This window comes from Galactobacter caseinivorans, assembly GCF_003640665.1.
In the GTDB taxonomy this organism is placed as follows: Bacteria; Actinomycetota; Actinomycetes; order Actinomycetales; family Micrococcaceae; genus Galactobacter; species Galactobacter caseinivorans.
The window spans coordinates 112,772-169,913 of the sequence record NZ_QQXL01000005.1 but is presented as its reverse complement, the minus strand read 5'-3'; the positions used below and the strand labels follow the sequence as shown (position 1 = coordinate 169,913).

General features: G+C 68.3%; 47 protein-coding genes and 3 tRNA genes (2 of these 50 cut by a window edge). 18 read left to right on the top strand and 32 right to left on the bottom strand.

What is annotated here, in order from left to right; all coding sequences use genetic code 11:
* Positions 1-268: the 5' portion of a proline dehydrogenase family protein gene (locus DWQ67_RS09465; RefSeq protein WP_121485351.1), read on the bottom strand. It extends 3,389 nt beyond the left edge of the window; the window shows 268 of its 3,657 coding nt (coding positions 1-268); it begins with the start codon at positions 266-268; its stop codon lies beyond the left edge, outside the window.
* 137 nt (positions 269-405) lie between these two features.
* Here DWQ67_RS09465 and DWQ67_RS09460 point away from each other — a divergent pair, with 137 nt between their 5' ends.
* From DWQ67_RS09460 to DWQ67_RS09450, 3 genes are all read left to right on the top strand, one after another.
* Positions 406-1,320 (top strand): LysR family transcriptional regulator, encoded by a 915-nt coding sequence (locus DWQ67_RS09460; protein WP_121485350.1) that lies wholly within the window; start codon positions 406-408, stop codon positions 1,318-1,320.
* A gap of 126 nt (positions 1,321-1,446) precedes the next feature.
* Entirely contained in the window at positions 1,447-2,973 is a 1,527-nt protein-coding gene (putP, locus tag DWQ67_RS09455) for a sodium/proline symporter PutP (RefSeq protein ID WP_233556026.1), read from the top strand.
* 181 nt (positions 2,974-3,154) lie between these two features.
* Positions 3,155-4,597: a DUF1731 domain-containing protein gene (locus DWQ67_RS09450; RefSeq protein WP_121485348.1), complete on the top strand. Its 1,443-nt coding sequence runs from the start codon at positions 3,155-3,157 to the stop codon at positions 4,595-4,597.
* Between the two features lie 166 nt (positions 4,598-4,763).
* On the opposite strand, the gene DWQ67_RS09445 is transcribed toward DWQ67_RS09450, so the two are convergent.
* Together DWQ67_RS09445 and DWQ67_RS09440 are read right to left on the bottom strand one after the other, a co-directional pair.
* Positions 4,764-5,258, bottom strand: coding sequence for a VOC family protein (locus DWQ67_RS09445; protein WP_158595424.1), 495 nt, complete (start codon positions 5,256-5,258; stop codon positions 4,764-4,766).
* A gap of 43 nt (positions 5,259-5,301) precedes the next feature.
* A complete protein-coding gene (locus DWQ67_RS09440) occupies positions 5,302-7,266 on the bottom strand; it encodes a cation:proton antiporter (protein WP_121485346.1) in 1,965 nt (654 codons plus the stop codon).
* A gap of 253 nt (positions 7,267-7,519) precedes the next feature.
* Here DWQ67_RS09440 and DWQ67_RS09435 point away from each other — a divergent pair, with 253 nt between their 5' ends.
* Complete coding sequence (locus DWQ67_RS09435; protein ID WP_121485345.1) at positions 7,520-9,034, top strand: aminotransferase class I/II-fold pyridoxal phosphate-dependent enzyme; 1,515 nt, start codon at positions 7,520-7,522, stop codon at positions 9,032-9,034.
* A 252-nt stretch (positions 9,035-9,286) separates the two neighbouring features.
* Positions 9,287-10,597 (top strand): DUF7507 domain-containing protein, encoded by a 1,311-nt coding sequence (locus tag DWQ67_RS09430; RefSeq protein ID WP_121485344.1) that lies wholly within the window; start codon positions 9,287-9,289, stop codon positions 10,595-10,597.
* Positions 10,598-10,730: 133 nt separating this feature from the next.
* Here DWQ67_RS09430 and DWQ67_RS09425 read toward each other — a convergent pair whose 3' ends face one another.
* From DWQ67_RS09425 to DWQ67_RS09405, 5 genes are all read right to left on the bottom strand, one after another.
* Positions 10,731-12,005: a cyclin family protein gene (locus tag DWQ67_RS09425; RefSeq protein WP_121485343.1), complete on the bottom strand. Its 1,275-nt coding sequence runs from the start codon at positions 12,003-12,005 to the stop codon at positions 10,731-10,733.
* A gap of 149 nt (positions 12,006-12,154) precedes the next feature.
* The gene (locus tag DWQ67_RS09420) at positions 12,155-12,703 is read right to left on the bottom strand and encodes a GNAT family N-acetyltransferase (protein ID WP_158595423.1); all 549 of its coding nucleotides are present in this window, start codon (positions 12,701-12,703) and stop codon (positions 12,155-12,157) included.
* Positions 12,704-12,745: 42 nt separating this feature from the next.
* Positions 12,746-13,129 carry a hypothetical protein gene (locus DWQ67_RS09415; RefSeq protein ID WP_121485341.1) on the bottom strand — a complete coding sequence of 128 codons (384 nt, stop codon included), beginning with the start codon at positions 13,127-13,129 and terminating at the stop codon, positions 12,746-12,748.
* Between the two features lie 247 nt (positions 13,130-13,376).
* Positions 13,377-13,452 (bottom strand) — tRNA-Ala (locus DWQ67_RS09410).
* Positions 13,453-13,683: 231 nt separating this feature from the next.
* Positions 13,684-13,759 (bottom strand) — tRNA-Ala (locus tag DWQ67_RS09405).
* Between the two features lie 131 nt (positions 13,760-13,890).
* Between DWQ67_RS09405 and DWQ67_RS09400 the strand changes: the two genes are divergently transcribed.
* Positions 13,891-15,348 carry an AI-2E family transporter gene (locus DWQ67_RS09400; protein WP_121485340.1) on the top strand — a complete coding sequence of 486 codons (1,458 nt, stop codon included), beginning with the start codon at positions 13,891-13,893 and terminating at the stop codon, positions 15,346-15,348.
* A gap of 53 nt (positions 15,349-15,401) precedes the next feature.
* On the opposite strand, the gene DWQ67_RS14230 is transcribed toward DWQ67_RS09400, so the two are convergent.
* Entirely contained in the window at positions 15,402-16,169 is a 768-nt protein-coding gene (locus DWQ67_RS14230; RefSeq protein ID WP_121485339.1) for a MerR family transcriptional regulator, read from the bottom strand.
* Between the two features lie 24 nt (positions 16,170-16,193).
* Entirely contained in the window at positions 16,194-17,102 is a 909-nt protein-coding gene (locus DWQ67_RS09390; protein WP_121485468.1) for a DUF2268 domain-containing protein, read from the bottom strand.
* A 133-nt stretch (positions 17,103-17,235) separates the two neighbouring features.
* Here DWQ67_RS09390 and DWQ67_RS09385 point away from each other — a divergent pair, with 133 nt between their 5' ends.
* Positions 17,236-17,739, top strand: coding sequence for a MarR family winged helix-turn-helix transcriptional regulator (locus DWQ67_RS09385; RefSeq protein WP_233556025.1), 504 nt, complete (start codon positions 17,236-17,238; stop codon positions 17,737-17,739).
* Between the two features lie 71 nt (positions 17,740-17,810).
* On the opposite strand, the gene DWQ67_RS14225 is transcribed toward DWQ67_RS09385, so the two are convergent.
* Complete coding sequence (locus tag DWQ67_RS14225; RefSeq protein ID WP_121485337.1) at positions 17,811-18,377, bottom strand: TetR/AcrR family transcriptional regulator; 567 nt, start codon at positions 18,375-18,377, stop codon at positions 17,811-17,813.
* Between the two features lie 190 nt (positions 18,378-18,567).
* Between DWQ67_RS14225 and DWQ67_RS09375 the strand changes: the two genes are divergently transcribed.
* Positions 18,568-20,232, top strand: a complete 1,665-nt coding sequence (locus DWQ67_RS09375) for an MFS transporter (protein ID WP_233556024.1) — start codon at positions 18,568-18,570, stop codon at positions 20,230-20,232.
* Between the two features lie 151 nt (positions 20,233-20,383).
* On the opposite strand, the gene DWQ67_RS09370 is transcribed toward DWQ67_RS09375, so the two are convergent.
* The 3 genes from DWQ67_RS09370 to DWQ67_RS09360 form a co-directional block, all read right to left on the bottom strand.
* Positions 20,384-21,592: an HTTM domain-containing protein gene (locus tag DWQ67_RS09370; protein WP_233556023.1), complete on the bottom strand. Its 1,209-nt coding sequence runs from the start codon at positions 21,590-21,592 to the stop codon at positions 20,384-20,386.
* Positions 21,589-22,518: a DUF5819 family protein gene (locus DWQ67_RS09365; protein ID WP_233556022.1), complete on the bottom strand. Its 930-nt coding sequence runs from the start codon at positions 22,516-22,518 to the stop codon at positions 21,589-21,591. The genes DWQ67_RS09370 and DWQ67_RS09365 overlap by 4 nt, the downstream gene beginning before the upstream one ends.
* A gap of 112 nt (positions 22,519-22,630) precedes the next feature.
* Positions 22,631-28,057 carry a choice-of-anchor G family protein gene (locus tag DWQ67_RS09360; RefSeq protein ID WP_121485336.1) on the bottom strand — a complete coding sequence of 1,809 codons (5,427 nt, stop codon included), beginning with the start codon at positions 28,055-28,057 and terminating at the stop codon, positions 22,631-22,633.
* A 324-nt stretch (positions 28,058-28,381) separates the two neighbouring features.
* On the opposite strand from DWQ67_RS09360, the gene DWQ67_RS09355 reads away from it, so the two are divergent.
* A complete protein-coding gene (locus DWQ67_RS09355; protein WP_147433659.1) occupies positions 28,382-30,991 on the top strand; it encodes a response regulator transcription factor in 2,610 nt (869 codons plus the stop codon).
* A gap of 104 nt (positions 30,992-31,095) precedes the next feature.
* On the opposite strand, the gene DWQ67_RS09350 is transcribed toward DWQ67_RS09355, so the two are convergent.
* Positions 31,096-32,607 (bottom strand): phytoene desaturase family protein, encoded by a 1,512-nt coding sequence (locus DWQ67_RS09350; RefSeq protein WP_121485334.1) that lies wholly within the window; start codon positions 32,605-32,607, stop codon positions 31,096-31,098.
* Positions 32,608-32,946: 339 nt separating this feature from the next.
* Here DWQ67_RS09350 and panB point away from each other — a divergent pair, with 339 nt between their 5' ends.
* Together panB and DWQ67_RS09340 are read left to right on the top strand one after the other, a co-directional pair.
* On the top strand, positions 32,947-33,798 hold the full coding sequence (gene panB / locus DWQ67_RS09345) for a 3-methyl-2-oxobutanoate hydroxymethyltransferase (RefSeq protein ID WP_121485333.1): 852 nt from the start codon (positions 32,947-32,949) through the stop codon (positions 33,796-33,798).
* The gene (locus DWQ67_RS09340; RefSeq protein WP_121485332.1) at positions 33,795-34,598 is read left to right on the top strand and encodes an SDR family NAD(P)-dependent oxidoreductase; all 804 of its coding nucleotides are present in this window, start codon (positions 33,795-33,797) and stop codon (positions 34,596-34,598) included. Before panB ends, DWQ67_RS09340 begins: the two co-directional genes overlap by 4 nt.
* A 130-nt stretch (positions 34,599-34,728) precedes the next feature.
* Here DWQ67_RS09340 and panC read toward each other — a convergent pair whose 3' ends face one another.
* The gene (gene panC, locus DWQ67_RS09335; protein ID WP_121485331.1) at positions 34,729-35,577 is read right to left on the bottom strand and encodes a pantoate--beta-alanine ligase; all 849 of its coding nucleotides are present in this window, start codon (positions 35,575-35,577) and stop codon (positions 34,729-34,731) included.
* Between the two features lie 185 nt (positions 35,578-35,762).
* Here panC and DWQ67_RS09330 point away from each other — a divergent pair, with 185 nt between their 5' ends.
* The gene (locus DWQ67_RS09330; RefSeq protein ID WP_121485330.1) at positions 35,763-36,395 is read left to right on the top strand and encodes a hypothetical protein; all 633 of its coding nucleotides are present in this window, start codon (positions 35,763-35,765) and stop codon (positions 36,393-36,395) included.
* A 72-nt stretch (positions 36,396-36,467) separates the two neighbouring features.
* Here the strand turns inward: DWQ67_RS09330 and DWQ67_RS09325 are convergent.
* From DWQ67_RS09325 to DWQ67_RS09315, 3 genes are all read right to left on the bottom strand, one after another.
* Positions 36,468-36,540: transfer RNA gene (locus tag DWQ67_RS09325), tRNA-Ala, on the bottom strand.
* A gap of 96 nt (positions 36,541-36,636) precedes the next feature.
* Positions 36,637-36,897, bottom strand: coding sequence for a helix-turn-helix domain-containing protein (locus tag DWQ67_RS09320; protein WP_233556021.1), 261 nt, complete (start codon positions 36,895-36,897; stop codon positions 36,637-36,639).
* Positions 36,898-37,080: 183 nt separating this feature from the next.
* Positions 37,081-37,575, bottom strand: coding sequence for an Lrp/AsnC family transcriptional regulator (locus DWQ67_RS09315; protein WP_233556020.1), 495 nt, complete (start codon positions 37,573-37,575; stop codon positions 37,081-37,083).
* A gap of 196 nt (positions 37,576-37,771) precedes the next feature.
* Here DWQ67_RS09315 and ald point away from each other — a divergent pair, with 196 nt between their 5' ends.
* Positions 37,772-38,890, top strand: a complete 1,119-nt coding sequence (ald, locus tag DWQ67_RS09310) for an alanine dehydrogenase (protein ID WP_121485329.1) — start codon at positions 37,772-37,774, stop codon at positions 38,888-38,890.
* 793 nt (positions 38,891-39,683) lie between these two features.
* Here the strand turns inward: ald and DWQ67_RS09305 are convergent.
* The 6 genes from DWQ67_RS09305 to DWQ67_RS09280 form a co-directional block, all read right to left on the bottom strand.
* Positions 39,684-40,727, bottom strand: a complete 1,044-nt coding sequence (locus tag DWQ67_RS09305) for a YeiH family protein (protein ID WP_121485328.1) — start codon at positions 40,725-40,727, stop codon at positions 39,684-39,686.
* A 56-nt stretch (positions 40,728-40,783) separates the two neighbouring features.
* Positions 40,784-42,079, bottom strand: a complete 1,296-nt coding sequence (locus tag DWQ67_RS09300) for an MFS transporter (protein WP_121485327.1) — start codon at positions 42,077-42,079, stop codon at positions 40,784-40,786.
* A gap of 188 nt (positions 42,080-42,267) precedes the next feature.
* Complete coding sequence (locus DWQ67_RS09295) at positions 42,268-43,536, bottom strand: MFS transporter (protein WP_121485326.1); 1,269 nt, start codon at positions 43,534-43,536, stop codon at positions 42,268-42,270.
* Positions 43,537-43,995 carry a MarR family winged helix-turn-helix transcriptional regulator gene (locus DWQ67_RS09290; protein ID WP_147433658.1) on the bottom strand — a complete coding sequence of 153 codons (459 nt, stop codon included), beginning with the start codon at positions 43,993-43,995 and terminating at the stop codon, positions 43,537-43,539.
* A gap of 164 nt (positions 43,996-44,159) precedes the next feature.
* Positions 44,160-45,599, bottom strand: coding sequence for an NAD(P)/FAD-dependent oxidoreductase (locus DWQ67_RS09285; protein ID WP_121485324.1), 1,440 nt, complete (start codon positions 45,597-45,599; stop codon positions 44,160-44,162).
* Entirely contained in the window at positions 45,596-45,949 is a 354-nt protein-coding gene (locus tag DWQ67_RS09280; RefSeq protein WP_121485323.1) for a bifunctional 3-phenylpropionate/cinnamic acid dioxygenase ferredoxin subunit, read from the bottom strand. The genes DWQ67_RS09285 and DWQ67_RS09280 overlap by 4 nt, the downstream gene beginning before the upstream one ends.
* A 111-nt stretch (positions 45,950-46,060) precedes the next feature.
* Here DWQ67_RS09280 and DWQ67_RS09275 point away from each other — a divergent pair, with 111 nt between their 5' ends.
* Positions 46,061-47,050: an NUDIX hydrolase gene (locus DWQ67_RS09275; RefSeq protein WP_121485322.1), complete on the top strand. Its 990-nt coding sequence runs from the start codon at positions 46,061-46,063 to the stop codon at positions 47,048-47,050.
* Positions 47,051-47,110: 60 nt separating this feature from the next.
* Here DWQ67_RS09275 and DWQ67_RS09270 read toward each other — a convergent pair whose 3' ends face one another.
* Both DWQ67_RS09270 and DWQ67_RS09265 read right to left on the bottom strand, forming a co-directional pair.
* Positions 47,111-47,905, bottom strand: a complete 795-nt coding sequence (locus DWQ67_RS09270) for a FadR/GntR family transcriptional regulator (RefSeq protein ID WP_233556019.1) — start codon at positions 47,903-47,905, stop codon at positions 47,111-47,113.
* 265 nt (positions 47,906-48,170) lie between these two features.
* Positions 48,171-48,818 carry a DUF2637 domain-containing protein gene (locus DWQ67_RS09265; protein WP_199712670.1) on the bottom strand — a complete coding sequence of 216 codons (648 nt, stop codon included), beginning with the start codon at positions 48,816-48,818 and terminating at the stop codon, positions 48,171-48,173.
* A 330-nt stretch (positions 48,819-49,148) separates the two neighbouring features.
* On the opposite strand from DWQ67_RS09265, the gene DWQ67_RS09260 reads away from it, so the two are divergent.
* Genes DWQ67_RS09260 through DWQ67_RS09250 form a run of 3 tightly spaced genes read left to right on the top strand, consistent with a single transcriptional unit; the run spans position 49,149 to position 52,298 of the window.
* Entirely contained in the window at positions 49,149-51,005 is a 1,857-nt protein-coding gene (locus tag DWQ67_RS09260; protein ID WP_233556018.1) for an MDR family MFS transporter, read from the top strand.
* A complete protein-coding gene (locus DWQ67_RS09255) occupies positions 50,989-51,666 on the top strand; it encodes a MarR family winged helix-turn-helix transcriptional regulator (RefSeq protein WP_233556042.1) in 678 nt (225 codons plus the stop codon). The genes DWQ67_RS09260 and DWQ67_RS09255 overlap by 17 nt, the downstream gene beginning before the upstream one ends.
* On the top strand, positions 51,663-52,298 hold the full coding sequence (locus DWQ67_RS09250) for a malonic semialdehyde reductase (RefSeq protein WP_233556017.1): 636 nt from the start codon (positions 51,663-51,665) through the stop codon (positions 52,296-52,298). The genes DWQ67_RS09255 and DWQ67_RS09250 overlap by 4 nt, the downstream gene beginning before the upstream one ends.
* A gap of 58 nt (positions 52,299-52,356) precedes the next feature.
* Here DWQ67_RS09250 and DWQ67_RS09245 read toward each other — a convergent pair whose 3' ends face one another.
* Positions 52,357-52,776, bottom strand: coding sequence for a VOC family protein (locus DWQ67_RS09245; RefSeq protein ID WP_233556016.1), 420 nt, complete (start codon positions 52,774-52,776; stop codon positions 52,357-52,359).
* Positions 52,777-52,955: 179 nt separating this feature from the next.
* On the opposite strand from DWQ67_RS09245, the gene DWQ67_RS09240 reads away from it, so the two are divergent.
* Positions 52,956-53,585, top strand: a complete 630-nt coding sequence (locus tag DWQ67_RS09240) for a DNA-3-methyladenine glycosylase I (protein WP_121485318.1) — start codon at positions 52,956-52,958, stop codon at positions 53,583-53,585.
* A gap of 40 nt (positions 53,586-53,625) precedes the next feature.
* Here the strand turns inward: DWQ67_RS09240 and DWQ67_RS09235 are convergent, their stop codons facing one another.
* The 4 genes from DWQ67_RS09235 to DWQ67_RS09220 form a co-directional block, all read right to left on the bottom strand.
* Complete coding sequence (locus DWQ67_RS09235; RefSeq protein WP_121485317.1) at positions 53,626-54,630, bottom strand: glycine betaine ABC transporter substrate-binding protein; 1,005 nt, start codon at positions 54,628-54,630, stop codon at positions 53,626-53,628.
* Between the two features lie 2 nt (positions 54,631-54,632).
* Positions 54,633-55,313 (bottom strand): ABC transporter permease, encoded by a 681-nt coding sequence (locus DWQ67_RS09230; protein ID WP_407645805.1) that lies wholly within the window; start codon positions 55,311-55,313, stop codon positions 54,633-54,635.
* Positions 55,314-55,423: 110 nt separating this feature from the next.
* Complete coding sequence (locus tag DWQ67_RS09225; RefSeq protein ID WP_233556040.1) at positions 55,424-56,680, bottom strand: ABC transporter ATP-binding protein; 1,257 nt, start codon at positions 56,678-56,680, stop codon at positions 55,424-55,426.
* A gap of 70 nt (positions 56,681-56,750) precedes the next feature.
* On the bottom strand, positions 56,751-57,142 hold the 3' portion of the coding sequence (locus DWQ67_RS09220) for an ABC transporter permease (RefSeq protein WP_121485314.1). 250 nt of this gene lie beyond the right edge of the window; 392 of the gene's 642 nt are visible here — the last part of the coding sequence; the start codon falls outside the window, past its right edge — the gene reads right to left on this strand; it ends in the stop codon at positions 56,751-56,753.

The following is a 57,142-nucleotide window of genomic DNA, read 5'->3' as shown; positions in this document are numbered from 1 at the left end:
CAAAGCCCACGGTGAAGTCCAGGCCCTTGGGGTCCTTCAGGACTCCGGCCAGGCGGGTGGCGGAGACGTCGGTGGGGATTTTTGCGGCGGCACTGAGCCAGGTGCGCACCTGCGCCACTGCGTCATCTGCCAGGTCCCACGGGCGGGCAGCGTCACGCTGCGCGGGTGCGGGAACGGTGGTGTGCGCCAGTCGGGGCGCAATGCTCGCGGCTGCGGCGACGGCTGCTGCTTGGGCCTGTCCGGCCTGCGAGATCGGGGGGGTCGTCATGAGTGGTTGCTCCTGGAACGGAACCAATGCCGGGCACTCCCCGGTAGGCCTATTTTCTGCTCTTGTGACGTTCGGAAACAGCGATAAGTTCCGAAGGGTATTGTTCGGATTCATCGAACTATCGAAAGGAGGGCCACATGCTGGACCTTCACCGCCTTCGCCTGCTGCGAGAACTGGCCCTTCGCGGCACCGTTGGTGCCGTCGCAGAGGCCCTGAACTACGCGCCGTCGACCGTCTCCGCTCAGCTCTCCCGTCTGGAAAAGGAGGCCGGAACGGAGCTCCTGGCGCACGCCGGCCGCGGGGTACGCCTGACCCCCGCTGCGCAGGTCCTGGTGGCCCATGCGGAGGAACTGCTCAACGGCATGGAGCGCGCGGAGGCCGCGCTGGCCGCCTCGCAAAGCGAGGTCACCGGGACGGTGCGCCTGTCCATGTTCCAGACCGCCGCGCTGGCGCTGCTGCCGGGCACGCTGCGTCGGCTCCGCGACGAGCACCCACAGCTGCGCGTGGAGATGACCCAGCGCGAACCGGAGCGGGCGCTGCGCGAGACCTGGGCGCGAGACTTTGACCTGGTCGTGGCGGAGCACTACCCGGAGCACGCGACGGAGATCCTGCCGGACATGGAGCACACCCCCCTGGTCCAGGACCCGCTGCGCCTGGCGGTGCCGCCGGATGAGGACGGCCCGTTTTCGCTGCTGCGTTCCCTGTCCGACGCCGCTTTGGTCCCCTGGGTGCTGGAGCCGGCCCCCGCGGCCAGCCGGCATTGGACCCTGCAGCAGTGCAGGCAGGCGGGCTTTGAGCCGGATGTTCGCTACGAGTCCGCGGACCTGCAGGCGCACCTGCAACTCATCGAGTCCGGGCTCGCCGTGGCGATTGTGCCCGGCATCCTTGGCGGGTACCGCGCGCCCAATGTGCGCTGGATTGACCTGGACCGCGGGCCGCACCGGCAGATCTTCACCGCGCTGCGCCTCTCCACCGTGCATCACCCCGCCGCGCAGGCCGTGCGCCGGGCGCTGCAAGATGAGGCGCGAAGGCTGCAGGGGCCGCGGGGGTGAGGGCCGCAGAAAGTCACAGTAAGGTCACGATTGACTCCGCAACTTGAACCTGCGACCGGCAAGGGGTTCACACGCGCCGTGATGTAGGGCACGCTACGGGCCATGTCATCCGCACAAACCTGGCAAATGGCCGCCATCATTATCTACCTCGCCGCCATGGTCGGCATCGGGCTCTACGCCTGGCGCAAGACCAAGACCGGCGAAGACTTCATGCTGGCCGGGCGCGACCTCAAGCCCGGCGTCGCCGCACTCTCCGCAGGCGCATCAGATATGTCCGGCTGGCTCCTCATGGGCCTGCCCGGCGCCCTCTACGTCTCCGGCCTCGTGGAGGCCTGGATCGCGATTGGCCTCACGGTCGGCGCGTGGCTGAACTGGTTCATCATTGCGCCGCGACTGCGCGCGTACACGGTGCTGGCCAGCAACTCCATCACCGTGCCCTCCTTCCTTGGGCACCGCTTCCGCGACAAGACCAACCTGCTGCGCATCGTCAGCTCCATCATCATCCTGGTGTTCTTCACCTTCTACGTGGCCAGCATGCTGGTCTCCGCAGGCAAGTTCTTCCAGTCCTCCTTCTCCTGGCCGTACCTGGTCGGCATGCTCGTAGTCGGCGCCATCACCGTGGGCTACACGCTCTTTGGCGGCTTCCTGGGTGTTTCTCTCACGGACGTGGCCCAGGGCCTGCTCATGTTCGCCGCCCTGATCGCCGTGCCGATCGTGGCCACCGTCCACCTGGGCGGCCCGGCACGCGTCATGGAGCTGATTGGCGACGCGCACAACAGCACCGGGACCAACTACCTCTCCCTCACCGGTGACGGACTCAGCGGCGCCACCTGGCTCGTGATCCTCTCCGGCCTTGGCTGGGGCCTTGGCTACTTTGGCCAGCCGCACATCCTGGCCCGCTTCATTGCCCTGCGCTCCCCGCAGGATGCGCCCACGGCCCGCCGCATCGGCATCGGCTGGATGGCGCTGTGCATGGTTGGCGCCATCACCACCGGCCTGATCGGCGTGGCCTGGTTCCAGAACCTTGGCACGCCCCTGGCAGAGGCGGACGCGGAAACCGTGTTCCTGCAGCTGAGCCAGATCCTGTTCCACCCGTTCATCGCCGGATTGGTCCTGGCGGCCGTGCTCGCGGCCATCATGTCCACCATGTCCTCGCAGCTGATCGTCTGCTCCTCCGCCCTGGTGGAGGACCTGTACGGCCTGCGCGCTCAGAAGGCCTCGCCCAAGACCAGCCTGTTGCTTGGCCGCTTTGGCGTGCTGCTCGTCGCGATTGTTGGCGCCGTGATTGCGCTGGATCCCGGCTCCAGCATCCTCTCCCTTGTCGGCTTTGCCTGGGCCGGTTTTGGCTCGGCCTTTGGCCCGCTGCTGATCCTGGGCCTGTTCTGGCGCAAGGTCAGCGCCATGGGCGCCCTGTCCGGCATGATCACCGGTGCCGTGGTGGCGTTTGTGTGGGGCATGTACCCGCCCATCAAGGAAGCCCTTGCCCTGTACGAGATCATCCCGGGCTTCATCGCCTGCCTCGTGGTCACCGTCGTGGTCTCGCAGTTCACGCGCCAGACCAACCCCGATGTGGACACCGAGTTCGCAGAGGTCAAGCGCCTCATCAAGCCGGGCGCACGCCCGGTCGTGGAGGCGCAGAGCGCCGACGCATAGTTCGCGGCGGACGCCGGGTGCCCTGGCGGGCGCCTGAACTGTTCGACGACGCGGGGCCGGGTTCTTCTGGAACCCGGCCCCGCGTCGTCGGGCAGGGTTTTCAGGCCCGTCCCCTCGTGGCCTCAGAGCGAGGTCTTGGCCGAGGCCGCGGGCGGCGCGGGCGGACGCGTAGGGTGGCGCTATGACCTGGTCCCGCACGCAGACCCGATTCCTGGCCGCCTCCCCCGAGAGTGTGTGGGACGTGCTCGCGACCCCCTCGCTCTGGGCGTCCTTTGACGCCGATGTGCAGTCATTCACCCCGGTGGATCGCCCAGCCCTGACCGGCCCGCACGGCCCCGAACAGCTTGAACTGGGCGACCGCGTCCGGGTTCTGCCCCACGCCCGCCTGCGTGGCGCGCTGCACGCGCTCACCGCGCCGCCCGCCCGGATCAGCTCGCTCGTGACGGACCAGGAGCTGGCGTGGACGCAGGATCAGCCCGGCGGCTCCACCACTCAAACGTGGCTGCTGACGCCCAGTGGCACCGGCACGCTCCTGACGCGCTCCATCACCGTGACCGGTTCCCTGGCCGGGGCGCTTGGCCCCACGATGGGCGGGGCCCTCTCGCATGATCTTGGCTCAGTGGCTGCGCGCCTGGTGCAACTGGCCGGCACCTCCGACCCGGAAGCGGCCAGGGCGCCGCAGGTGATCATCGCCGGCGGGTCCGGCCTGCTCGGCTCGCGACTGGCGCATGACCTGGTGGCGCGCGGGCGTGACGTGGTGGTGTTGACCCGCTCGCCGCACCCCGGGATGGCGTACCGCCAGGCCAGCTGGGACGGCGTGAGCCAGGGATCCTGGGCCGCACTCTTTGACGACGCCCGCGGCGTGGACGTGGTCAACCTGTCCGGGCACCGCATCGGTGACACCGGCGGGGCCGCGACCATGGCCAAGCTGACCACCTCCCGCGTGAACCCCACGCGCGCCTTGGTGGAGGCGGCGCGGGCCGCGTCCCGGCGGGCCGGGCACCCCGTGGTGAAGCACTGGGTGCAGGCCAGCGGGGTGTCGCTACGCTCCGATCCGGACGAGCCCGTGGTGCACGAGGACACGGTGGCCCGCTCCGAGGGCGAGGCACTGGAGGGCATGACGGAACTGATCCGCCGCTGGGAGGACTCCGTCGCAGACGCCCCGGCCCAGCTGCTGACCTTGGTGCGCACCGGCATTGTGCTGGACCGCGAGGCGGAGGTGCTCAAGTCGCTGCAGGCCGTGGTGACGCTGGGAGCCGGCGGGCCGCTGGCCGGTGGCAAGCAGTGGGTGCCGTGGATTCACGTGGACGATTGGCTGGCGATTGCCCGGGCCGGCTTGGGCTTGGAGGAGGGCGTGCGCCTGCCCGGCGGGCCCGTGATTGCGGCCGCCCCGCACCCGGCCACCAATGCCGAGGTCATGCAGGTGCTGCGCTCCCACGTTGCGCCGGCCGGGGTGGGCCTTCCGACGCCCAAGCCACTGCTCGCGCTGGGCACGCGGCTGCTCGGCAAGGATTCCGCGATGCTGACCGGCGGGGCCCGGGCCGTGAGCACGGTGCTGCCCGCGGCAGGCTTCCGCTTCCAGCACGAGCGGATCGGCGAGGCGGTCGCGGAGCTGCTGCGGTAACTGGCGCGCCTGCGCGGGGTGAGCGCGCCCGCGCGGGGTGAGCACCCGCCGTCGGGCACCCTCAAGACCACCCCACACAAGGTTTGCCCTCTCCCGGCGCACTTTGCCGTGGCAGTCACCACGGCAAAGAGCGCCCACACACGGCAAACCCCACCCGGCGGGCGCGCTACTCCCCGCGCAGCCCCTCGATATCCAACTTCTTCATGGGCAGCATGCGCAGATAAGCGCCCGGGATCCGCAGCAACTCGTTGATGTTCGCGGGGACAATTTCCCATCGCACGCCAAAGCGGTCGCGGCAGGATCCGCAGCCCTCCTCGTCGGGGACGGCGGACAACGCCGCCCAGTAGCGATCAATCTGGGCCTGATCCGCGCAGTCCACCTGCAACGAGATGGATTGGGCGCCGTTGGCTGCGGGGCCGCCGTTCACCGCGACCATGGGCTGGCCGCGCAACGTGAACTCGATGACCAGAGGCTGGCCGGCCAGCGGCTTTTGGAAGTCCAAGAGGCCATCCGCCTCGGTCTCCGGGTACGGCATCACGGTGCCCTTGGTGGAGTCCGGGAACAGGTCCACGTAGAAGTCGACCACCTCCTCGGCATTGCCGTTGAACCAGAGGTTGGGCACGAGGCCGTGGGGTTCCGTGGTTGAGGTGTGCGCAGACATGGGTCCTCCTGGGTTCCCGCGGGGCAGTTGCCGCTCGGGGACCTCAGCGTAGACCCGATCCCGGCCCTGGGGGTGGGGTGCCCTCCGCAGCGATGGCGCTGGCGACCTCATCGGCGCTGAGCAAGGCCATGTCGCCATCATCAGTGGCCGCCATCCGTGTTGCTTCCTCTGCCTGCGCCAGGACGGCGCGGCGCTCGGAGACCAACGGGATGGACGACGCCTGGTCGGCCTCCGCCTCCTCCGCGTTCTCCTCGCTGAGTTCCTGCGCCGGGCCCCTCCGGGCCTCCACAGCGTTGAAGTACGCCTGGCTCTGGCGCAGCCTCACGCCCAATTCCATGGCGTCCATGGAGGCCATAATCCCGCCGATGGATTCCTGGTCGTAGTACCCCTCGTCCTGCAGATCCAGCAGGATCTTGCGGCGGGCGGTGAGGACGCGCAACTTGGCGTCCATCATGCTTTCGCCGGGTTCCTGCTCCGAGGTGACCTCTGAGAGCGCATCCTCCAGCCCTTGAGCCTGGCGGCGCAACTCCACCGGGTCCGGTGTGGTGGGCTTGATCCAGCGCACCAGGGGCGCCAGCAGGCTGCCCTGGATGCCGAGCGAAAGCACCGCCACGGCGAAGGCAATCAGGATCAAAGTGGCGCGGTTGGGAGTGTCAAGCGGCAGGGTCTGGGCCGCCGCCAGCGTGACAGCGCCGCGCATGCCGGAGGCCACCATGACCAGGCCGTCGCGCACGGTGAGGGGCTGCTTGGTGTAGTAGTCAATATCGCTGCGCACCATGCGCGTGCGCCGATCAAGCTGGGCCCAGCGCTTCTCCTGGGCCTCCACGCTTGAGGCTTCGAGTCCGTGGCCGCCGTGCGGGTGCAGCCCCCGCTTTAGGCGCTTCTTGACGCGCTTTTCCACGCTCTGGGCCTCGATGCTGCACAGCTCGGCAACGCGGCGGAAGTCGCGGTCAGCGATGGCGGACTCCATGGCCTCCAATTGCGGCGCGCGCGTCTGCTGCGCCTTCTGCGCCCGCTTGCCCATCTTGCTCAGCAGCGGCAGCACAAAGGCGGTGCGGATGATGAGCATCAGGGCCAGGGCGGCCAGCGCCACCAACACAATTTGCCACAGCGTGCCGGTGTCCGCCTCCTCGCTGTGGTGGTTGATGAGCCCGCGCAGCTCCAGGCCCATCATCAAGAACACGCCTCCCTCAAGCACCAGCGTGATGGCCTGCCAAATGCTCCGGTCGGAGACGCGCTGCTCCGCGCGGAACACGCGGTCCTTCTTGCGCCCAATCACCACGCCGGCCACCACCGCGGCCACGAGCCCGGAGCCGTGCAGCAGGTCCGTCGGCACGGATGCCGCGAAGGGAATCACCAGGGAGAGGACGGTGGAGACCGTGGGATCTTGCACCACCTTGCGCGCCCACAGCCCCACCTTGCCTGCCACGACGCCGATCACGATGGCGACGAAGACGGAGTAACCAAATTGCCCGACGGCGGTCCATAGGGAGAACGCGGAGGCGGCGGCTGCGATGGCGGTGCGGAGGGTGACGAGGGCCGTGGCGTCGTTGAGCAGGGACTCGCCCTCGAGGATGGTGCTCACTCGGGAGGAGATGCCTACGCCGCGGGCAATGGAGGTGGCCACCGCGTCCGTGGGAGAGAGGATGGCGCCCAGGGCAATACACCAGGGCAGCTCAAGGTTCGGCATGATCCAGTGGAAGAAGAATCCCAGCAGGACGGAGGAGAGGATCACCAGGAAAACTGCCAGGCCGCCAATGGCATTAAATTCGCGCCGAAAGTTCATGGCGGGCATGTTCACGGCGGAGGAGAAGAGCAGCGGCGGCAGGACCACCGCGAGGATGATCTCTGGCTCCACCTCAACATCCGGCACAAACGGCAAGAAGCTCACGCCGATGCCGATGGCCACCAGAATCAGCGGTGCGGCGATATTCCAGCGTGGTCCCAGCCGGGAGCTCACTGCGATGACGACCACGGCCGCGATGATAACCAGGATGGCAGTATCCATGGATGGACCCCCTTGTGTGGACGAAGGCCCACCCCTGGGTCCTCGTCATTCGGCGTTCATTCTCCACCCAACCGGCCCCGTTGGCACCGGTTCGTGAAGCACGCCCCCGGCCGCGCGTCGTCGGGCATCTGGATCTGAACCCGACCCCGCGGCGCTGCGCCGCTGACGCCTCGGGATAACAAACCGTCCGGACGGTCAAGATATTCCCGCCAACCCCTTCCCGCGCCGGGCGCAAGACCATAATCTGGAGGGTATGCCTGAGAAGAACTCTGCCCCCCTGGACCAGGACGCGACCCCGTACGCCTCTGCCCTGCGCCGCCTCGGCGATGTGGACTTTATGCACCTGGACGTGCCCTCCCACCAAGGCCGGGCCGCGAACGCCCCCGGGCTCGCCGACCTGGTCGGCGAACGGATCCTGCGCCTGGATAAGTCCACGCTCTTTAGCGACATCAACCAGGACACCTGGGCCATGGATGCCCCGCCGGAGGGCGCGCCGCTTGAACAGGCCCAGCGCCTGGCCGCGGAGGCCTGGGGCGCATCCCGCCTGTGGTTCCTGGGTAACGGGGCCTCCTCCGGCAACCACATCGCGACCATGGTGGCCCGCGCGCTTGGCCGCGAGACCGCGGTGCAGCGCAGCGTGCACTCCTCCGTGATTGACGGGATGATCCACGCCGGCCTGGAGCCGCACTTCATCTTCGGCTCCGTGGACCGCGACCTGGGTTCCTCCCACGGCGTCACCGCAGCCCAGGTGGAACACGTGCTCACCGAACACCCCGGCGTCGCCGCCGTGCAGATCGTCTCCCCCTCCTACTTTGGCGCGGTCTCGGACGTCGCCGCGATCGCAGAGGTGGCGCACGCCCACGGCAAGCCGCTGATCGTGGACGAGGCCTGGGGCTCCCACTTTGGGTTCAGCGAGGGGCTGCCGGGCAACGCCGTGCGCCTTGGCGCTGACCTGGTGGTGTCCTCCTCCCACAAGAACGCCGGAGCGCTGACGCAGGCCGCCATGCTCATGCTGGGCCACGGCGAGTTTGCCGAGGCGCTGGAGGACGTGGTGGACCGGGTGCACCGCTCCTACATGTCCACCTCCACCTCCGCCCTACTGCTCGGTTCGCTGGATGAGGCGCGCCGCCGCATGGCGGTGGACGGGCCCGTCGTCATCCCGCAGACGCTGGCCGCCGTGCGCCAGCTGCGCGCGGAGATTGCCGACCGCGGCCGTTTCCGCGATGCCACGGATGACGCCATGATGTACAAGGACGTGGTGGGCCAGGACCCGTTTAAGGTCGTGATTGATACGCGCACCGGCGGGCTCTCTGGCACCGAGGCGCACTACCTGCTCACGCGGGATCACCGGGTGGTCGTGGAGCTCTCCACCCACGCCGTGATTGTGCTGCTGATCGGCGCCACGTCGGTGCTGGACGTGGACCGCTTCATCGAGGCGCTCTACGCTCTGCCCAAGGTGCCAGAATCGCTGCAGGCCGCGCCCGCCCTGCCGCAATCCGCCAAGCGGGCCCGGCGCCTGCAAGAGGCCTTCTTCTCCCCCACCGAGCTGGTGGGCTGGGAGGACGCCGTGGGCCGCATCTCCGCTGACGCGCTCTCCGCCTACCCGCCGGGCATCCCCAACATCCTGCCCGGCGAGGTCTTCACGGAGGAGATGATCCAGTTCCTGCGCAAGACCGCAGCCATGCCGGCCGGTCACGTGCGCGGCGCGGCCGATGAGCACCTTGACCGCTTCCGGGTCGTGGTGGTGCAGCCGCCGGCGATTGTTTAGTTTGCTGGCATAGTGTTCGACGCCGTGTGGCCGGGCCCCTGGGGACCCGGCCACACGCGTGAGGCATCGGTAATGCACAGGCGCAAACCGGCCATTGCGGAGCCCTGAAGACTCAGGCATCATTGCATTCAACTCGACGGCAAAACCATGCCGCTGGGTGACACGATGTGCGCGCAATCGCGCGCTACGGGGGAACAGGTCCTGGGGGGCACGCCACGCGTGCTGGGACCGCTTTGGGGTGCAGGAGCTTTCATGACCCGTTTTGCCATGCCACATTTGCGCGCGTCCACAGAAAAATTACGCCGCCCACGCGGCATCCTGGGCGGGTCCTTGACCCTGGGGTTGATGCTGACGGTGGCGCTGTTCGGGCCCACCGCGCCGGCGTCCGCCGCCCCCTCCGGGTCCACCAGCACTGGTTCCGCCAGTTCTGGTTCCGCCAGTTCTGGGGGGTCTACCGGTGATGAGACCACCGGCCTGTACTTGGAGATCAAGACCAACGGCCAGGTGTACGGCGAGCTACCCAACTGGTTTGGCGCCATCGGCGCCCTCGTCAAAGCCGGCTCACCGGTGACCTGGACCTACGAGGTGACCAACTACGGAAACTCCGACGTCAGCGGCGTCAAGGTGACGGACAAGGGCACCGGCAACGCCGCGCCGTCGGTCACGTGCCCCGCCACCATCGCTGCCGGCGCCACGGCCCAGTGCCAGGCTGCGGGCACGGCGATCGCGGGGCAGTATCAAAACACCGCCACAGCCACCGCCACCTCCACCGCCACTTCCTCCTCCAACGCAGTGGCGGTGGCCTCCAACGAGGCCTCCTCCTGGTACTTCGGCACGGTCTCCGGGTTCACCCTGGAGAAGCGCGTCAACGGGACGCACCAGACCGCAGCGCCTGGCCTGAAGGTCTCTGAGGGAGACAAGGTCACGTGGACGTACAAGATGACCAACACCGGCAACTACCCGGTCGAGGACGCCATGGTGGAGGACTCCGGCACCGATGGGCCGGTGAACGTGAAGTGCCCGGCGCGGGACGATGACCAGCTGGCCGGCGGCGACTCCATCACCTGCACCGCGGAGACAACCGCGATCAAGGGCCAGTACACCAACACGGCAACCGCCATGGCTGAGGATCCCGTCGCGGGCGTCGTGTACGCCTACGACAGCTCCTGGTATTTCAGCAGTGACGACTCCACTCCGGAGCCCACTCCCACTCCCACGCCGACGCCGGAGCCCACGCCTACTCCGACACCGGAACCGACTCCCACGCCGACGCCGACGCCTTCTCCGGAACCGACGGATGCCACCTCACCGGCGCCGACGGACGACCCGACTGGCGATCCGACGAGTGAAACAACGTCCGGCTTCAGCACCAACCCGAGCGTGGATCCCAGCACGAGCGTCGGCGGTGGCGACGCCCCGGGTATGGATCAGACGAACGCGGGCTCAAGCGCCGGTGCTCTGCCCAGCACGGGCGCCAGCGTCACCTGGGCGCTGCTCCTGGGGCTCCTAGCCCTCGGCACGGGCGTCACCGTCTTGGTGACGCGTCGCCACAACGCTCACTAGAGCCGCCGGTGGCAGGATAGCTAGATGTTCGACGGCGTGTGGCCGGGTCCCTGAGGACCCGGCCACACGCTTTTTTGCTGAGCGCTCAGGCGTTTCCCTGTCTCAGCGGTGGCGAACACCTGGGCGCCGCGTCTTACTCATGGGGAGGCGCGTTACGGTGCTTCGGCTCTCGACGTACCCTGTCCGAGACTTCGGAGGACGCCCTGCTCGCCAGTGCCCTGGCCTTCCCGACGGCACCTTCGCTGACTCGCCTGGTCGCCCCGCCGGCTCGCTTGCTCGCATCCACCCCTTGGGCCGCCGCGATAAGTGCGGCGTCCCGGGCACCAACCACCGCTTCACCCCAGCTCTTCGCTTCAACGACTTGCACGCCGGAGGCGATCCCGAGGCGCGTGTGCAATTCCGTGACTGCGCCTGCGAACTGCTCACCATGACGGGCGACCGTGGGAGACGCGGAGGGGTGGAAAAGAACCTTCGCGTTGGCCGCGCCCACCGCCGCGTTCATCCGAGAAAGCAGCGCGTCCGTGCTGTGCGCAATCGTCTCCAACCGCTTCTGGCGAGCAACCTTGAGTCCGAGCCGATGACCATCGAGGTCCTGGGGAGCGCTGTCCATAACCCTGTCCAATTCGAGGATGGCCAGCCCGTCCCTCAGTTGGAAGCACCGGGCGAGCACCGCGAGCCATTCCTTCGCGGAAGACTCCACCTCCTGGACCGTCTTCGCGAGGTCCGAGATTCTGCCGTGTTTCTCCAACTTCTCAGCGAGGGCATCCAGCTGGCGCAGGGCGTACGCCTGGGTCCTCGCGATGGTGCCTGACGTGGCCTGGACTTTGGACCAGGTCACTTCATTCACCCGGCCGCCGTGCTCACGCAAGGTCAGCGCCTCTTCGATGTCGAATCCCGCGCCAATCATGTCTGCCAACACGGCGTCCTTCTGAGCCCTCAGAATGTCGTCGAGTTTTGCATCGATGACTTCTAGGTACTGGGCGATTTCATCCATCGCCGCCTGCATGGCCAACTGAGACATGACACCGGCGGCGCCGGTCAAAAGGGCTGGATTCGCCAGTTGAGAGACGGGACCGCGGGCGAATTCGACAAAGCCACCAATTTGTCCTTTCCCGACTCCCTTGAGCACGCCTGTGCTAACCCCCGTCGCGGCGTTCTGTCGCAAGCCGAGTTTCGATACTGCTTGAGCTGACTCTTTGGTCAGCTTGACCCAACGGCCAGATCCAGCGGACAGCCCCGAGATGCCCTGGACCATGGCTGAGGCCTGACCCAGCGCCGGTCCCATGCGCGGAAGGTCCATTTCCTTCGCGACCAACCCTTGAGCCGTCAGAAACTGCTGGACCACCTCGCTATCGCCAATCACGGCGAGCCCGTCCTCATCGCTGACCAGTTGGATTTCGTTGTCCATGCGTATTCCCTCGCTAGAAACTTCGCGACATTCGAGCCGAAGAAATCCGGCTTACGCCGACTCTAACCGGTGGTACTGACGGTGCGTTGGCCACATCAAAGAGCCGTAAAAGTGACGGACACTTGTCAGCAACATGTGCGCGGCCAGGCTTACGCGTTCCAGCTGACGAGCTTCTGCGCCCGCATGAGCACACCGATCCCGCCCGTGAACGTCACGCCGGCCAGTTGCGGGCCGCGGAGAATTTCCTTAAAGCCCCACCTCGCGTGGAGCGCTATCGAGGCGTGATTCTCTGGGTTCACCACGAAGAACGCCTCGTCTGCCCGCTGCGCAATCCACTGCAGCCGCCGCGCGGTCAGCGCCTCCGCGACCCCACGCCGTCGCCACCCCGGATCCACCGTCACGCCCGCCAGGTAGTGCCCTTTCGGCGCGGCGTCGAGCGGTGTGTCTAAGTAGTTCGTCTGAGCCCAGCCGATGACCGGCTGCGCATCGCCGTCGGGCGTTTTCTCCGCCGGCCGGGCCGTCAGGACCAGCGCGTTCGAGGCCGGAATGGCGCGCCGCAACTGGGTGGAGTTGGCCGCTCGGCCGGCGCTCGCCTGCACGCGCAGGATCTCGGGGATGTCTCGGAGCGAGGCCCGCGCCAGGCAGATGGCGGCCGGCTCACGCGCCCCAGCGGGGTCAAAAGCGGCGAATCCAGACACAGAAGGCACCTGAGCGCGGGGCGTGGTCGGCGCGGCGCGCGGCTAGCGGGCGGCCCGGAGCGCCGCGCGGATCAGCGGCCACTGCAACGGGACGCGGGCGGCGTAGGCGAGCGCCCAGCCCACGCGCTTGGGTGTCGGGCCCCTGCGGTTCAGCCGTTCGACGGCGTCCACCGCCATCTGCACGTTGGCCGGCAGGACCGCGACGAGCAGGGCCGCGGAAGCTGGTCCGGCCAGCTTGCGGGTCGCCGGGATCGCCAGGCCGGCGGCGCACAGCAGCTCGGCGGCGCCGGAGGCCAGGACCAACTCGCGGTGCTTGGGCAATGCCCGCGGCATGGTCGGTTCGAAGACCTGCGGCTTGACGAGGTGCAGGGCGCCAGAGACCGCGAAGGCGCCGATGAGGCCCTTGGCGACGAGTGAAAGAGGCATGAGCTGACCCTACGTCAGCGGGCCCGGCCGAGTCCGCCGTCCCAGGCAGCCCCGGCGACGAAGCTTTGCAGTCTCCGCGCGCACTTTGCCGTGTAGGCATCAACGGCAAAGTGCGCCTAGACACTGCAAACCCGACAGCGCCCGGCTCACGCCCTGACGTGGACACCCCGCCGCCGGGCCTCCCCTCGCAAGCCGCAAAGCCGGATACGACGAAGGGCCCGGCTGCTCAGCCGGGCCCTTCGTTCTTTGGTGGAGGTAAGGGGATTCGAACCCCTGACCTTCTGCATGCCATGCAGACGCGCTACCAACTGCGCCATACCCCCGAATCACACCGATTCGCACGCCCACGCGGGCCGATTGAACCGAGGTCAATCCTAGCAAAGGATGAGGAGTCCCCAGGACCCCTGCCGCGCGGGTGCGCAGACCGTTCACACTCGGCCGACGCAGCAAGTCCCCCGCGGTCGCGTCCACCGCCAAACGCCTAGTTCGTCCCCAACAACGACGATTCTGGGGGCAACAAAAAGGGCCCGGTCACAAGACCGGGCCCTTTTCTTTGGTGGAGGTAAGGGGATTCGAACCCCTGACCTTCTGCATGCCATGCAGACGCGCTACCAACTGCGCCATACCCCCGCAAAGAAGCGATTCAAGCGGCAAGCGAACTGCCCTCGAACCGAGATGAAACTCTAGCATGGGCGCTCGTGGCTCTCAAAATCGGGGGCGGGGTCGCCATAGACTGGCAGTGCATCCATGGAAGGAAACCGATGAGCCAGCACCCCGGGGCGTCTGATCCGGAGCAGAACCCCGTTGCGCCGCACGCGCAGACGGACCGCATTACTCCAGAGGCGGCAGAGTCCGCGGCCAAGGGGACGGGCACCCAAGCCCACAACCCGACGGAACGCATCGCACCGCCGTCGGGCAGCGCGGTACGCCCCGGACGCCGCCCCGCGCAGGCCAAGCGTCTCACCGCCGGAAGCGACTCCGGTAGCGACGCCGGCAGCGACTCCGTCGCCACTGCCGACGCCGCCCCGCACCCAGCGGACCCCCGCGAGGACATCACGGCCACGGCCGGCATCCCCAAGGTGCCCGCAGCGAAGGACCCCAAGACCAAGAGCTCCCTGCCGCGCTTCCTCACGGTGACGCTGGGACTGGCCGCGGTGGTCATCATCTTGATGTTCGTGCGGGAATTGCAGGACATCATTGCGCCCATTTTCTTGGGCCTGAATCTCATGATTGTGGCGTACCCCATTCAGCATTGGCTCTCCAAGGTGATGCACCGCTACATCGCAGCGATCGTGGCGCTGGTGGCCGTCCTCGCCGTGCTGGTTGCCTTCGTGTGGGCCTGCGTGTGGGCCCTCGTGGAGCTCATCAATGCGCTGCCGCAGTACAACTCTGAATTCCTGGCACTCTGGGGAGAAATCACCAATCTCATCAAGCAAATAGGATTCGATGCGGGCGAGGTCAACAGCGCGCTCAAGGAGATCAAGCCCAACGACGTGATGGGGCTGCTGATGCCGCTCCTGTCCAACGTCTCCTCGATCGCCTCGCTGCTGGCCACGCTGGTCATGGCCACGTTCTTCCTGGCCATGGACTCCGCGTCCATGTCTAACCGCCTCAAGCTGCTGCGCCTGGTGCAGCCCCGTGCGTTGGCCGTGGTCAGCGACTTCACTCTCGGCGTGCGCCGCTACTGGTTGGTGACGACCGTGTTTGGCCTGATCGTGGCGCTGGCGGATGTGGCGGCGCTGACGATCATTGGCGTCCCGCTGGTGTGGGTTTGGGGTGTGCTCTCCTTCCTGACGAATTACATCCCCAACGTCGGCTTTGTGGTCGGCGTGATCCCGCCCGCGCTGCTGGCGCTGCTCAGCGGCGGGCCCATGCAGGCGCTGGCAGTCCTGATTGTTTATTGCGTGCTCAACTTTGTGATTCAGGTGCTGGTCCAGCCCAAGTTCACGGGCGAATCGGTCGGCGTCACCCCGGTGGTCTCGTTCTTCTCGCTGCTGTTCTGGGTCTTTGTTCTTGGCCCTCTGGGCGCCCTGCTCGCCCTGCCGGCCACGCTGCTGATCAAGGCCCTCCTCATCGACGCGGACCCCAACGCACGTTGGATCAACCTCTTCATCGCCTCCAGCCCGGATTCGGCCCTCCCGGACGACGAGCAACCGGAGCCCCGCTCCCCCCGCAAACGCGACAAGGTGCGCGAACGCAAGGCGCTGCTGCGCGGTTAGCGCGCACCAAGGACAAAGGGCCTTGCCCGACGGCGCCGGGCCGGGTTGGGCAGCTACAGCAGCTCGGGCGCGTGGAGACGCAGCGCCTGGGCCGCGAACCGAGCTGCCGCTTCCGTGCCGAAGCTTGCGTGAAAGCCGGGGTTTACCTCGTAGGCGTCGGCCAGGCCCAAGACCATCGCTAGGGATTGCTCCCGATCGCCCGCATGCGTTGGAGTGCCCGGAATCTCCGCGAACCACCGCAGGTGAGTTCCGGCGTGCTCTCGCGCCGCCTCCGATTCGGCGCGGCACCCGGTTTCTTGCACCTCTCGCCACCGCGCCAGCAGGGCCTCGGATCGCTCCTTCCATTCGCGCTGCTGGCGTACGGATTTAGCGTGCCACCACTGGTTGGACGCATCAAAGGCCTGCCTGCCCCAGCGCTGCACCACCTCATCCTCGTAGGCGTCGTTGAAGCCCTGCAGCATCACGTCCATTCGTGGCTCGCGACCCTCGCGCCGCATCTGCAGGGTGTGTTGCACAGCTGAAATTCGGCGGTCAAGGGTGTCGCGATCCTCCGCCAGGCGTTGGAGGTGCGCCTGCAGCGCCTTTTCTTCCGCGGCAGGCGTGGACGGGGAATCCAGCACTTTCACCACATCGCTCAGCGCCATCCCGGCGTCGCGGAGCAGAAGGATGCGCTGGAGCCGGGCCACCGAGGCGGGGCCGTAGTAGCGATAACCATTGCTACCGATCCGGTCCGGAATCAACAAGCCAATGCGGTGATAGTGCCTCAAGGTGCGCCCGCTGATTCCGGCCCGCTCCGCCAACTGATTGACCATCCACTCCATGGGACTTCTGCCGCCTACTCAAACTCAGTTCTGGGTGGCCGCTGGCAGACCGAGACTTGTCAGCGCGGGACCCAAAATCTGCGACGCCGGTGTCCTCACGTTGCTCGCCGCCGTGCCACCGGCCTCTTCAAGATACGCGTCCACCAGCCGGACGCCTGCGGCGTACCCGGCCCCGGTCGGAAGCCCCATCGGCTCGCCGCCCAGCACCCGCGCTGTCGAATCCCCCAGGATCCAAGCGGCGAAGTTGTGCATCCCCGTGACGCCCAGCCCATTCGCCACCCGAGCCAGCACCGCGTCGTCGAGCCGTGTCTCCGGGGCCACAAAGTGGCTCAAACCGTCGTCACCAAAGAGCTCGGTCGCAAAAGTATCCGCGAGCCCCTCGGCAATGACTTGCTCCCCCAACGTGACGGTGGCTGGGTCCCACACCACGCCGCCGGGCGAGTACCGCACGTTGTGGTGGAGCTCGTGGACGGCGATGGACTCCAGGCGCCGCAGCACGCGGTCGGTGGGCCACACGATGAGGCTGATAAAGCCACTGATGCCCCCAAATGCCGACAGGCCCTGTACCTCTCGCATGAAGTGTTCGTTACCGGGATCCCCTAGGACCAGCAGCACGGTGAGGTCAGGGATGCTGGCGCCAGGGTCCGCGGACCTGATGGCCGCGGCCCCCATATCGAGGGCCGTCTGAACACGATTCCACGCGTCGGCAACCCGCAACGCCTCCAGGCCGTCGTGCACCCGAGAGCCCGGCTCATCCCAGTCGAAACCGAAGGTCTGCCGATGCACGTCGGCGAAGTCCACCCCGCTGGGAATAAAGGAGTACATCCCGGCCATCGGCGCCCACATTTCCCGCACCAGATCTGCCCGGCCGTCGGGGGTGGCGTCCAAAATTCGCGCCATCGCGGCGCCGCTATCCATCACTGAAATTGTCATGCACCCGACGCTAAACATTGTCGTTGCGTCAAGGTCAAGGCGGTCGTTGCCGCTGGGCCCTACATCTCAATGCCCGAGGGCGCTGGGCCGGGTTGGGCGACACCGACCCCTGGCGCCGTGCCACCATGGGAGCGTGAAGACGCCGCCCAACTCAGCCAACGCCTCGATCCCCGGCACCCCCATCAGCCCCGGACTGGCCCTGTGGCGCGTCACCCACTCGTGGCAGCGCGCCGTCCGAGACGCGCTGGCGCCGTTTGAGTTGACGCATGTGCAGTTTGTGCTGCTGTCCACGCTCATCGACATGCGGCGCACGGCCCCGGTGACCCAGCGCGAGCTCGCGGACGCCGCCGGAACCGAGGTCATGATGACCTCCCAGGTGGTCCGCGCTCTGGAGAAGAAGGGCCTGATCCAGCGCGGCGCCCACCCCAGCGACAAGCGCGCGGTGGCCCTCACCCCGACCACCCAGGGGGCCGAGGTGGCCCAGCGCGCCAACGCGGCGGTGGAGGCGGCGGACGCCACCTACTTTGGCCCGCTTGGCGCGGACGCGGAGCGTTTTCTGCAGAATCTTGACCTGCTCGACGGCGGTCCCTCACGCAAGGGACGCGGCGTCACCGCGGGCGCTGAGCGCCCGGAGTAAACGCAGCGGCCCGGGGGGGTCCCCGCAGGCGAAACCTCACCCGGCGGCGTCGCCCCTGTGGGAGGGGAGGCTCAGCCGCGCTCCGCGAGCTGCGCCTTAGCCGAGGCCTTGAGGACCTCCACCTGGCGTAGGAGCCCGTCCATGTCGCCGCCGGCCTCGGGCCGGTCCAGCTCGCCGGGCAGCGCCGCGTAGGAGTAGAGCCCGTCGCCGATCAGCATGATGGTTTCCGCGACGGATGGCTCCTGGATCTCCTCCAGAATCAGGTCCATCCACCAGCGGTGAATCTGCCCCAGCGCATCGCTCGCGGGCGCAACGTAGGCCTGTGAGAGCCGGATCATGGCGGCGTAGGTGACGTCGAACGCGCTCTTGGTGTTGACCGAGGTCCGCACGTAGTAGGCGCAGGGACCATCCGGCGCGGTGCGCATCTTCTCCACGTCCTCGCGTCCCAGATCAAGCATGCGCTCGCAGAGTGCCTCCGCCAGCGCCTCCTTGGTCCCAAAGTGATACAACAGGCCGCCCTTTGACACGCCTGCCTTGGCGGCGACGGCGTCCAGCGTCGCGGCACGCTCGCCCTCGCGGCGCAGGAGTGCGGCATAGGCGTCGAGCAGTTTGTCTCGGGCAACTGGCGGTCGGGGCATGCCCTCGATGCTAGTTGCCCGCGGGCAAGGAGACGATCATCACCGCCCACCAACTCGCAAAACGTACCGTCCAGACGGTACAGTTATGATTTCGGCTCCCCCACCCACAGGGAGCTCATCACTCAGAACCACGCACCACCGCACTGCAGGCCGGCCACGCCGTGAGCCGCACCGCATAAAGGAACACATCATGTCCGCGCCACAGCAGCAGGGGGCCAAGCAGGCGCAGCCCCGAACGCAGAACCAGCCAGAAATCTCCGTCATTGACGACGCCAATCCGGGCACCGGCGCCCTGCCCATCGCCAACGCCCCGGCCATGCCCCGCGAGTCGGCGCCCATCACCGGCGCTCAGCCCGTGGTGCAGTTGGTGGCCTCGCCGCTGCGCCGCTGGTTGGCACTGGCCCTGCTCATGCTGCCCGTGTTGCTGGTCTCCATCGACAACAACGTGCTCACCTTCGCCATCCCCGCCATCACCACATCACTGGGAGCGGACGGCACGCAGGTGCTGTGGATGATCGACATTTACCCGCTCATCCTGGCCGGTTTCCTGGTCCCGATGGGCAATCTTGGCGACCGCATTGGCCGGCGCCGCGTGCTACTGATGGGCGCCGTGGGCTTTGGCCTGGTCTCCATCGCGGCCGCCTACTCCCCCACGGCGGAGGCTCTGATCCTGTGGCGCGCACTGCAGGCAGTGTTTGGCTCCATGCTGATGCCCGCCACGCTCTCCCTGATCCGCAACATCTTTGTGGACTCCAAGGAGCGCACGGTCGCGGTGGCCGTCTGGGCCTCCATGTTCTCCGCCGGCGCGGCCCTTGGCCCCATCACGGGCGGCTGGCTGTTGCAGCACTACTGGTGGGGTTCGGTCTTCCTCATCGCCGTCCCCATCCTGCTGCCGCTCCTGGCCTTGAGCCACCTGCTGATCCCGGAGTCCAAAGATCCCCAGCCCGGCCCCATGGACCCTCTGAGCATCGTGCTGATCGTTGGCACCCTGCTCCCCATCACCTACGGCATCAAGGCCGCCTCCACGGGCGAGCCCTGGCTCGTCTCGGTGACCGCCGTCGCCGTCGGGCTGGTGCTTGGTGTGCTCTTTGTCCGCCGCCAGCTCTCGCGCGAAACCCCCATGCTGGACGTGCGCCTCTTCCAGCGCAAGGCCTTCTCCGGGCCGCTGCTGGTGAACATGCTCAGCCTGTTCTCGCTGGTCGGATTCATGTACTTCCTGGCTCAGCACCTGCAGCTGGTCGCCGGGATGTCCCCCGCGGATGCCGCAACGTTCATGCTCCCGGGCCTGGTGGTCATGTTCGCCTCCGGGCTGGCCGTGGTGCCGTTCGCCCGCCGCTTTGGCCGCGTGCAGCTCATGGTCACGGGCGTGCTCGTAAACATGGGCGCGTACGGGCTCTTGGCGCTGATGGGCCACACCGGCGAGCTCTGGGTGGTCATGGCGAGCTTTGTGCTGCTTGGCCTTGGCGTGGGCTTCTCCGAGACCGTCTCCAACGACCTGGCGCTCTCCGCCGTGCCCGCCGCCAAGGCCGGCGCCGCGTCCGCGATCTCCGAGACCGCCTACGAGGTGGGGTCCGTCATGGGCACCGCCGTGCTTGGCGGACTGCTCAACGCCTTCTTCGCCGCGCACCTGCGGGTGCCCGGCTCGCTGAGCGCGGAGCAGCAGGAGACTGCCTCGCAGACGCTGGCCGGAGCGCACGACGTCGCGCGGCAGGTCGGCGGGACCGAGGGCCAGGCGCTGCTCGACTCCGCGGCTCACGCCTTTGATACGGGCGTGGGCCTGACCGCCGGCATTGCCGCGGTGCTGGCGTTGGCCTTGGCGATCGGTGTGGGTCGCTGGTTGCGCGGCGTGCGCTGAGGCTTGCTGGGCCCGCCACCAAGGTTTGCGCCTCGATGTGTGCGGATGCAGTCCCGATTGCGACTGCATCCGCACACTTTGAGGCGCAAAGCCTCGAGGGGCACGGGCAGTGGCACGGGCGGGGGCAGGGGCACGGGGCCGCGCCAAGCAGCTACGCCGCCCTAGCCCACGCCCCTCGCGTCCCGGCGATCACCTTGGCCCACGTCTTCTCCGTAATGAAAATGAAGTCGATCGCGATCATGGTCAGCGAGAACCACGGCAGGCCCATGAGCACGCCAATCCCGATGTGGAAGCCCATGATCCCCACCAGCGCCATGACGCGCGTGGGGTGGGTCAGCAGCATCATCGGGAAGCAGAGCTGCAGCACAATGGAGCCCCACGCCGCCACCACCACGGACGGCCCCCACGATGTCACGAGTGCGGAGAGCTCCGGCCAGGTGCCAAATTGCACGGTATGCAGCGGGTCATAGACGGCCCACCCCTCCTGCCACGGCACGCCGCCGGCCTTGTAGAGGGCCCCGGAAACGTACACAAAACAGACCTGCGCCGTGAGCGCCACGAGCGCCAGATTGTTGAACAGGCTCCTGTACTCCGGCAGCGCGGAGAGCAGCGGCTCGCCCGCCCACTTCCGTGCCAGCCAGGGCATGGGTTTTTTCTGTCCGACGCCCTGGGTCACCTTCCGCGCCTCACTCACCTTCCGGCGTCGCCTGGCATCCAGGGACCAGACCCGCACCGGGTCGGCGAAGAGCAGCAGGATGAGGGCGATCCGGTACATGTTGTCGCCCTGATCCCCCAGCATGTCGTTGGCCTCGATGAAGCTGATCCAGAGCACCAGATACACGGGAAGAACCAGCTTGAAGCGCCAGCCGAGCGTGAAGAGGATGGCGACCACCAGCACCAGAACATAGGCCGCGGTGTAGGCCGCCGCATTGGCGGAGGCAGTGCGGAAGAGGCTGAAGAGCCAGAGGCGGGGGAAGTCGCTTCCGGGTGCCACATATTCCCCGTTCCACAGGGAACCGGGGCCAAAGGCGTAGAGGCGGGTGGACCAGTTGCTCAGCAGCAGCCCCACCCCGGCCACGCCGAACATGATGCGGGTGACGGCCAGGCCGTGCGGTGCCTTGGCGCCGTCCAGCAGCCAGTGCTCGCAGAAGGCGGCGACTCGCAGCACGGTGTCTCGGCCGGTCCTGAGCACCAGCGCCGCACCGAAGCGCAGGAAGCGGACCAGGCGCAACAGGAGGCCGAGCAACCCCACCACCCGGGTCTCCCCTGCTGGGGCGCCGCCCGCGTCCGCCCCGCTGGGGCCAGAATTGCGGGGCCCAGAGTCGCCACGGCCCGTGCGCTTTTCCTGAGTCAACGTCACGGGTGCACCTCCTTATACAGTCGCCGGAAGGTGTCGGCGAAGTCCTGATCGGATTGCCCCGCCGCTACCTGGAGGCCCCGCCACCCGGACGGCGTGAGTTGGACCTCTGGCCGCTGGGCATCTGGGTCATGTCGTTGCTTGAACGGGATCACGTTCTGGCGTTCCACCCTGAATTGCACACGCACCACGTTCTGGCCCCAGATGGCCCGCGCCACCTGAGTGGCGTAGCGGACGGACATGAAGTCAGCGGCAAGGTAGGCGGAACGGGCCGAGGAATCGCCGTTGGCCAACGCGGTCAGTTCCGTGTCCAGGCTGGCGGACCAGCCCTCCTGTGAGAAGTTTCTGGCCACCACCGCCTTCTGGTCCTTGGTCAGTTTCCCGTAGGCATCGCGGTAGGTGGAGGCCACGTTGATGGACTGGCTGGCGGCACGCGCCGGGAAGGGCTGGTGCGTCATGAGCCGCGTCTCCACCTCCGTCGCGTTGACCCACTCGGTGGTGCGGTTGGTGCCGTCCGTGGCAACCACAGCGCGCACAAAGAGGCGGTGATCCCCGTTGATGGGTTCCGGAGCAAAAACGCTCCACGATTGCCCAAAAAACGGGATCATGTACTGCGTCAACAGGTTTCCTGGGACTACGTCTCGTGCCGGCGAGGGCGGTGCAATCCACAGCAGCGACGCAAAAAGGTGCCACGCGGTGAACAGCACCGCGGCGCTCATGACGAGGCGCAGCGGCTTAGACCGCTGACGCAGGTGGGGAGCTGCCTCCCCCTGCCCGACGCCGTGCGGTCCGGCCCCGCCATCGGGCGGCGGTGAGTCGCCGGTGGTGGGCGCGTCTTCGGTGACGGGAGCGGCGTCGGTGACGGACGCGTCCTCGGTGACGGAAGCGGCGTCGGGCCGTTGCTTGCCCCGCCTACTGGCTTGGTTCATGACAGTGAGCTCCTACGTGGAGGGGGAAACGCCGACGGCCCCGGGCGCCTGAGTGCGCGCACCGGGACCAGCGGGGTGGCCCCGATCTGGATGATCGGGGCCACCGGGGGAACTAACCGCGGCGGCGGCGCTGTCGCGTCGCCAGCAGGAAGGCACCCGCGAGCATCAGCGCCAAGGCCACGCCTCCCACGATGAGCAGGGCACTGGAAGCACCCGTCGCACCGAGGTTCTCCTTGCCGCCCACCGGGGTGCGGCCGTCGGAGGCGCCGTGAGCGTTGGCTCCGGCGCTGGCTGCCGCATTGGAGCCTGCACCCGAGTCAGCGGAGTGATCCGCCGACCCTGGCGGGGTGGTGGGCTTGCCACCCGTCCCGGCGCCGGTGTTGGAGCTCGCGACCACAAAGTCCGTCTCGCGATTCTCCTGCTTGACCTCTCCGGACTGCGCGCCCACCACGTCCACGTGGTGCTGGCCCAGTTCAAAGTCCTCTTGCACCTTGAAGGTCCACCGGACCGTGCCGGACTTGTCAGCCTTCACCTCACCCAACTTCTTGGGCGAGGAGAACAAGGTTGCGTTGACAGCCTCGCCCGGCTTGAAGCCCGTGCCCGTGACCCGCTGCACCGTCTTGGGGCCGCGGATCAGCTTGCGGAACTCCACCGTGGCCCGGATGGCCACGCCGTTGCCCTTCGCGTCTGCGGACCCGTTGGCGCTCGCCGACGAGCTGGCATTCGCGTTGGAATCGGCGCTGGCGTTTGAATCCGCAGTGGCCGACGAATCGGCGCTCGCGTTGGAGTCGGCGCTCGCGTTCGAGTCAGCGCTGGCTGCGCTGCTCGCATCCGCAGACGCGGCGGCCTGAGCCGCAGCCGAAGCGTTGGCCTCACTGCTCGCATCCGCACTGGCATTCTTGGACGCATCCGCCTCAGCAGCGGACTCAGCCGCAGCACTGGCAGAGGCATCCGCAGCAGCCGACTGATCCGCATTGCTATCAGCCAACGCGGCGGCCTCGGCAGCAGCCACAGCGGCCGCATCCTTCTCCGCCGTCGCCTCGGCACTGGCCGCGGCGGAGGCAGAAGCGGCGGCATTGGCCGTCGCCTGCTGCGAGGCGTTGCTGGACGCCTCACTCGTGGCCTCACTGCTGGCGTTGCTGGACGCATCGCTCGTCGCATCCGAGGACGCGGCGGCCTGAGCCACAGCCGAAGCGTTGGCCTCACTGCTCGCATCCGCACTGGCATTCTTGGAGGCATCCGCCTCAGCAGCGGACTCAGCCGCAGCACTGGCAGAGGCATCCGCAGCAGCCGACTGATCCGCATTGCTATCAGCCAACGCGGCGGCCTCGGCAGCAGCCACAGCGGCCGCATCCTTCTCCGCCGTCGCCTCGGCACTGGCCGCGGCGGACGCCGCCGCGTTGGCGTTCGCCGTGGTGTCCGCCGTGGCTGCCGCGTTGGCATCCACAGCGGCGGCGGCACTCGCGTCCGCCTCCGCACCTGGATCGCCGTCCTTGACGACCTCGAAGGTGGTCTTGGCGCTGACCTGACCGGCGGTGCCCACCAGATCATGCGTCCCGACCGCCAGTCCCGCGGGCACCTTGGCACCCTTGAGGGTGGCCGCACCCTGATCATCCGTGGTGACCTTGCCGATCTCCTCGCCGCCCAGGGTGAGCGTGACCTCCGTGGCGGCCGGGTAGCCGCTCAGCGTCACAGAGGTGATGGTGGATCCGGCCACGCCGGAGGTGGGATCAACCACCACGGCCGGGACGGCCGCATCAGCATCTACGGTGAAGTCCCGCTCCACCGCCGAGGCAACCACGTTGTCGGTGACCGTCGCCTTCCCGGCGCCCACAGCGGCGTCGGACGGGACTGTGACATCCCCGGCACCGAAGGCGCCGTTCTCATCCGTGACGACCTTCTCTGCCACGTCCTTGCCGCCAAGCGCAATCGTCAGCTCCGTGGAAGGAGCAAAACCCTCGCCCTTTACGGAGACCGTGTCGCCGCGCTTGGCGTGATCCGGATCCACCGAGAAGGACCCGGCGATCGCGAACTCGCTCTTGGCCTCCGGGGAGGTGCCATCCGTCGCGATGACGGGGGCGACCCCGCCCTTCACGCCGGCGGGAACACGCACGCGCTGACCGGCAAGGAGCTTGCGATCTGAGCCCGTCTGCACGGTCCCGGCCTCCTTGCCACCAATGCTCACGGTGACGTCAGCGCTGGGCTCAAAGCCACCGCCGGAGACCTCCACCTCGGTGCCAATGGCGCCACGGTCGGGATCAACGGACACGCTCGGCAGGCCAAGAATCGTGACCTTGGCCTTGGCGGGGGACGTGGATACCGCGCCCTCTGCCTCCAGGTCCACGTTCCCTGCGGCCTGGTCCGTGGGGACGGTCCAGACGTAAGAGAGCTCGCCCTGGTTGTTGGCCTTGGTCGTGACCTTGCTGCCGCCCAGGCTCAAACTGATGTCCTCATCCGGCTCAAAGCCGGCGCCCTTGACGGTGACGTCGCGGCCGGGGAACTGCTCCCCCGGGTCCGTGCTGAGGCTGGTGTTGTAGACCTTGGAGACCGTGACGGAACGCTCCGCCGGCTCCCGAGACGCCACGCCGGTGGCCACAAAGCGGCGATCGCCCGCGGCGTCCGAGGCCCAGGTGAACTTCACCCCACCCTGATCGTCAGCCTTCAGGTCATCCCCGAACGGCTGGTCATCCTTCTGAACCTTGACCGTCTCTCCCGGCTTGAAGCCGGTTCCGGTGAAGACAAAGTCGGTGCCCTGGGGCCCGGTCGCGGGTGCGGCCGTCAGCTCCGGGGTGTAGGCGCCCACCTTGACGGTGGCCTTGCCAGTGCGTTCCTTTTGGGACACCGCGCCGATGGCGGCGAAGGTCAGTTCCTCGCCGTCCTTGGCCGCCTGATCCACCGGCCACGCCACCGTGAACTCGCCGTTTGCATCGGCGGTCTCGGTGGTGGTGCTGGCGTCCGGCAGCGTGATGGTGACCACCTCGCCGCCGTCAAAGGCGCTGCCGCTGACATTCACGGAATCACCGGGTTCAACGGTCTCCGGGGAGACCACGAGCACCGGGGCAAAGGCCCGGGTCACCGTGACGGTGTCCTTGCCCTCCGCGGCGGAGGCCACGCCCTTGGCCGCGAACTCATGCGAGCCCACGGAGTCGGAGACCCACTGGAAGGAGAACTTCCCGTCTCCGTCCGCCGTCAGCTCAGTCCCGTAGGCCTGGCCGTCCAGCGTCACGTTGACGCTCTCCCCCGCCTTGTATCCCTCGCCGTTAAAGGTGAAGGTGGACCCGACCTCGCCGGAGTCCGGCGTGCCGCTCAGGCTCGCGGAGTAGTCACCGCGGGCCACCTGCAGCGTGGCCTTGGCCGGGGTCTTGGAGACCTCGCCCACCGCCGTCAGCTCCAGGGTTTTGGGCACGGACTGGTTCTGCGGCACCGTGTACTTTGGCGCCTGATCACCGGTCGGCAGCTCGCCGCCGTCGGTGGTGGTCGCCGTGAGGGTTCCGCCGTTATCCACGGCGATGGAGACCGCCTCATTCTGAGCGAATCCGGCCCCCGAGAGGGTCACGGTGTCCCCGGGCTCCACCTGCGTTTTGTCCACGGACAGGGTGGGCGTGTAGTTGGCTTCCACGCTCACCGTGGCGGTGGCCGGACTGTTCGACGCCGCTCCGGTCGCCGTGAAGGTCAGGTCGCCTGCGCCTTGCTGCGCAGGGACGGTGTACTTGGGTGCGTTCTGCCCCGTAGGCAGCGCCCCGTCGCCGTCCGCCGTCGCCTTGATATCCGCGCCGCCGGGCACCTTGACGGTGACCTCCTCGCCGGCTTCAAAGCCGGTGCCAGCGAGCGTGACCTCGACGCCGGGCTTCACCGTCTTGGGTGAGGCCGTGAGGGTGGTGTTGTAGGCCTTGGGCTCACCGATCACGGTGGAATTGCCCAGGTTCACGACCAGGAGTCCGTCGCCGTTCCTGATGCCGGGGATCAGCCCCACCTGCAGGGCTCTCACCGTAAACGCGCTGGAGTCGTCGCCGCGCGGGTCAATGAATGCGCCCGGCTTCTCCTGTTGTGCGTTGACCTTGAGGGAGACCAGCTGCTGGACCGCACCCAGCAGCGGATCAAGGGCGCTCACCACGCCGGAGACCAGCGTGCCCACCGCGGGGACAAGCGTGGTGCTCAGCGCACCCTCCACGACCGGCTTCAGCACGGAGCCCAGTGCGGGCACCAGCTGGGTGGCCACGGGGCTCACAATGGCGTTGACCAGGGAACCCACGGGGATGCCGAGGATGGCCGCGTCGATCTTGACGTCGTCCTTGGTCAGCGGCCTGGCGTCCCAGCCAATGAGCTGGCCAAGGGACGTGGAGATGTGCAGCTTGGTCTTGGCCACCGGGAGCACACCGAAGAGGGCCATGACGTCAAGGCCCACGGTGATGTTGACCTTGGTGGTGCTGAGGGCGGTCTTGAGGACCTTCTCCAGCTTGGTGGTGGCTCCGTTGACGAGGCCGGTGAGGCGGGAGACCACGGCGTTGATGACCTTGGCCTGCAGCACCTCGGTGTTGGCCGGGAGGCAGTTCAGGCCCCCGGGCTTGGTGCTGGGATCCGTGCAGACGGTGCGGTCGTTGGGCTGGGGAAGATCCGCCCGCACCGTGTCCATGATCTTGGCCAGGTCAACCGTGACCTTGCCGTCGGAGAGGCGGATGCTGACGGACTCGTCCGGATCGGAGAGCGTCTCCTCCAGGAGCGGGGAGACGGTGGCCCACAGGTCCGTGTCAATGGCGATGGTCGCGTCTTCCGGGATCTTCACGGAACCCAGGCCAAGCAGCACAGTGTTGAGCGGCTTCAGGACGTCGTCTCGCAAGGTGCGCGTGACGGTGTCGAGGGCGCCCTTCTCACCGACCGCGGCGTCCAGCGTGGAGTCCACGCCCTGCACGGTGGTCTTCAGGGTCTTGGTGAGACCGGCAATGGCCTTGGCCTCCAGCTCCATGTTGACGCCGGCCAGGGCGTACTCGGCCTTGGGCTGCGCCCCGGGCTCCGCGGTGGCTCGCGAGGCCACCGCCTTGACGTCCAGCTTGAGTTCGTTGATGAGGGAGTCAAGGCCAAGGCCCTTCAGGACCGGGCTGAGCTTGACTGAGGTGGACTGGCTGGCATCCGCGCCGTTCACGGCAAAGAGGCCCTCGCCCGTCACTGCCCCGGCGGCCGCCTCTGAGGTGCCGCCCTTCTGGGCCTTGGCGTACTGGCCCAGCGCGCCCACCTGCAGCACATCCTTGAGCAGCGGCACGTCGATGCCATCGCCCAATGGAAGGCCAAGGCCGCCAAGCACCGTCAGATTCATGTCGTCGTTTTCGCTGGAGCCACCGTCTGCGGTGGGGGCAAAGGCCGACTGGTCCTTGAGGATCGTGTCGAGGTCAATGACCCCGGCTCCGGAGAGGGCGGAGCCCTCCGCTTGTGCCCGCGTGGGGGCTTCGGCCGCAGCGGCCGGCGGCGCAACGCCGCTTAGGACGAGGGCGGAGAGCGCGATGCCGACGGCACCGGCTCTCAGCCGAGAAAGGGTGGTTTTCATGGGGGGTCCTCCAGCCCTGGGGGGAACAGGCAAGCGCGCGGGTACGCGCAGTGAAGCCAACAGTAGGCAAGCGTGGCCTGGGTCATAGCGAATTCTCAGGCTTTTCAGTACGACTACGTGATGACTACGGAGACCCGATGAAACAAAGTGCCATTGCGAATAGCGATTCTGCAAAAAACGAGGAAACATTACATTTAAGCGCTCCATACTTTGGAAATCGCTCGTCATTTGGTTCGCCGCGACTTAGACTCGCGGTTGAACAACGGCGCGGGGGTGTCGACCAGCGCGAGGGTCCGGGGGCCTTCGAGAACGAACGGAAACCTCATGTCGCCCACTCCCGCAAGGACGTTGATCCCCACTCCACCAGGTGTTCACGCCCTGGGCGGGACCCGCGAATCAGAGGCCGCCACCGTGGCCGGCCTGGCCGCCCCTGGACACGGCGTCTTGGTGGTGGCCCATCCCGGCGAGGGTCGCACCGACGTCACCGCTGCCGCCCAGGCCACACTGCGCCGCTCCGACGCCCCGGCCCTGCGCTGCACGGCCCACACCACCAGCGCCGAGCTCCTCTCCTGGTACGAGGCCCATCACGCCGCGCGTTGCCTGCGCCTTCACGATGTGGACACGCTCCCCCAGGCCGTCACCCCGGTCCTCTCCAGCCTGGTCCAGGACTCCAGGGCCATCTTGCTGATGAGCGCGGACGCGGTCTCCATGCGCTCCGCGAGTGCCTTCGATACCACCACTTCGGTGGGGCTGCTGTGCGATCTATGGCGGCGGCGCCTCATGGGCCGGGTGGACCTGGCTCCGCTCACGGATGAGGAGACCGCGGCACGGATGCGCGGCTGGGTCCCCACAGACGCCCTGGATTCTTTGCAACTCACGACGGCGACCAGATCCGCCCGCGGGTCGGTGGCCATTGCGCGGGACCTGGCCGAGGACCTCACTGCCGACTCCCGCTCCGCCCCGCGCAGGCTGCCCCGCCCCTGGGATGCCCCCTTTGCCCTGAGCGCACGCACCCTGCACCGCATCGCCTCCCGCACGCGGGACCTGCCCCCGGCCCTGAAGACCGCCGCCGTGGTGCTCCACAGCGTGGGGCCACTTGATCACGCCATGGCAGCACGCATGGTGGGCCCGGATGTGCTGACCCGCCTGTTGAACGTGGGGCTGGCCAGCCTGCGGCGCCTGCCGGACGGCGATGAGGTGGACGTGGATGGCCTCCAGGTGGCCGGCCTGCTCTCCGTGCCGGACGTGGATGACATCAACGGGCACATCAACACGGCGCTGGCCTTCCTGGAACGCTCCTGGCGCTCCGGGCTGCCCTTCTCCGATGCTCCGACCATGGCGCTGGCCCGGCACTTCATGGACCTTGGCATCACTGAAGGCTCCGGACGGCTCTTTGCCCGCGCGGCCACGGTGACCGCCCGGCTTGGCTGGCACCGGGAGACGGAGATGCTCACCCGCACCGCGATGGCGGACGGGGCCGGAGCAGAGGTCCTCCCCACCCTCTGGGTCTCGCTCCTGAGCCAAGACCGCCATCAGGAGGTGCTTGACCAGGCCCAAGAGCTGCTGCAGCGCGAGCCGGAGGCCTTCCACCTGGAACACCTGCACCGCGTCTGCACTGCCGCGAGCTGGGAGCGCACCACCCCCGACTGGCTGATCACGTACCTGACGGATGTGGTGGGTGCCGCAGATCCCGTCCTGGCGCAGATCCTGACGATCCTCACGGGGGATGCCCCCATGACGAACCAGTGCGCGGACACCTTTTCCGACTACGCCGCCACGTCCACCCACGCCTCCGTCCCGCGGATGTGGGCCATGGCCCTCACCCTCTCCCAGCGCCTCAGCGCCGGCGACCCGGAGGCGCTGGAAGCGAGCGTCACCCAGGCCCGCTCGCTCAGGGGACGCCTGCGCGTGCTCAACCCCGCGGCGTCGAGCATGGCACATGATGCCTTCTTGCTCTTTGACCTGTGCTGCTGCTCCGCGCAGGCCCTGGCCGGCGTTGATCCGGGCGGCGTGAGGCGGGTCCTGGAGGAACGCACCAGCAACGCCGTGGGCTTTGGGCCGGCCTCCGGTCGGGTGGCCGCCGCTTGCGCCTCCTACCTCCACGCCCTCAGCGCGTACCGGCGCGGCAATACCGAAGCGGCCACGCGGGACATCACCACGTCCATGTCGCTCCTGGATCACTCCACCTTCTCCGCGCTCAACGCCAGCCTCATGCGCCTCTCGCTGCAGCTGGCGCGCTCCGGCCCAACCGATGAGGTGGACCCGGAGATCCTGGGCTCCTACCTGGCGGTCGGCGAGTCCATGCATCAGAGCGCCGCCGGGCCCACCCGCCTGGTCGCCGAGCCGGGGTGGGCGGCCTCCGCGCACCTGTATCACCGCGTGTTGCAGGGTCACCTTGAACCGGTTGCGGCGCTCAAGGCACTCGAGGATCCGGAGCTGAATGCGGGGCGCTTCCCCGCCACGCTGGCCTCCGCCCATCACCTGCGCGCGCTGGTGTCCGGCGATCCGGAGCACTTGATGCGCGCCGCGAATGACCTGACCCACGCCGGCCAGACGCGCGGGGCGAGGGACGCGCTGACGCGGGCCCGCTCGCTGTACCTGGCCAGGCGGGCCACGGGCCGAGCCAACGACTGCGCCGCCAAGTTGGCGGCCCTGCCGGACGCAGAGGCGGACACGGAGCTTCCACCCGCGCTGGTCAATACGGGCGCCAGGCCCGCGCCGCCCTCCGGGCTGACCCAGCGCGAGTTGGAGATCTGCCTCCTGGTGGCCCAGGGGCTCAGCAATCTGCAGATCGGCGAGCGCCTCTACCTCTCGGTGCGCACCGTGGAATCGCACGTCCTGCAGGCGCGCGCCAAGCTCCGCGCGCCCCGCCGGCGCGACATCCCGGAGCGCCTCTCCAAGGAGTTGGCGCGGGCCGCGGGGGCGCGGGGGTAGTCCCCGGCCAGCCGTTGCCCGACGGCGCGTGGTGGGCTGGGTGCGAACCGGCGCCACGGCGCGCGGTGAGGTCGGTGCGTGAGGCGAGCGAACGGCGTCGGGCGCTACAGGCCCACAAACTCTCCCGGGAGCGGGATTCCCGCGTCGGCGAGCGCGGTGCGCGCGGCCAGGAAGCCGGGCATCCCGTGCACGCCGGGGCCGGGGACGGCCGCCGATGAGCAGAGGTAGACGCCCTTGACCGGAGTGCGCCAGGGCGCGCGGGCCAGCACGGGGCGGGCAAAGAGGCGGTAGGCGGAGAGGGCGCCGGAAGAGATATCGCCTCCCACATAATTGGGATTCTCTGCCTGTTCCTGCGCCGCGGAGCTGTGCTGCACGTGCACTATCCGGTCCCGCAGGCCGGGCGCATGGTGCTCCAAAGTGCCCAGCAGCGTCTGCGTCTGGTCCCGATCGTTGCCGTGCGGGGAATGCGCGTAGGCCCAGAGCACGTGCTGGCCGTGCGGCGCCCGCGACGGGTCCACCACACCGGGCTGCACGGCCAGCACGAAGGGCCGCTCCGGGAACCCACCCCGGATGATGTGGTTCTCCCCGCGGTTCACTTCCCGCGCGGTGCCGCCCACGTGCACGGTGGCGGCCTGGGCCAGGAGGGGGTCAACCCACGGCACGGGGCCATCCAAGAGCACATCCAGTTTGGAGACGCCCGGGCCATACGGCACGCGCCCCAGCGAGCGGCGGTAGGAGGCAGGGAACGCGTCCCCGCCCAGCGCGGCCAGCCCCTTGGCGGAGACGTCCGCCAAGATCAGCTCCTGATCCAGCTCAGCCAGGGACTCCACCCATCGACCCAGGCGCAGGCTGCCCCCGTGAGCCTCGATGTCCTGCAGCAGGCTGGTCGCCAGCACCTGCGCCCCGCCCAAGGGAATGGGCCACCCGCCTGCGTGGGCGGTGGCGGCCAGGGTCAGGCCCGCGGCCGCGCCGGCAAAGGAGGGCTGGCGCACAATGCCGTGCGCCATGACGCCGGCCAGCAGGGCCCGCGCTTCCTCCCCCTTCCACCGCAGTGCACCCAGCGCGGTGCTCTGCTCCAACACGCGCAAGCCAAAGCGGGCCGTCAGGATCGGGTGCGGCGGCACGCGCACCATAGGGTTCAGCGCCACGGAGATCAGCTCATCCACGCGGGCCGCGAGCGGGCCGAGCAGACGCTTCCACGCCTCGCCGTCCGGGCCAAGGGCCTGCGCCGTTCGTTCCAAGTCGCGATACGCGGCCACCGCGTGGCCGGGGCGCAGGGCGTGGGCGTAAGAAATCTCCGGGGAAACGTAGTCCACCCGCTGCGTGATCTTCAGGGCCTTCATGAACGGGGAGGGCAGGACCATGGGGTGGGAGGCGGAACAGACATCGCGCACGGCCCGGTTCTGGGTGCCGTGATCCTGGGCGTCGCGATCCTGGGTGCCGCGTCCCGCCGATCCCTGAAGCGAGGCGGCCGCGGGGCCAAACGGGACCGTGCGCAGGCCGCCGCCGGGGGTGCCAGCGCCCTCATAGACGGTCACGTCCACGCCGGCTCGAGCCAGAACCACCGCCGCAGCCAGGCCATTGGGCCCGCTGCCGATCACCGCCGCGCTTGTCATGTGCGCAAGCCTATCCAGCCTGAGCGTCGGCGGTTGGCCGACTACTGACGCGCGCCGTCCCTCACAGGGCGGCCCGGCGTCCCTCACACGCGCGCCCGCCGTCACCGTCCCTCACACGCGCGCCCGCCGTCACCGTCCCTCACAGGGCGGCCCGCCGTCACCGTGACGCGCTCCCCTTGGCCCGCGCCCTGCGCATGTGGCACGCTTCATGAGCCGGAGCGGCCCCGCGGGGCCGGCCACGCGGCGTCGGGCATCCATCCCCAGGGCGCCCACGCACCCGGCCCCGCGCCGCCTGAAACAGAGGGCGCGGGCCACGCAAGCAGAGCAGGAGCAAGCCCCGTGCGCACCAGCATCACCGCACTTCAGCGCCGCAAGGGCGCCGCAGACGCAGCCCCCATCACCATGGTCACCGCCTACGACTACACCAGCGCGCGCCTGGTGGACTCATCCAACGTGGACGCCATCCTGGTGGGAGACTCCCTCGGGATGGTGATGATGGGCCACGAATCCACGCTGCCCGTCACGCTGGATGAGATGATCCACCACGCCAGGGCCGTGCGTCGCGGCTCCGAGCGCGCGCTGCTGGTCGTGGACGTCCCCTTCCTCTCCTCCACCGCGGAGGAACCGCTAGTCGCGGCGGCCACGCGCATCCTCGCGGAGACGGGCGCGCAGTCCGTCAAGGTGGAGGGCGGCGCCCACCGGACGGCCACGGTGCGGCGGCTCGTGGAATCCGGCATTCCGGTGATGGGCCACCTCGGCTTCACGCCGCAGTCCGTCAATACGCTGGGGACGCGGGTGCAGGCCCGCGAGGAGTCCACGGCGCGTCAGCTCATCGCCGATGCCCTGGCATTGCAGGCCGCCGGCGCCTGGGCCGTGGTCCTTGAGTTGGTCCCCTCGGAGCTGGCCGCGGAGGTCACCCGGCGGCTGGACATCTTGACCATCGGCATCGGCGCCGGGCCGGAGTGCGACGGCCAGGTGCAGGTCTGGCACGACATGCTGGGGCTGTACGAGGAGTTTGTCCCCAAGCACACGCGCCGCTTCCGCACCCTGGGCCAAGAGGTGCGCGGCGCCCTGAATGAGTACGTCGCCGAGGTTGCCGCCGGCACGTTCCCCGCGGAGGGGAACGGCTCACGCATGGACCCCGAGGTGCTGGCACGGGCTTCGCAGGAACCGCAGGAATCTGAGGCGTGAGCGCCGAGTTTGCCGGCGCCACCGTCCTGGTGACGGGCGCCGGCCAGGGCATTGGGCTGGCCTGCGCCCGGCTCATGGGCACCCGCGGCGCGCGCGTGCTGCTGGGCGGACGCTCCGCGGAGCGGCTTGAGCCGGTGGTGGCGGACCTCGTGTCCGACGGCGTTGCTGCGCGCGGCTTGGTCGCGGACGTCACGGTGGGCGCGGATTTGGACCGCGCCTTTGGCTCCCTGAGCGCGGACGGCTGGGTTCCGGACGTGCTCGTCAACAACGTGGGTGTGCGTGACCGGCGGGGAGTGGACCGGCTGGATACCGCGGACTTTTCCGCGCTGATCCAGGCGGATCTGGTCGCGGCGTATGACGTGGTGCGACGATTCTTGGCGCTGCATCAGGGGTGGGCGCCGGCTGATCCTGCTGGGGATGGTGCTGGTGCTGCTGGCGGATTCGCGCCGACCATCGTGAACATCTCCTCGCTGGCCGCCGTGCGGGGCCGGGCCGGGGACGTGGGCTACGCCGCCGCCAAGGCCGGGGTGGAGGGAATGACCCGTTCGCTCGCCTCCGAGTTGGGCCCGCGCGGCATCCGCGTGAACGCCGTGGCGCCCGGGACAACGGCGACGGAATCCAATCTGCACATGCTCACCGACCCCCGGATGTCAGAGGTCGTGCGCACGCGGACCGCGCTGGGACGCTGGGGCCGGCCGGAGGAGATCGCTGAGGCCGTGGCCTTCCTGGCCTCGCCGCGCTCTTCTTACATCACCGGGCAGTCGCTGCTGGTGGACGGCGGTCTCTCCACCCTCTTCTAGGCGGCGGCGCAGGCGCAGCCCGTGCGCGTTGCGGCTGGGTGCTTTGCGCCCCGATGTGTGCGGATGCACCCCAAAGGGGGACTGCATCCGCACACATTGAGGCGCAAACCTTCCTGAGGAGGGAGGCCGCTCAGGCCAGGCGCAGGTTGTCGATGAGCCGAACCGCGCCCGCGTAGGCCGCGACGATGGCCAGGGCCGGCGTCCCTGCCTCCACGCGCTCCAGCGGCTCGAAGCTGACCGGGTCCACCACGGCCCAGTACTCGGGCCGCGCACCGGCATCCGTCAAGGTGTCCAGCGCGCGGGCGGTGAGCGCCGCCGCGTCCCGCTCCCCCACACGCACCGCGTCCGCCGCCGCGCGCAACGACGCCCCCAGCGACAGGGCCGCGCCGCGATCCTGTTCCGCCAAGAGAGCGTTGCGGGAGGAGAGGGCCAGCCCCGCGTCGTCGCGCACTGTCTCCGCAGCGCGGATCTGGACCGGCAGATTCAGGTCCGCGCTGACCCGCCGGATCACGGCGAGCTGCTGCGCGTCCTTGGCGCCAAACCACGCGGTGTCCGGGCCCGCGATGCCGAGGAGCTTGGTGACGACCAGCGCCACGCCGTCAAAGTGGGAGGCCCCGCGTGAGGCGCCCTCCCAGCGCTCGCTCACGCCGCCGACGCGGATCGAGGTATTGAAGCCGTCCGGGTACATCTGCGCGGCGGTGGGGGTGAAGACCAGCTCGGCGCCGGCCGCGGCGGCGTCCCGGGCGTCCTGCTCGGTGCGGCGCGGGTACTTGGCCAGGTCCGCTGGATCGTTGAATTGCGTGGGATTCACGAAGACGGACACCACCACCAGGGAGCCGTCCGCGCCGGCCCGGCGGATGAGCGACAGGTGCCCCTGGTGCAGCGCTCCCATGGTGGGAACCAGCGCGATGCGCCGCCCGGACACGCGGGCGCTACCTAGTTGGGCGCGAAGCGCTTCGATGCTCTCCACGAGCTCCATGGTGTTCCCTGCCTCCGACGCCGGTGCTCGCCTGCGCGGGCGGCAAGCGACTCGGAAGAGTTTAGTGCTTCTTCGGTGCTCGACGGCGGCGGAGAAATTTAACCCATCGGTGGACATATTGGCCCACTCAGCACAGAATGTGGTGAGATACACCCACGAGTCCTGTCGAAACCCTTGGAGACATCATGCCCCGCCGCCTCGCTGCACTGACCTCATTGAGCGCAGTAGCGCTCCTTGCCCTCGTCGGCTGCACCTCCACCACACCAACTCCTGCCAGCTCTTCAGCGGCTTCTTCTTCCCAGTCGGAGCCAGCGAGCACCGACGGTGCCAGCGAAAGCACCGGAATCGATGAGAGCGCCGGGACCGACGAGAGCGCGACCACCGGGACTGACGGCGCAAGCACGGATACCGCTGCGGCCTACAAGGCGTGGGCAGAGACGGCCGGGGCCCCGCTCGCCGAATGGGATGAGAAGTGGAAGACCGACGCATGTGAAGTCACGGCGGAAAGCGTGGACAGCAGTTCGGACTGCGGCCTCGCTGTCCTCTTGGGAATCACCCACCTCCGAAACTTCAACCAGAAAATGGTTGATTCCTTCACCGAAGGCGGGGTCAGCTATCTCGGCAAAGAGCCCTCCGACCTCACCCCGAAGGTGGAGAAGGTGACCGGGCAGGCCAATACCGCCGCATTGATTCATAAGTCGTGGACGGAGGAAAACTGCGCCGACAACCCGACGACCTCCACCTGCGTCGAGAAGACCAAGAACCTGGTCGCCGCCCTGCAGCAGCTCAACGCGGCGGTGTCGGAACTGAAGCAGTAGTCACTCGCACTCACAACACTTCCGCTCAACAAAAGAACCCGGGGTCCATATGGACCCCGGGTTCTTTCTCCGTGGAGCTTAGGGGAATCGAACCCCTGACCTCTTCATTGCGAACGAAACGCTCTACCAACTGAGCTAAAGCCCCGCACGGTGTTCCGCCTCGCGGCGGTACCGGATCAGCGTACCGCCTGCCGGCGGCCAACTCCAAAACGCCCCCGCGACTTCGCAGCTCGCCGCCAGATCAGCGCTCCTGATCCTGTTCCTGCTCCTGGTCCTGCTTCTTCAGTTCCGGCGCGCTCTCCGCCTCGATGGACCGCTGCGTCGCGACGTACAAGCGCTGAATGTAGGCCTCAAACTCGCTGCGTTCCACGCGCCAGATGCCCCTCCCGCCGACCTTAATGCCCTTCAGGTCTCCGTCATTCAGGAGCTTGCGAGTGGCAGCCGGGCTGAAATCGAGCTCTTCGGCTACGTCCTCGAGGCGCATGAAGCGTGGGGTTTCCATGCGCCCGATTCTAGTGCCGCGCCACGCCCCCCGCGGGCCGGGCGCTCATCCTGTGGACAGCGCCCCTTCCAGCGCGCCAGCGCCCCAGCGCCCCAGCGCCGCCACCGGTCCGCGACCGCGCCGAGACCGCGCCGTCGCAGCGCGACGCAACCACGCGCCGTCGGGCAGGGGCCGTGAAAGTACTCACGCCCGCGGCGCCTCCCGGGCGGCGGCACGCACAGCGCCTGGCCGCGCCCAGGGCTCGCTCCCGCGCAGATGCTCAAAGACCAAGGAGGTGCGGGTGTTGGTCACGGCGGGATGCGCGGAGAGGTGCTCCACCACAAAATCGCGCACATCCTGGGCGTCCCGCAAGGAAACGTGCAGCACAAAGTCCTCATCGCCGCCCAGGAAAAACACCTGTGCCACGCCGGGCGCCTGGCGCATGCTGTGCCCAAAGTCCGCCATCAAGTGGCGCGCCCCCGGCCGGATCCGCACAAAGATCAGGGCCTGCAGGGCGGAGCCAAGGGAGGCCGGCTCCACGTCCACCGTGAAGCGGCGAATGATGCCGCGCTGTTTTAAGGCGTTGAGGCGGGCCAGGCAGGTGGACTGGGCAATCCCGAGCTCGGCGGCGAGGGAGGCGTTGGTGCGCCGCGAGTCTTCCACCAGCAGTCGCAGCAGGTGCGCGTCGGTTGAATCCAACTCTTTACTCTCCCGCAGATCCTTCACCTGTGACCACCCTCACACACGTTGATGCCGCAATAAACTTCCATTTTCCAGCCTAGCCCCGATGATTCTACGGAAACGGTTCACGCGAACCGCAGGAGTTTCTATTCTGGAGGTAAGCCCAACAACGATGTCGGACCGGCGTCGGACCACAGCACGTCAAGGAGTTCCCATGAAGATCGGTGTCCCAACCGAGGTCAAGAACAACGAGTTCCGCGTGGCCGCGACCCCGGCCGGCGTCTCCGAACTGGTCCACCACGGCCACGATGTCTTTGTTCAGAAGGGCGCCGGCATTGGCTCCGGCAACCCTGACGAGGCCTACATCACCGCCGGTGCCACCATTTTGGACACCGCGGATGAGGTCTGGGCGCAGGGCGACCTGCTGCTCAAGGTCAAGGAGCCCATCGCAGAGGAGTACCACCGCCTGCGCGGCGACCAGGTCCTCTTCACGTACCTGCACCTGGCCGCCTCGCAGCCCTGCACGGACGCGCTGATCAAGGCCGGCACCACCTCCATCGCCTACGAGACGGTGACCCGCGGCCGCACCCTGCCGCTGCTGGCCCCCATGTCTGAGGTGGCAGGCCGCCTGTCCGCACAGATCGGCGCCGTCACCCTGCAGCAGCCCAACGGCGGCTCCGGCGTGCTCATGGGCGGCGTGCCCGGCACCCGCCCGGCCCGCGTTGTGGTGATCGGCGCAGGCGTGGCCGGCGAGAACGCCGCCGTGGCCGCCGCCGGCCTAGGCGCGGACGTGACCGTCGTGGACATCAACTTGGCCCGTCTCAAGGAGATCGACGCCATCCACCACGGCCGCCTCAAGACCATGGCCTCCTCCAAGCTGGCCATCACCGAGCTGGTCGCGGACGCGGACCTCGTGATCGGCTCCGTGCTGATCCCGGGCGCCGCAGCCCCCAAGCTCGTCACGCTGGACATGGTGGAGAAGATGCGCCCGGGCTCCGTGCTCGTGGACATCGCCATTGACCAGGGCGGCTGCTTCGAGGGCTCCCGCCCCACCACGCACGCCGAGCCCACGTTCCTGGTCCACGACGCCGTCTACTACTGCGTGGCCAACATGCCCGGTGCGGTCCCCCAGACCTCCACCGCCGCGCTGACCAACGCCACCCTCCCCTACGCGCTCAAGATCGCGAACCTGGGGTGGGCCGCCGGCCTGCGCAGCGACGCCGGCTTCGCCGAGGGCCTGAACACGTACCAGGGCAAGGTCACCTACAAGCCGGTCGCGGACGCGCACGGCTACGAGTACCTCTCCACGGACGACGTGCTGGCCAGCAACTAGTCCCGCATCCGCCCCGTGCGGCGGCATGCGCCGAGGCCCCGATCCGTCCGCGGATCGGGGCCTCTGTGCGCGTGTGGGCGGGCGTGGGCGGGCGTGGGCGGGCGGGTGTGGGCGGGCTTGGTGAGACGGCGAGCGCGGACTGCCACTTCATACGACAAAAGCCGTCTTCCACGACGTCATTTGTCGCATGAGATGGCACGCGGGACCACGCGGGGTGGCGATTGTCGTCTCAGGTGGCAGGTGTCGTATGGGATGGCACGCGGGACCACCCCTGCCCGACGGCGCCCGGTCCAGACCCGCGCCCAGCCCCCCCAGGGGCCTCGGTGCGTCTGCGGGCGGGTGTGGGCGGGCTTGGCGAGACGGCGAGCGCGGGCTGCCACTTCATACGACGAAAGCCGTCTTCCACGACGTCATTTGTCGTATGAGATGGCACGCGGGACCACCCGGGGTGGCGTTTGTCGTGTCAAGTGGCAGGTGTCTTATGAGATGGCACGCAGGACCACCCCTGCCCGACGGCGCCCGGCTCAGACCCGCTCCCCGCCTCCCCAGGGGCCTCGGCGCGTCTGCGGGCGGGTGGGGGCGGGCTTGGCGAGACCGCGAGCGCGGACTGCCACTTCATACGACAAAAGCCGTCTTCCACGACGTCATTTGTCGTATGAGATGGCACGCGGGACCACGCGAGGTGGCGTTTGTCGTCTCAGGTGGCAGGTGTCGCATGAGATGGCACGCAGGACCACCCCTGCCCGACGACGCCCGGTCCAGACCCGCGCCCCCCTGCCCGACGGCGCCCGGTTCAGATCCGCGCCCCGCCTCCCCAGGCGATGCCCACCAGCACCACGGCAACGATCACCAGCGTGCTGCACAGCCCCAGGAGGACGGGCCGCCCGCCCAGCTTGATGAGCGACTTCACGTTCACCCCGAGCCCCAGTGCAAACATGGCGGTGGCCAGCAGGAACTGCTGCGCGGTCTTGGCCACGTCAAGCACGGGCGCGGGCACCCACCCGGTCGTGGCCACCAGCACCATGAGTACAAAGCCCACCACAAAGAGCGGAACCAGCGGCGGACGCTTGCCGCCCGCTGGCACGGACTCACCGCGGCGCCGGGCCAGGGAGACGCCAAGGACCACCGGGGCCATGAGCACCACTCGGGCCAGCTTCACGGGAACGGCCACGGCCAGCAACGCCCCGCCCCCGGCGATTCCGGCTGCGGCCACCACCTGCGCCACCTCATGCGTGGCGCCGCCGATGAGCGTTCCGCCGTCGCCCGCGCCCAGGCCCAGGGCCGCCACGAGCACGGGCATGATCGGGATCATCAGCGTGCCAAAGAGCACCACCAACGCCACCGCTGCCGCCACCTTTTCCTGCGAGGCGCGCACGGCCCCCTGGACGCCGGCCACGGCCGCCGCACCGCAAATGGAGAAGCCGGCGGCGATCAGCAGGGTCAGCTCGGGATCCACCTTCAAGACGCGCCCCAGGATCAGCGTCGCGAAGAAGGCCAGGGCCACGGCGGCGATGCAGATCAGCAGCACGCCCGGGCCAAGCGCAAGAATGGCGGGCAGGGAGAGTTGCAGCCCAAGCAGCACCACGCCCCAGCGCAGCACGCGCTTGGCGGCCAGGGCGATGCCAGGCTCCAATACCGCCGGCACGGGGATGAGGTTGCGCCAGAGCGCACCGAGGATCACGGCCACCAGCATGGCGCTCAGGCCCGGAATCACGGTGCCAAGGCCAATGCACGCGGCGCCGATCACCGCGCAGACCAGCAGCCCCGGCCAGAACGAGGCGGGCCTGGCCGCGGTCACGGGGGTCGACGGCGTGGGGTGATCAGCGCTGCTTGGCATGGGTCCATCTTGGCGCGAAGTGGCCCGCACGCGTTAACCGCGCCGCAGAGGCGGGATTACCTGACCGACTTGATCCGGTACACCGAGGCTGCGCCGAGCAGGCCAATCACGCCAGCGCCCACAAAGAGCACCGTGTACCCACCCAGGTAGCTGACGGCCACCCAGGCCAGCCCCAGTGCAAAGATCTGCGGCAGTGAGGCGGCGATGTTGATGATGCCCATGTCCTTGCATCTGGCGCTGGCGGTGGGCAGCACCTGGGTCAGGAGGGCAAAGTCCACGCCAAGGTAGGCGCCGTTGCCCAGGCCCAGGATGCCCGCGGCGATCAGCGCCACCAGGTAGTTGCTGGACCCAAAGAGGGGCGCGCAGGCCATGAGGATCGCGGCCACGGCGATGAGCGCGCTGGAGGCGGCGACGAGTGGGCGCCGGCCGGTGCGGTCGGAGAGCTTGCCCGCCACACCAGCGCAGATCAGCGTGCCGAAGGCGAACACGGCGGTCAGCATGAAGACGCCGGAGGCGGGCTGGGGGTGGTGCAGCACGTCGGAGAGGTAGAAGAGCAGGTACACGATGGTCAGCTGCGTGGCGGTCATCATGAGCAGCCGGCCCACCCACGCCCAGGCGAAATCCGGGTGTTTGCGCGGGCTCACCCAGAAGCCGGCCAGGAACTCTCCCCACTGGAACGGGGGCACCTCGGAGCGGGGCAGCACCGGGTCGTCGCGGTGGAGCAGGTACGGAATCAGGAAGACCAGCAGCGCGGCGATCGCGAGCAGGTATCCCACCCACACCACACCACCGATCAGCATGCCGATGGCGGAGCCCAGCAGGATCCCCATGGTGATGCCAGTGGCCACCACGCCGCCCACCAGCCCGCGTTGGCGCACAGGAGCGCGGTCCGGCACGGTGGCGGTGATGGCCGCCATGATGGTGTTCAGGCCCGCCTGTGCGCCCGCCCACGCCAGGCACAGCACGGCCAGGTTGGTGGCGCCTCCGGTGAGCAGCAGGAATCCGGTGGCCAGCACGGCGCCGGCCAGGATCCACGGCGTGCGCCGCCCCCAGCGCGAGGTGGTGCGATCAGAGAGCGCACCCACCAGCGGGTTCACGACCATCGCAACCAGCACGCCGATGGTCCCGGCCAGGGACAGCGCACCCTCCTTGCCGCCCTCCCCCGCGATCGCCACGGCCTGCAGCGGCATGAGCTGGTTCAGGGTGGCGAAGATGGCGGTGTTCACGCCCACGCTGACCAGCGCCACGCCCATGATCCAGCGGGTCTTGACCTTCTGCGTCGGCTCCGCGAGGGCCGCGGACACCCCGGCGCTCGGCGGGTGCACGGATTCCTCGGCGGGCTGCTGACTCATGTGCGGAATCTTAGCCACTCGGCGTGTCACCGCGGGCATGGGGCCGGGTATCACCTGCCCGACGACGCGTGGCCGGGTGCCGACGTTGCGTCACCGTTGCGCTGGGTTTGAGAAGGTGCCCCGACGCAGCGGCGCCCCGGACCGCGAAAGGTCCGGGGCGCCGTCGGGCAGGGGGTGTGGAATCAGCGCTAGTTGGCGTCGCCGATCAGGGCCTCGGCCTGCTCAAGCTCGTCCTCCGCCGGGGCGTGGTTGGCGGCGGAGAGCGGGCCGCGCAGGCAGAAGAACAGCACCAGCGCCACCACCACGGCCAGCGCGCCAAACAGGTACGGCGAGCCCGCCTGCCCGGTGGAGGCGGCGATCGTGGAGGCCAGCGGCGGGGCAATCGCGCCGCCAAGGAAGCGGATGCCGGAGTACGCGGAGGAGGCCACGGGGCGGGGCAGGTCCGTTGACTCCATGGAGGACTCGGTCAGGACCGTGTTCATGATGCCGAGCACCAGGCCGGAGACGATCATCATGATGATCAGCCCCACCGTGGAGTGCACCAGCAGGGCGCTGAGCACCAGGCAGATCAGCAGGGCGCCAAGGCCCCAACCGATCACGGTGGTGCGCTTCATGCGCGCCGTCAGCGCCGGGGCGCCAAACACGGAGGTGATCGCGAGCGCCGCGCCCCAACCAAAGAACACCAGGCCAATGCCCATGGCCTTGAAACCGAGCGGGAACGGGGTCCACGCCAGGATCACGAAGAACGCCATGTTGTAGAAGAACGCGATCAGGCCAAAGGAGAGCAGCGGTGCCTTGCGCAGCGCCGCGAAGCCCGCGAAGAACGGCATGTTGCCCTTCAGCGTCTGGGTGGAGCGCAGCAGCACGGCGATGGTCGTGAACGCCACGGCCATGAGCACGGCCGTGCCGATGAACGGCGCACGCCAGGAGATGCTGCCAAGGGCGCCGCCCACCAGGGGTCCCACGGCCATGCCAACACCCAGCGCGGCCTCGTACAAGATGATGGCGCCGTCCACCGTGCGCGCCTCGCCGATGATCGTGGCCAGCGCGGTGGAGAGGAAGAGCGCGTTGCCCAACCCCCACGCGGCGCGGAAGCCGATGATCCACGGCACCGAGGGCGCCAGGCCGGAGGCCAACGCAAACACGATCACCAGGCCAAGGCCAAGCAGCAGCGTGTTGCGGGTGCCAAGGCGGGCGGAGACCCAGCTCGTGAAGAACATCGCGATCGCGGTCACAAAGAGGTATGAGGTGAAGAGCAGCGAGGCCTCAGAGGGGGTGGCGTTGAGCTGCTCGGTGATGGCCGGCAGGATCGGGTCCACCAGGCCAATGCCCATGAAGGAGACCATCGCGGCAAACGCCACGGCCCATACGGTCTTGGGCTGCTTCCACCAGCCGTCCCCGCCGTGCTTCTTGCTTTCGTTGAACTTGGCGAGTTCTTCGCCAGTTTCGACGCTCATTTACTGCTCCTCCACGGGGACCGTCGATTCCCCAGGCATGTGACGTGTCAGGATGTCGACGGCGTCCTGAAGTGTGCGGCGTTCGCCCTCTGTCAGCGGGGCGAAGTCCGGCAGAAGGTGCTCTGCCACTTCCCGTCCGCGGCGGGAAATTTCCGCGCGGCCCAGGTCGGTGAGGGAGACGAGCGTGGCCCGCGAATCCGCCGGATCCGGGGCGCGGCTGACCAGGGAGTCTGCCTCGAGGGCGCGGACAATCTTGGTCATGCCGGGCTGGCTCACGTGGACGGCGACGGCCAGGTCGCCAATGCGGCGCCCTCCGCGATCCGCTAGGAGCCCCAGGGTTCGGTAGAAGGACGGCGAGTGGCCGCCGGGCGTGCGCGAGGACGCGATGCGGTTCAGCACGTACATGCGGCCCAGGAGTGCGGCGATCACCTCGCCTGCGGGGGGAACTGTCTCAGTCACGTGGGCAATCGTATCACCAGGTTATATAACTTGGTGAACTAAGATGGGGCGGGCGATTCTCCACCGGGTTTTGGGCCCACACCCGAACAATGCTCGGTCCTGGGGCGAAAAGGCGGTGGAAAACCGGACCGCGGACGCCGGGGGATCCTCACCAACCCAGGGGATCAGCGGGCCGGGCGCACCAGGTCGCGAGCCGAGACCTCCGGATCGGCGAGTGCGGCGGCGTCCACCTCGCGCCCGCGGTCGATCAGCCTGCGTGCCGCCCGGGCCAGCCGAGCGTCGTCGAACGTGACGGCACCCAGCAGCTCGCCGGCCTCGCCCAGAGAGAAGACGCCGCGCACTCCGCGCTCATCCTCGCGCGTGATCACGCGGCCCGCCGTGGGGTCGCCGACCACCTCGATGTGCTGCCCGTGCCTGTCGGACCAGAACCACTTGGCGCCGCGCTCCTCCGGGGACTGGCCCAGGAGTGCGGCCGCGGCGTCCTCGGCGGAGTGCATGGCCGCCTCCCAGTGGCCGCTCCAGGTCAGCGGTGCACCCTTCTCGTCGCTGCGCCGCGCCACGTCGCCAATGGCCCAGAGGTTGGGGACCGAGGTGCGGCCGGTGGAGTCCACCAGCACGCCTCCGCCACCACGCGCCTCGTTGCCTCCGCTCACGTTGAAGCGCGGCGCCACCTCAGCGCCCACGTTCAGCGCCAGTTCGTCCTGCGGGGCAGCACCGGTGGCCTGCAGCACCAGGTCCGCCTCCCAGGAGCGCCCGTCGGCGAGCTCCACGAGCACGGCCCTGCCGCCCGCGCCAGGTGTGCCACCCGCGCCAGTCACCCCGTCAACGCCAGTCACCTCGTCAACGCCACCGGCACCCGGCTGCCCTTCAAGCTGCGTGAGTCGCAGCACCTGCCCCTGGACCACGTCCACCCCACGCTCGCGGTGCGCATCCTCCAACTGCGCCGCGGCCACCTTCCCAAAGGAGCGGTGCGCCGCGGGGCCAGAGCTATTTACCAGCGTCACAACAACGCCGCGCTCCAGCGCCACCGAGGCCACCTCTGCGCCCACCAGCCCGCCGCCCACGACGGTCAAGCGCGCCCCGGGGACCATGAGCTTGCGGAGCAGATGGGCCTCGTGCACCGAGTAGAACTGGTGGATGACCCGCTCCAGGAGCGCGCCTTCGCTGACGGCGGCCACCGGCCCGGTGCCGGTGGCCAGCACCACCACCTCGGCACGGTGCATGGGCCCCCACTGCTCACGGCCATCGGCACCCACCTCACCCTGCAGCTCCACCTCCCACACGGCTACGTCGTCGCCGCGGCGCACTCCGCTGATCTCCACGACGCGTCCTGAAATCACGGTGATCTGGCGCTCGTCGTACCAGGCCTGATCGCGGAACTGCAGCTCCTCGCGGCTCATGGCCCCGCGCAAAAACTCCTTGGACAGCGGCGGCCTGTCCATCGGCAGGCCGTCCGGATCCACGAGCGTCAGCTCGCCGCGGTAGCCGCGCAGGCGCAGCTGGTCCACGAAGGTGTATCCCGCGGGACCGCCGCCAATCACCAGAACCGACTCCGGCGGCGTCGGGCGCCCTGCCCCGGCCTGAGTGGGTTCGCCGGAGCTCACTTGCGCACCGCGTCAGACACGGCCTCGCCCGGGTGCAGCAGCACACGGCCGTCCACGACCTCCACCTTGTGCGTGAACGTGGACTCCGTGGCCGGGAGCGACATCACCTTGCCCGTGCGCAGGCAGAACTCCGTGGCATGCAGCGGGCATTCCACCCGGTCGCCCTCGATCCACCCGTCCGCGAGCGACGCCGTTTCATGCGTGCAATTGTCATCCAACGCATAAAATTCGCCATCCTCCGCGTGGAAAACGGCAATGTCCTTGCCCGTTTCGTTGTCCTCGCCGGGGACCACCACGGCCTCGCCCTCGGGGATGTCGTCGTTGCCTGCAATGTCCAAGACCTGGGCCATGCCACTCCTTCGCGCGCGCGCCCGCTCCACGCGGGCCTGACTACCCCCAACGCTACCGCCCGGGCCGCCTAGACTCGGCGGAGCAGCGCACTCGCGTCGAAAGGCAGCAGCATGGATCAGCAGGGCACGCAGGCGGCACACGGCACGGCGGCCATGCCCGACGGCGGTGGGCAGGCATCCAGCGCGGCCGCGCCTTCCGGCGTCGGCACGCCAAAGGCCCCACCGGTGGCGCCGTCTCCGAATCTGGGCCCGCGGCCCGTGAAGGACGCAGCCACCGTGTTGCTTGTGCGCCAGGCGGCCAGGAGCGCCGACGTAGGCGGCGGCAGCGACGGCGACAGCGGCGACAACGGCGCAGCAGGCGTCGAGGTGTTCATGCAGGTGCGCGCCTCCACCATGGCCTTTGCCTCCGGGGCCGCCGTGTTCCCAGGCGGGTCCGTGGACCCGAGCGACTACGAGGACTCCCGCCTCTGGGGCCAGGACGGCGGGGAGTTGGTGTTGCGCCACGACCCCCTCGTTGCGGACCAGGCCACGCGCGCGGGCGCCGTGGTCTCCGCGGCGCTGCGTGAGAGCTACGAGGAATGTGGGGTGCTGCTGGCCGTCCCCGCACCGGGCGGCGGCTGGGTTGAGCCCCAGGATCGCGAGGACCTCTCCGCCCACCGCAGCTCTCTGAGCGCGGTCCTGAGCCGCCGCGGCCTGGTCCCGAACCTGGCCGGGCTGCGAGAGGTGGATCGGTGGGTCACGCCGGAGGGCGAGCCACGCCGCTACGACACCCACTTCTTTGTGGCCGCGCTGCCGCACGGGCAAGAGGCGGACGGCGAGACCACCGAGTCAGCCCGGTCCTTCTGGATCACGCCGGCGGCAGCCTTGGCGCGCTTCGCGGCTGGGGATCTTTTCCTCATGCCGCCCACCTGGGCGCAGCTTGAGCGCCTGAGCCAAGCGAGCAGCGTCGAGCAGGCTCTGCGCCTGAGCGCCAGCGGGATCACGCAACCCATCCTGGAGCGGGTCAACGGCCGCGTCGTCGCAAGTTTCTGGGGCGCCGAGGCGTACGGGAAGGCCGCCGGTCAGGCCCAGGCGGCCGTCGCGGCGCGGGCCAAGCCCTAGCCGCAAGCCCTAGCCGCGAACCCCCCGGGCGCACCCTCCCGCGCGTCCCCAAGTGCGCCACTAGACCAGGCGCGGCGGGTGCTCCGCCTCGCCTGGGCGCTGATCGCTCGTGTGGGAGTAGAACCACTCGATGTGCTCGCGCAGCAGGTTGGCGGCGTGCTGGTGCTCGCCGGATTGCACCGCGTGGAAAATCTCGCGATGCTGGCCGCGCAGCACCTTGGCGATGGGCTCCCAGGTCGCGTTGTCATCAACGGAGGCGGAAACCAGGTCGCCAATCGCGTCCTTGAGCGAGGCCATGATCGCGTCCAGGACGTTGTTGCCTGCCAGCTTGGCCAGCAACACGTGGAAGCGGGTGTCCAGCGCCTGGAACTCCGCCCGCGTCAGGTCAGCGTCGTCCATCATCTCCAACAAATCCGCGGCCTCGACCAGGATCTCGCGGCCACCATCCGGGATTTCGTTGAAGTCCACCACGGTGGCCGCCCAGGTCTCCAGGAGCGCCCGGACCTCCACCACGTCCTCCACCTCCAGGCCTGAGCTGGCCACGTGCAGACGCAACATGTTGGAGATGCCCTTGGCCGGGCGAGAAATCAGCACGGCGCCGGAACGCGGGCCGGAGCCGGTGGAGGTGCGCACCAACCCCATGACCTCCAGAGTCCGGATGGCATCACGCACGCTGGCGCGGGAGATGCCGTGCGTCTCCGCGAGGGCTCGCTCGCCGGGGAGCTGATCGCCGATGCGCAGCTGGCCGGCACGCAGCTGTGCCTCCACCCAGTCCAAGACGCGCTGATGGGCCCGGCCCTGGAACGGGGATTCGCCGTGGCCCAGTTCCGTTTCGGTTTCCGCTTCCGTTCCCACTTCCGGCTCCCTCTCCGGCCCGGCACCGGCCCCACGAGGGGGCTCAGGCGACTGGTCCGGGGCATGGCCGGGGGTGCGCTGAGGGGCGCTGCCGGGGGTACGATCCGGCCCGGGGGAAGGTGCTGACGCCATAGTCATGCCTCTATCTTGGGCCGTGAGGGCCCTGAACGGGAATCCGGCGGCCAGTTCCGTCGGGAATGACCGGTCCTCTCGAGGACGTCCGGCCCCTGGGACGGGACCAAACCGCCGGCCCGGCCAGGCGACTCTAGCCGTTGATGGGGCTCAGGGCCTCTTGCAGCGCCAGGAGCTCGTCGTCGAGGTGGGCCAGCTCGGAGGCCTGGACCGCGGGGTCCTGTCCCTCCAGCACGGCGCGGGCCATGGCCTCCTGGGCGGAGGCCTTGCGCAGCTGCAACTCGCGGTAGTAATCCTGGTCCGCCTGCAGGCGCTCCTCCTCGATGCGCTGGCGCTCCTGAATCACCTCTGCGCGCTTTTGGTACATGTGCACGGTGAGGTGGGTGATGGCCAGGAGCACCACGGGAGGCATGGCCGCCACCAGCGCGGAAACCAGCGGCGGGATCTCAGACTGCATCTGACCCACGGTCAGGATGGCGTGGGCGGAGTTGGCCGCGGTGGAGACAATGGCGCCAAAAAAGAGCAGCGACCAGGGGTAGACCATGGCGCGGCGGTCGTGACCGTTCAGGGCCACGATGGCGACGGTCGCCGCCACGATCATGCCGTCCACAATGATGGGCCAGATCCACGCCAGGCTGGTGTCGATGCCGGAGCGTTGCGCCAAGTCAGTCAGGGCCGCGAAGGAGAGCACAAATGCACCCACCGCGATCACGACGGTGGCGGCGACGGCCGTCCAAAGGACGCCCAGTGAGGGCTCGTTGCGTGGCGCTGTGGTGCTCATGCGGGGTATCTCTCCAAATCATGGGGGGTTGGCTGGGCTGAGCGAAGCTGAGTTCGCGCGCCTGCCGTGATCATTTTAGCGACTCAGGCGCAGGGCGCAGACGTGAGCCTGCTCCCAGTGCCGCGGTCGGGTGCCGCGGCGGCCGGCCCCACCAGCGCCCCGCAGAAGCCCCGCCAGCGCCCCGCAGGGCACGCCGGAGCCCCAACATATTTCTCATGCGACCCCCATCACGTTAGTTGTCGTTACGCAACCATCGGCGTACCGTTGACGTCAAGCAACCACTTCTCCACCGAGACCACGCGCCTCGGCACGCCTTTTTGAAAGGACGTCATGACGTCTGCACCACCCCTGGCGGCCTCCCCCAAGGTCGCCCCCATGACTCACCGCCAGGTGCTCACGGCCCTCTCAGGCCTGCTGCTTGGCATGTTCGTTTCGATGATCGCCAACACGGTTGTCTCCACGTCGATGCCCACGATTGTGCACGACATCAACGGCTCGCAGGCTGACTACACCTGGGTCATCACGGCCGCGCTGCTCGCCACCACGGTCTCCACCCCGATCTGGGGCAAGCTCGCTGACCTGGTGAACCGCAAGATGCTGCTGCAGATCTCGCTGATCATCTTTGTGGCCTCCTCCGCCGTGGCCGGCTTCTCCTCTTCCCCGGAGATGCTCATCACCATGCGCGTCTTCCAGGGCCTGGGCGGCGGCGGCATGGCCGCTCTCTCCCAGATCGTCATGGCGGACATCATCTCCCCGCGTGAGCGCGGGCGCTACATGGGCCTCTTTGGCGCCGTCATGGCCGTGGGCACCGTGGGTGGCCCGCTCCTGGGTGGTTGGATCACCGACAACATGGGTGGCCTGACCCCGGACGGCATGGGCTGGCGCTGGAACTTCTTTGTGTCCGTGCCCTTCGCGGTGGCCGCCCTGTACCTGCTGCAGAAGACGCTGCACCTGCCCAAGCTGGAGAAGCGCAAGGTCAGCATTGACTACCTCGGCATCGTCTTCCTTGGCGCGGGCGTCTCCCTGCTGCTGATTTGGGTTTCCATGGCCGGAGACGCCGCCACGGCGTCCTTTAAGTGGGCCAGCCCGGAGACCGTCTGGATGACCAGCGGCGCCGCGATCCTGCTGCTCGCCTTTGTCATCACTGAGCTCCGCGTCAAGGAGCCCCTGATTGACCTTGGCCTGTTCAAGAACCGCACGTTTACGCTCGCGGTCGTGGCCTCCATTTCCGTGGGCCTGGCCATGTTTGGCGCTGCCGTCTACCTCTCGCAGTACATGATCATGGCCCGCGGCGCCACGCCGACCATGGCCGGCGTCATGACCATCCCGATGATGGCCGGATTGCTGATCATCTCCACCGTGGTGGGCGCCCTGATTACCCGCACGGGTAAGTGGAAGCGCTACGTGATCCTCGGTTCCGCGCTCCTGACCGCCTCCCTGGCGCTGCTGGGCACCATCCACTACGACACCAATTACTGGCTCGTGGCCCTCTACATGTTCGTCATGGGTTCCGGCCTGGGCATGGTGATGCAGAACCTGGTCCTGGTGGTCCAGAACGCCGTCAGCCCGCGCGAGCTGGGCGTCGCCTCCTCCGCGGTGACCTTTTTCCGCTCCCTCGGCGGCACCATCGGTGTCTCATGGTTGGGTGCCATGCTGGCCAACCGTCTGCCGAGCCTGCTTGGCGAGCGCCAGGCGGACCTCCAGAACGCTGCGGTGGAGCTGCAGAAGTCGGATCCGGCCGCTGCCAAGGCCTTCAACGAGATGGTCGCCTCCGGCCAACTGCCGACCCCGGCCTCCATGCCGGAGACCATTCGCCCCATCTTCGAGTGGGCCTACGGCGACGCCCTGGCGCACGTCTTCCTGCTGGCCGCGCCGCTGGCGCTTGTCACGCTGATCGCGGTCATCTTCCTGCCGAACCTCTCGCTCTCTCACCAGACGCGCTCGGAGCGTGCGGACGCGGAGCAGGAGCAGCCCGCTGAGGGCGAGCCCGTGCTTGCCTCCCCGATCGCCGCCACGGGTGCCGCGATGGCCGGCTCTGATACCGGTCAGGGTGCCCTGCCCGACGACGCTGGGTCCAGTCATGGCGCGCCCCTCACCGGGGGCGACGCTGCCCCCGGTACGGACCAGGAGCAGGCAGCACAGGAGATTCCGACTGACGGTCGTGAGCATCATGGCCGCCACGCCTAATTCCGGAGCAAGCGCCACACCTGCGGCGAGCGCCGCGCACCCCGCGGATCAGGTGGACAGCGATGTGTGTGGCCCCCATGGGGCCGCACACCGCTCCACCCCCATGGGGCCGGATCCCAAGGCGGAATTGACTCCGCACGAGCGCGGGATCTTTGCCGTGGAGCAGGAGTTTGCGCGCATGGTTGCTGGGGCTAGGCGGTCCATGCGCATGCGGGCCACCATGATGCACCCGGACCTGTTGCCCTTTGACTTCAAGGTCGTGGGCGCCCTGTGGCATCACGATCAGGCCGCCACCGAGGTGCAGGGCCTGACCTCCCGCGAGATCGCGGAGCTGTTGGCCTCTGACAAGTCCATGGTCTCGCGCTCGCTGAAACGGCTGGACGAGGTGGGTTTCATCCGCCGCGAGGCCGACCCTCGAGACGCCCGTCTCCAGCGGATCCACCCCACCACTGAGGCGGCGGACAGTTACCGGGAGACCGGGCGGGAGCAGCGCCGCGAGGTGCAGGAGCGGCTGCGGACCTGGGACATCTCCCAGGTGGAGCAGTTGGCGCAACTCCTGCTCAAGCTCAACGGGCCCTGGCCAGATCCCACGGGGGTGGAGATGTCCGTTGACCCGCCCACCGCCGCACCAGAACCACCCACGGAAGCAGGAACACGGTGAGCATCGAATCCCCGACCACTGCGGCACGCGCCGCACGCGCCCAACTGGATTCGGGCGCCGTCGAGCAGCTTTTTACCGGCGCGCATACGGCGGCAGCCTTTGCTCCAACGCCGGTGACGCAGGAGCAGCAACGCGCCATCCACGAGATGATGCGCATGCCGCCCACGGCCATGAACACGCAGCCCCTGCGCATTCTGTGGGTGCGCAGCCCGGAGGCCCGTGAGCGTCTTGGCGCGCTGATGAGCCAGCCCAATCGCGCCAAGACGCTGGCCGCCCCGCTGAGCGCGGTGTTGGCCTATGACGTGAACTGGCACGAGCACCTGGCCACGTTGGCGCCGTTCCGGTTGGATTCCCAGGCGGAGTTTGCCGCGAACGAGCCGCTGCGCACGGGCATGGCGCAAATGAGCGCACACATCCAGGCCGGCTACTTCCTGCTCGCGGCGCGCGCCAACGGCCTGGACGTTGGTCCCATGTCGGGGTTTGACAAGTCCGGCGTGGATCGCGAGTTCCTGGCGGAGAAGGGCTGGCACTCCTTTGCGGTCGTCAACCTGGGGCACCCGGCGGCCGACGGCGCGGGGTACCGCGACCGCCAGGGCCGGCTGAGCTTTGAGGAACAGACCCTGACGCTCTGATCCGCGGTGGCCATCACGGCGGGCGCCGGCGGGGAGGTCCCGGCGGCGCCCCTACCCCTTACTGCGTGCCGATATTGAAGTACCAGGGGGTCCCGTAGCGATCAGTCACCTGGCCAAAGGAGTCTCCCCAGGGCGCGGGTTCCAGCGGTTGCGCCACGGTTCCGCCCTCTGTCAGGGCGGCCCACCACGTGCGCAACGTGGCGCCTTCCGCGGCCCCGCCAAAGATTGACAGGGTGGTCGTGGAGGGCGCAACCTCCATGGAGTCCGGCGTATCCGCGGCCATCAGCAGCGTTTTGCCGTCCACCACCAGTTGGCTGTGCATGATCCTGGCGTTCTCTTCCTCGGTGGTACCCATGCCGTATTCGCCGAAGGTGGAGCGGGAGACCTCCCCGCCAAACACCGAGGCGTAGAAGTCCATGACCTCCCGTGCGGAATCGCGATAGCTGAGGTACGGGCACATGTGGTCGGTGGGGTTCACGATGACTCCCTGCGTAGGGCCGCCCGGCGGGTGGCGCTCATCACAGAGTGACAGAGAGGGCCGACACTCACTAGGGGCCGTCCCTCACAGTTGGTCCCAGAGGGCACCGTCGCGGCGTGTCCTGCACAGCCGCCGCCCCTCCACGGGCCCCTCCCGCCGGCCCGTGACAGAGTTGGGCCATGGATAAGAGCGCCGCAACCACCGGGCCGGATGGGCTTGACCGCACCCCTTGGGGCAACGGAAACGCCCTCATGAGCGCCTACTACGACTCGGAGTGGGGCGTGCCCGTCACCTCTGAGACGGGGTTGTTTGAACGGCTCAGCTTGGAGGCCTTCCAGTCTGGCCTGTCCTGGTCCACCATCCTGCGCAAGCGGCCTGCCTTTCGCGAGGCCTTTGCCGGTTTTGATCCGGACGCCGTGGCTGCCTTCGGCGACGCGGACGTGGAGCGGCTCATGACGGACGCGGAGATTGTGCGCAACCGGCGCAAGGTGGACGCGACCATCACCAACGCCCGTGCCACGCTAGCCCTGCGGGAGCAAGAGGGCCTGCCCGCCCTGATCTGGTCCTTCCGCCCCGAACGCACGCCGGTGCCACTGAGGCTTGACCAGGTCCCCTCCACCTCGGAGGAATCCGTGGCGCTCTCCAAGGAGCTCAAGCGCCGCGGCTTTGCCTTTGTGGGTCCCACCACCATGTTTGCGCTCATGGAGGCCATCGGCATGGTGGACACCCACCTGGTCGGTAGCCACCGGCGCGGGGTCTCCGGGCTCTGGAACCCGGACGGCAGCAGGGCGGCCAGCCCCGTCTTCTGACGAGTCCGACCGCCCTGGCGGGTGGTGCCGTGCGCTGGCGTTACTTAGCGCTGATGAATCCCTGCTTGACCATCCAATCGAAGGCAACGTCTGCCGGCTCCTCGCCGTCAACGTCCACCTTCCGATTGAGTTCAATGAAGGTCTCGTTGTTCATCTTCTTCGCGACCTCCGCGAAGTTGGCCTCCAGCTGCGGGTACTTCTGCACCAGCTCGGTGCGGAAGAGCGGCGCCACGTTGTAGGACGGGAAGAACTTCTTGTCATCCTCCAGCACCGTCAGGTTCAGCGACTTGATGCGGCCGTCTGTCGTGAAAACCTCACCAAAGTTGCAGGCACCCTGGGCGGTGGCCTCATACACGGCGCCCGTATCCAGCACAGACACGTTGCTGGTCGGCACGCCGTCCGCCGCACCCTGCTTCAACCCATACTTGGCCAGCATGGGCGTGAAGCCGTCCTGGCGGGAGTTGAACTCGGACTCGACGCAGAAGGTCCTGTCCTTGACCGGAAGGTCGGCAATCTGCGAGAGCTTGGTGATGCCCTTGAGCTTGTCCTGGCTACTGGCCTTGATGGCAAAGGCGTAGGTGTTATCCAGTGGAGCCGGCGCGCCCCACGTGATGCCGTTGTCCAGATCCTGATCGTGGACCACCTGCCACTGCTTCTTCTGATCCGGGTAGCCCGTCTCATGCTTCAAATAGGTGAGCCAGGCGGTGCCGGTGTAATCAAACATGACATCCGCACGGCCGGTCGCGATCAGCTCGCGGGCGGGCTGGGAGCCGGGCACGTTGGACAGGTCCCCCACCTCAAAGCCAGAGGCCTTGGCGGTGAGCACGGCAATCTTGCCCATGATCTGTTGCTCGGTGAACTGCTTACTGGTGACGGTGACCTTGGTGCTCTCGGCGCCGTCAATCACCTGCAGGCTGCCCGGCCCGGCCTCCGGGACGTAGGCGGCGGCGGGCTGAAGCCCACAGCCGGCCAGGCCCACGGCGGCGATGGCCAGGATTCCCGCCGCGGCGCGGCGTCGATGATTCTGGATGGAGGGGATCTTCATGATCACAGTCCCTTCGGGCGGGCCACGTGCTCAACCACGCGCCCCAACCAATCGATGACCAGTGCCAGCAGCGCCACAAGCAGCGAGCCAACCACCAGCACGTTCATGAGCGAGAGGTTCACGCCGGTGATGATGAGCAGGCCAAGGCCGCCGCCATTGATGAAGGTGGCCAGCGTGGCGGTACCCACCAGCAGCACCAGCGCGGTGCGGATTCCTGAGAGCATGACGGGGACGGCGAGCGGCAACTCCACCTTCAACAGCACGGAGGATGCGCTCATGCCCATGCCCCGACCGGCCTCCACGAGGCGCTGGTCCACCCCTTCAAGTCCCACCATGGTGTTGCGCAGCACGGGCAGAATCGCATAGGCGACCAGGGCCACCACGGCGGCCCAGTAGCCAAAGCCCAGCCAGAAGGCCAACAAGACCACCAGCCCGACGGCGGGCGCCGCCTGACCGATGTTGGCGATGGCCAACACCGCACCGGTGAATTTACGCAGCGGCCCACGCGTGAGCAGGATGCCCAAGGGCACCGCGATGATCAGCACGATGATGGCCGCCACCGCAGTCAAGGACAGGTGCTGCAGGGTCATGCCCCACAGCGCGTCCGGGGCCAAGGTGGTGCGCTCCACGGTGGTGAGCGGCGCCACCGACATCCAGATGAACAGCGCCACGATCAGCACCATCAAGACGCCGATCTGCAGCATCAGCGAGCCCCACCCGGAGGGTTTCTTGGGCTGGGAGGCATCGAGTGCGCTCAGGCTTCCCGGCCCGGTGCCGGGGAGTACCTCGGCACTCATGAGCGCACCCCACTGTCCTCCAGCGAAGTGCCGTCAGGCCCGTCGCCATCCAGCGGCAGGGCGTCGTCGGGCCCTTGATCCGCCGCGGCGACCGCCACGGCCGCCATGGTGCCCGAGTTCAGCCCAACCGGCGCCGAATGATCGCCATTGGTGCGCCGCGCGGCCGCGATGGCCTCGGTCACGGACTCCACGTTGATCAGCCCAACAAAGGCGCCGCGGGCGCCCGTCACCAGGGCCTGGCCGGAGGAGGCCACGAGCATCTCATCCAGCGCATCATTCAGGGTGGCTGACTCGCCCACCTGCGGCAGGCTGGGATCCACCTGGTCGGAAATGATCTCCATGCGAGAGAGCTGACGGGTGGAGAGCCACTGAATGGGCCGACGGCGCGCGTCAAGGACCACGGCGTGCTTGGCACCCGTTCCCTGCAGCTGCGAGAGCACATCAGAGGCGTTCTCCCCCGGGGAGGCCGTGACCGGCTGCAGCAGCGTGACGTCGCGGACACGCTGCAGCGAGAGCTGCTTCAGCGCGGCGCCAGAGCCGATGAAGCCCTCAACAAACTCATTGGCCGGCTGAGCCAGGATGCGCTCCGGGGAGTCATACTGCACCAGCTGCGCCCCCTCATCGAAGACCGCGATCCAGTCGCCCAGCTTCATGGCCTCGTCAAAGTCGTGTGTCACACACACGATGGTCTTGTGCAGCTCCGCCTGGATGTTCAGGAGCTCATCCTGGAGGCGCTGGCGGGTGATGGGGTCCACGGCGCCAAACGGCTCATCCATGAGCAACACTGGCGGGTCAGCCGCCAGCGCGCGGGCCACGCCCACACGCTGCTGCTGGCCGCCGGAGAGTTCCTTGGGGTAGCGATCCCGGTACACGGCGGGGTCGAGTGAGACCAGCTCAAGGAGCTCATCCACACGGGCCGTAATCCGCGCCTTATCCCAGCCCAGCATCTTGGGGACAATGGCGATATTGGCGGCCACCGTCATGTGCGGGAAGAGCCCGCCGGCCTGGATCACGTAACCGATGCTGCGGCGCAACTTGTCCGCATCCATGCCCGTGACGTCCTCATCATTGATGATGATCTGGCCTTCGGTGGGCTCGATGAGCCGGTTGATCATCTTCAAGGTGGTGGTCTTGCCGCAGCCGGAGGGGCCAACGAACATGACCACCGAGCCCGCCGGGATCTCCAGAGTCAGGCCACCCACGGCTGCCTTGACCTGGCCGGGGTAGCTCTTGGTGACCTCTTTCAGGAGGATCGCGGTACCGCCGGTGCTGGAGTCACCCTGGGCCGTTTGGTTGTTCTGGTTCGCAGGCTTGTTCTGGTTCTCAGACACGAAGACCCCTCCGGATAGTGAGGCGGGACAGGCCAACGAGGGCCAGGTCAAGGATGAGCGCAAGGATGACGACGCCGACGACGCCCACCACCACTGAATTGAGCGAGTTGGCCCCACCGAGGCGGGAGAGGCCGTTGAAAATAAAGGTGCCGAGGCCGGGGCCAAGCACGAATGCCGCGACTGCTGCCACGCCCATGACCATCTGCGCCGAGACGCGGATGCCGGACATGATGACCGGCCAGGCCATGGGCAGTTCAACCGTGGCGAGGGTGCGCAGGCGGCTCATGCCCAGCCCGCGCGCCGCTTCCACGGTCGCAGCAGGCACTCCGTTCAGGCCCACCAGCGCGTTGCGCAGAATGGGCAGGACCGCGAAGAAGGTCACGA

Bases quoted from the DNA above. Each gene is read 5' to 3' on its own strand.
- DWQ67_RS09275 (WP_121485322.1), top strand. From the start codon at position 46,061: ATGGATCAGCAGGGCACGCAGGCGGCACACGGCACGGCGGCCATGCCC.
- DWQ67_RS09280 (WP_121485323.1), bottom strand. From the start codon at position 45,949: ATGGCCCAGGTCTTGGACATTGCAGGCAACGACGACATCCCCGAGGGC.
- DWQ67_RS09425 (WP_121485343.1), bottom strand. From the start codon at position 12,005: ATGGACAACGAAATCCAACTGGTCAGCGATGAGGACGGGCTCGCCGTG.
- DWQ67_RS09300 (WP_121485327.1), bottom strand. From the start codon at position 42,079: ATGAGTCAGCAGCCCGCCGAGGAATCCGTGCACCCGCCGAGCGCCGGG.
- DWQ67_RS09375 (WP_233556024.1), top strand. From the start codon at position 18,568: ATGTCCGCGCCACAGCAGCAGGGGGCCAAGCAGGCGCAGCCCCGAACG.
- DWQ67_RS09235 (WP_121485317.1), bottom strand. From the start codon at position 54,630: ATGAAGATCCCCTCCATCCAGAATCATCGACGCCGCGCCGCGGCGGGA.
- DWQ67_RS09230 (WP_407645805.1), bottom strand. From the start codon at position 55,313: ATGGTGCTGATCGTGGCGCTGTTCATCTGGATGTCGGTGGCGCCGCTC.
- DWQ67_RS09355 (WP_147433659.1), top strand. From the start codon at position 28,382: ATGTCGCCCACTCCCGCAAGGACGTTGATCCCCACTCCACCAGGTGTT.
- DWQ67_RS09445 (WP_158595424.1), bottom strand. From the start codon at position 5,258: ATGTCTGCGCACACCTCAACCACGGAACCCCACGGCCTCGTGCCCAAC.
- DWQ67_RS09365 (WP_233556022.1), bottom strand. From the start codon at position 22,518: ATGAACCAAGCCAGTAGGCGGGGCAAGCAACGGCCCGACGCCGCTTCC.
- putP (WP_233556026.1), top strand. From the start codon at position 1,447: ATGGCCGCCATCATTATCTACCTCGCCGCCATGGTCGGCATCGGGCTC.
- DWQ67_RS09430 (WP_121485344.1), top strand. From the start codon at position 9,287: ATGACCCGTTTTGCCATGCCACATTTGCGCGCGTCCACAGAAAAATTA.
- DWQ67_RS14225 (WP_121485337.1), bottom strand. From the start codon at position 18,377: ATGCCCCGACCGCCAGTTGCCCGAGACAAACTGCTCGACGCCTATGCC.
- DWQ67_RS09390 (WP_121485468.1), bottom strand. From the start codon at position 17,102: ATGACAATTTCAGTGATGGATAGCGGCGCCGCGATGGCGCGAATTTTG.
- DWQ67_RS09350 (WP_121485334.1), bottom strand. From the start codon at position 32,607: ATGACAAGCGCGGCGGTGATCGGCAGCGGGCCCAATGGCCTGGCTGCG.
- DWQ67_RS09435 (WP_121485345.1), top strand. From the start codon at position 7,520: ATGCCTGAGAAGAACTCTGCCCCCCTGGACCAGGACGCGACCCCGTAC.
- DWQ67_RS09330 (WP_121485330.1), top strand. From the start codon at position 35,763: ATGCCCCGCCGCCTCGCTGCACTGACCTCATTGAGCGCAGTAGCGCTC.
- DWQ67_RS09415 (WP_121485341.1), bottom strand. From the start codon at position 13,129: ATGCCTCTTTCACTCGTCGCCAAGGGCCTCATCGGCGCCTTCGCGGTC.
- DWQ67_RS09400 (WP_121485340.1), top strand. From the start codon at position 13,891: ATGAGCCAGCACCCCGGGGCGTCTGATCCGGAGCAGAACCCCGTTGCG.
- ald (WP_121485329.1), top strand. From the start codon at position 37,772: ATGAAGATCGGTGTCCCAACCGAGGTCAAGAACAACGAGTTCCGCGTG.
- DWQ67_RS09460 (WP_121485350.1), top strand. From the start codon at position 406: ATGCTGGACCTTCACCGCCTTCGCCTGCTGCGAGAACTGGCCCTTCGC.
- DWQ67_RS09360 (WP_121485336.1), bottom strand. From the start codon at position 28,057: ATGAAAACCACCCTTTCTCGGCTGAGAGCCGGTGCCGTCGGCATCGCG.
- DWQ67_RS09320 (WP_233556021.1), bottom strand. From the start codon at position 36,897: ATGGAAACCCCACGCTTCATGCGCCTCGAGGACGTAGCCGAAGAGCTC.
- DWQ67_RS09295 (WP_121485326.1), bottom strand. From the start codon at position 43,536: ATGAGCGTCGAAACTGGCGAAGAACTCGCCAAGTTCAACGAAAGCAAG.
- DWQ67_RS14230 (WP_121485339.1), bottom strand. From the start codon at position 16,169: ATGGAGTGGATGGTCAATCAGTTGGCGGAGCGGGCCGGAATCAGCGGG.
- DWQ67_RS09450 (WP_121485348.1), top strand. From the start codon at position 3,155: ATGACCTGGTCCCGCACGCAGACCCGATTCCTGGCCGCCTCCCCCGAG.
- panC (WP_121485331.1), bottom strand. From the start codon at position 35,577: ATGGAGCTCGTGGAGAGCATCGAAGCGCTTCGCGCCCAACTAGGTAGC.
- DWQ67_RS09255 (WP_233556042.1), top strand. From the start codon at position 50,989: ATGGCCGCCACGCCTAATTCCGGAGCAAGCGCCACACCTGCGGCGAGC.
- DWQ67_RS09240 (WP_121485318.1), top strand. From the start codon at position 52,956: ATGGATAAGAGCGCCGCAACCACCGGGCCGGATGGGCTTGACCGCACC.
- DWQ67_RS09260 (WP_233556018.1), top strand. From the start codon at position 49,149: ATGACGTCTGCACCACCCCTGGCGGCCTCCCCCAAGGTCGCCCCCATG.
- DWQ67_RS09265 (WP_199712670.1), bottom strand. From the start codon at position 48,818: ATGAGCACCACAGCGCCACGCAACGAGCCCTCACTGGGCGTCCTTTGG.
- DWQ67_RS09305 (WP_121485328.1), bottom strand. From the start codon at position 40,727: ATGCCAAGCAGCGCTGATCACCCCACGCCGTCGACCCCCGTGACCGCG.
- DWQ67_RS09440 (WP_121485346.1), bottom strand. From the start codon at position 7,266: ATGGATACTGCCATCCTGGTTATCATCGCGGCCGTGGTCGTCATCGCA.